The organism is Janthinobacterium sp. PSPC1-1, assembly GCF_049897625.1.
Taxonomy (GTDB): Bacteria; Pseudomonadota; Gammaproteobacteria; order Burkholderiales; family Burkholderiaceae_D; genus Janthinobacterium; species Janthinobacterium tructae.
The window spans coordinates 682,164-739,407 of the sequence record NZ_JAFCWP010000002.1 but is presented as its reverse complement, the minus strand read 5'-3'; the positions used below and the strand labels follow the sequence as shown (position 1 = coordinate 739,407).

The following is a 57,244-nucleotide window of genomic DNA, read 5'->3' as shown; positions in this document are numbered from 1 at the left end:
GAACGCGGCCCGCATTTCGTGGCCGCGCGAGGAAGTCGATGCGCGTTTGCTGCAGATCATGCAAGGCATCCATGCCGCGTGCAAGCAATACGGCACGCGCGCCGATGGCACCGTCAGCTATGTGGATGGCGCGAATATCGCCGGCTTCGTGAAAGTGGCCGATGCGATGCTGGCGCAGGGAGTGATTTAAACAGGCGGCCAGCGATTTGCGTAGGTCGGATTAGCGCGCAAGCGCGTAATCCGACGCCTCCGGACGCGTCAACAATGTTGTCGGATTACGCGTGGCGTTACCGCGCTAATCCGACCTACAACATTTCGGGTTTCATCAGGCTCTTGCGGCTGATGGTGCGGCCCGACACCATGAACTCGCCATTGCCCCGGTAGTGCAGGGTTTCGGGCAGCTTGGGCGAGGTGGCCACGTGGGCTTTCACGCACTCGAAAATGAAGAAGCCGCCCTTCGGATTGCCCGCCACCTGCGCCAGCTTGCATTCGAAGTTGGCGTAGCACTCGGCGATCAGCGGTGCGCCCACCAGCTCGGCGGGCTGCGGCGTCAGGCCGAAGGCCGTGAATTTATCCGTGTCTTCGCCGCTGCAATTGCCGATGGCGACCACCTGGTCGACCATGTCGGCCGTGGGCAAGTTGATCACGCATTCCATGCTGCGCTTGATCATTTCATAGCTGTGGTTCGCATCGGAAATGAAGCAGCCCAGCAACGATGGCGTAAATTCCATCAGCATGTGCCAGGCCATGGTCATGACGTCGCTCTCGCCCTTCCACGTTGAACTGACGAGCACCACCGGCCCCGGTTCGAGGAAGCGGCGGATATCGGCGACGGGATAATCTTCTTTGTGGTAATTTTTCATGCAGTCTCCAGGACGCGGTACGCCATAGCATAGCCCAACGGCGCCTTGCCGGGCGCGCGGCTGTCATCCGCGCCGCGATTTGTGCCATTCATCGCAAATTTCTCCCTCTCGGAGTACTTGCGCCCTAGAATACACTGATCAACTACTCAAGGAAACCGCCATGCGCCCTTTGTTCCTGTTGTCAGTCCTGTCCCTCGCTTGCCTCTCCACCCTCGCGCATGCCGACGAGCAAACCCGCACCGTCGGCGCCTTCAACGCCATCGACATCCGCGGCCCCATCAGCATCGAAGTGGAATCGGGCAAGGAGCAAAGCCTGCTGCTGCGCGGCGACCAGAAATTCCTCAGCGGCGTCATCACGGAAGTGGTCGATGGCGAGCTGAAAATTTCCATGAAGGATAAAGATATCAAGAAAACGGAGGGCGACCCGCGCATCATCATCACCATGCCCACCTTGCGCAAGCTGATCGCTGAAGGCGCGGGCGAGAAGATCTTGACCAAGCTCAATGGTCCAAGGATCGACATCAGCTACAAGGGCGCGGGCCGCCTGGCCGCCGATGGCCAGGTCGACTGGCTGCGCCTGAAGGCGCAGGGCGTGGGCGAAGTCGATACGAAAGCCTTGCTGGCGAAAAACGTCGACGTCAATTTCGAAGGCATCGGTTCCGTCAAGGTATATTCCTCGGGCGAACTGAACGCCGTGGTGCGCGGCATGGGCGAGCTGACGTATTACGGCAAGCCGAAGATCGTGCACAAGTCGGTCGCCGGCATCGGCAGCGTGAATGCCGCCAAATAAGATTTCCTGACAAATACAAGGCCATCAGGCCACTGGAGACCGCATGACCGCAACACCCGATACCCAAGATACCGATGCACCGCTGGTGCTGCGCGAAGAGCAGGATGGCCTGGTCACCCTGCGCCTGAACCGCCCCCTGCAATTCAATGCCCTGTCGGAAGCCATGCTGGCGGCGCTGCAAGAGGCGTTCGATGCCATCGCGCAGCAGTCGCACGTGCGCTGCGTGGTGCTGGCCGCCGAAGGCAAGGCCTTTTGCGCGGGCCACGATTTGCGCCAGATGCAGGCCACGCGCCAGCTTGATTATTATCAAACCCTGTTCGCGCAATGCTCGCGCGTGATGCAAGCCATTCAAACTTTGCCCGTGCCCGTAATTGCCCGCGTGCACGGCATCGCCACGGCAGCCGGCTGCCAATTAGTCGCCAGCTGCGACCTGGCTGTGGCGGGCGCGTCCGCCCGTTTTGCCGTCTCCGGCATCAACGTTGGCTTGTTCTGCGCCACGCCATCGGTGGCCCTGTCGCGCAATGTCTCGCCCAAGCGGGCCTTCGACATGCTGGTGACGGGCCGCTTCATCGACGCCGACACGGCTGCCGACTGGGGCCTGATCAACGAAACGGTGGCCGACGCGGCGCTCGACGACGCCGTGGCGCGCCTGGCGCAGCAGATCATGGCGAAAAGCCCGACAGCCATCCGCTACGGCAAGGCCATGTTCTACCGGCAGCGCCAGCTGCCGCTGGACGACGCGTATGCGTATGCGGGCGACGTAATGGCGCGCAACATGATGGAAGAGGATGCAAACGAAGGCGTGAGCGCCTTCCTTGAAAAACGGACGCCCAACTGGGCTGGGCCTTGAGTACCTGACCGAACCTACTGCGCGTCGGTATAGGCAGCCTGCGATGCTCACCGTACTTTAGTACGGTTGCGCTTCTCGGCTACCTCTCCCTTCCGCTCGCTACGGTTCTGTCAGGTACTCTGGACTTCCTAGTCTTAACGATTGTCCTTCATCTGCTGCTGGACGGAAAGACTCAAGGTACCGAGGTCTTCCTTGCCCAGCAGCGGCAAGTGCGCCAGCAGCTGCATCAGGGTCGAGCTGCCCGTCACGTCCAGCTCGGACGACTGCACCAGCACCGTGCCGGCGCCCGTGAAGTCGATCTGCTTTTCCTCGCCCGACAGGGTAAAACCCGTGAGTGCGCCGGCGGCCGTGGCCCAGCCCTGTACGTGGGCGTAATCGTAGTGATATGAAGGGCTGGGGCAATCGGCCCAGCCCAGCACGGCCTGCTCGTCCACGCGGCACGGCAATTCCAGGAAATGCACGGGGCCGTTCGACGAGGCGATGACTTTACCCGTGCCTATCATCGTCAGATAGCCGGGCAAGGTTGATTCCTGGCAAATCACATCCTTGGTAAAACCCAGCAGGTTTTTCGCGCGGATGGTCATGTTGGCGTTGTCCAGGTCGTAGCACGCCAGGTCGTTGCCGTTATCGCCCAGGATCAACTGGCCCTGGCCTTGCGCCACGACAAAGTGGTGCACGTACTTGGGCGCATTGAAGGCATTGCGCACGATCAGGTCGAGCACGCTGCTGCCCATGGCTTCGAAGCGCAGCTCGCCATAGAAGGCGATCATCTTGCCCTTGCGAATGAAGATCTGTTCCTTGACGTCGATGACATACGAAAAACGGTTCAGGTTATCGTTCTTCGGCAAGGTATCGGGGTTGTAAATCGTCATGGCTTACCTTTCGCTCGCTTGGATGTAGACCGTGCCCTGGCCCGTAAACTTCACCTGGTAGGATTCGCCGGACGCCTGGCCGACGAAGGTTTTCCAGTTCAGGTCCGTGACGATGGTCGAGCTCAGCTGGCCCGTGTGGCCGATATACGCTTGCGGGTCGACAAACACGGGCACTTCCGACGTGACGGGCAAGCCGATGGCATTGCCGTCCGACAAAATCGCCACTTCGCCCGTGCCTTGCAAGGTGGTGGTAAACAAACCCTGGCCCGAGGCCATGCCGCGCACCACGCCCTGCACGCCGCCCTGGTTGCCCAGGAACATGGTGCCGGCCGTCAGGCGCGCATCGAAGGCCAGCAGGGAATCGCTTTCCACGTAAAACGTTTCGCCGCGCACCGGCACGATGGTAACGAACAGGCCGCCCTGCGCGTAAAACACGCTGCCCGTGCCGCGCGCCGACATCAGCGCATAGCCCTCGTTTGTGACGGCGCGCATGGCCAGGCTTTGCACGCCCTGGCCCGCCAGGAAGGAGCGGCTGAACGCCACGTCGCCCTGGTACGACACCATGGCGCCCTTGCGCGCGAACACTTCTTCATTGCCGAGTTTGACCTCAAGCATCTTTTCATTGATCTGCTGATAGACAGGCATAACGGCTCCTAGCGTTCGGCGGGCTGGATGAACACCACGCCCTGGCCGGTGAATTTATGCTGGTACGATTCGCCCGAGCTCTGGCCGATCATGGTGCGCCAGTTGACATCAAAAACGAATTCCTGGCGGATATCGCCCTTGAAGCCGACAAAGGCGTCCGGGTCCACGCGCAGCGGGTGCGCCGGCGTCACTTCCAGCATGATCAGGTTGCCGCGCGATATGACGGCCAGGTTGCCATGGCCCTCGACGGTGGTGGAAAACAGGCCCTGGCCCGAGCTGGCGCCGCGCAAGCCGGCAAAGCTGGTACCCGTCTTCAGGCTGGTGTCGTAGGCCAGCAGGCTGCTGCTTTCGATGGTCAGCTTTTCGCCGGCCAGCGCCATGACGGTGATCTCGGCCGCATTCTGCGCGAAAAACACCGTGCCGCTGCCTGACGCCTGCATCACCTGCATGCCTTCGTTTGTCACCTTGCGCTTGAGTGCGCCGAAGATGCCCTCGCCGCCCAGCAGGGACTTTTCAAATTTGATGGCGCCCGTATAGGCGACCATGGCGCCGGCAATCGCCAGCACTTTTTCATCCTGCAGGCGCACTTCCAGCAGGCGGTCGGTATTGGTGCGGAAACTGGTCACGCGCGACTCCCCAAGAATGCCAGGGCACAAAGCCATGGCTATCCGACAAGATACCGGGGGCTTTGTCACCGCGCAAGCGCTATTCCTCCCGAACGGGGATGAGTGAATAAAAAAAAAGGCGTGCCCGGAGGCACGCCTTGCGCTCACGCAAAGAACGGTTTATTCAGCCAGCACCGGCCTGGCGCCGCGTGCGTTCTGCAACATCGGCACGGGGTCATTGGTATTGACCTCGACCACCGTGACGCCCTGCAGCACGCCAGCCACCTGGTAGCCGACGGCGCCCAGGTGACGCTTGCCTTCGGCCAGGTTGGACCAGCTCAGCGAGACAGTCGCCGTGCCGCCCGTGTAGGCCGTGCCCGGCATCAGCGCCTTGAAGCCGCCATTCGACAGGCCAGGCGCCAGCACCCACGACGACAGGGTGTAGTCGGCCTGGCCGCCTTGCGGCGCGTAGCCGATCACGCACACCTTGTACGTGCCAGCGGCGGGCAGGCGCAGTTCCACTTGCTCATTGGAACCTTCATTGCCGCTGCTGCCGACCAGCACATTGGCGGCGTTGTAGACCTCCATGTCCATGTCGGTATTTGCGCCGCCCGTCGTTTCCGCGTCGTAGGTGGCAAAGCGCGCCGCCAGGGTGCCGGCCGGGATCACCACGTTGTGCACGTTCACACCCGTGGTGCCGCCAGCCTTGCAGGCAGCCGATGCGGCAGCGCCGGTCGCTGCCTGGCCGATCGTGCGCGCCTGGCGCACGGCTTCGACGAGACCCGACTTGACGCCCACCAGCGCACCCGTGAAGCCCGTGCCCAGGGTCAGCACCTTGCTGCCCGTGGCCGCTTCGCTGCTGACCAGTGGAATGACGGCCAGCGAGGTGCCGCGCGCTGTCAGCGGGCTGCGTACCGTGTGCGTGCCGTCGGTCCAGCTCAAGGCGCCGTAGGTCCAGGTATTGGCTGGCGCCGTGGTGCGCGTCAGCTTGACCTGGTACTGCGCCCTGGCGCCCGGCGCCAGGTTCAGGCTGGTTGGCGTCACCGCCACCGTATAGCCGGGCAGGCTGGCCGAGACGTTGTAGACGGCGCTGCTGCTGCCCACGTTGGTCACCGTGCGCGTCAAGGTTTGCGTGCCCAGCACGTTGGCCGCAGTCAGCGACGCCAGATTCAGGTTGTAGGCAGCGATGCTGCCGATGGCCTGGCAGGTGGCGGCCGTGTAGACCTTCAGGTTCAAGCCGCACAGGAAGCGCGCATAGTCGATTTCCGACATGTCATACACGAGGCCCGGATCGGCCGCGCTGTTCGGCGCGATGTGGCCGGCGCCCTGGCCCCACGGCAGCTGGCCCGAGTTCTTCGCCGTGGCATCCCACGACACGGAACCGTTCAAGCCATCCGAATAGGTGCTGAAGGCCGTCGTCATCAGCGCCGACTTGATGGCCGCGGGCGACCAGTCCGGATGCTGCTGCTTGAGCAGCGCCGCCACGCCCGCCACGTGCGGGCTGGCCATCGAGGTGCCGGAATAGAAATCCCATTCGGCCGACGGCGCCACGCCACCTGCCGCCACGGCATCGCGCTGCGCCTGCGTCAGGTCGGCCGTCACGCCGGCCAGCACGTTGGTGCCGGGCGCCGAGAGATCCGGTTTCAGGATGTTCGCATTGGCCACGTTCGGCCCGCGCGAGGAACGGTCGCTGACGATCGGCGCCTGCACCGTGGTATCAGGGATGGTATGGATTTCGCCCAATGCCGCCGTGCCGTCGGGCGTCGCCGCCATGAAAGCCTTCAGCGCGTCGCCCTGCGTCTGCGCCAGGTGCACGGTCGACAGCGCATGCGCCTGATTGATGATGGTGTTGACGCCACCGGCCACGTTGGCGATGATCACGCCGGCCGCGCCCGCCGTTTTGGCATTCGCACTCTTGTTGACCAGCACGTTGCCGCCACGGTCGCACACCAGCACCTTGCCCGCCACTTTCGCCGGGTCCAGGTAGGCCGAGGTGACATCGGCCGCGCCGAAGCAGCGCAGCAGGTTGACATCCGTCGGCAACACGCCGGCCAGGCCCGCGTCGCGCGAGCGGATCAGCGGCAGCGCGGGCGTCTTCGCATTGCTCGATGCGCCTTCCAGCTTGCTGCCGTTGCTGAGGATGACGTTGCCCGCGTACAGGCGATTGTGGGTGGAATTGGCCACCGTCGCCAGCCACGGGCTGATGTGCGACACGGGCGCCGGCACGTCGGGTGCAGGCGTGGCCGGACCGGAATTGCCGCCCGACGTGGCAACGAACACACCGGCTGCCGCCGCACCGAGGAAGGCGACTTCCGTCGGCTCGTCGAAAGCGCCACCGCCCGCGTTCGGACCGATGGAGAAGTTGATGACGTTGACACCATCCTTGACCGCCTGGTCGATGGCGGCCACGCTGTCGGCCGTGGCGCAGCCGTTGCGCCCCGTCGAGGCAGCCGTCCAGCAGACTTTATAGGCGGCGATGCGGGCGCGCGGCGCCATGCCCGACGCCTTGCCCAGCGAGACGCCGTTCGAGGTGGCCAGGGCGCCATTGTTGCCGCCGGCCGTGGACGCCGTATGCGTGCCATGGCCGCCGTGCCCCGTCAATCCGGCGACGGAATCGCGCGGCGATAAAAACTCCGTCCAGTGCAGCGCCGACGTGGCGGCGCGGTAGTAGCGCGCGCCGATCAGCTTGTTGTTGCAATTCTCGGCGCCAAAGCCTTCGCCCGTCTGGCACGTGCCCTGCCAGCTGGCCGGTGGCGCGCCGTACACGACGTTGTTGCCATTGTGGCTGGGCACGCCGTTCTCGTCGAGGCGGTCGGCAAAGGCCGCGTTCTCGGGCCAGATGCCGCTGTCGACGATGCCGATGATGATGTCTTCACCCGCGTGCGCCTTGCCGCCCAGCTGCTCCCAGATGCCGCCCGGCTTGTCCAGACCCAGGAAGCTGGGCGTGTAGCTGGTGTCGAGCTGCAGGATGGAGTCGGCGCTGATGCTGGCCACGCCGCTGTTTTTCTTCAAGGCCCGCACTTCATCGTCCGTCAGCAGGGCGGAAAAGCCGTTGAAGACGACGCTGTACTGGTGCGTGATTTCAGCCGCGCTGACGGTGCCGGCCACGGCGGCCTGTTTGGTGTCGAGGTAGCTCAGGTAGGCCTGCACATCGGCGGCGCCCACATTGATGCGCGCGCCCGGGGCCGGCTTGGTGGCGGCCAGGCCGTTGACCTGGCCCGTGTAGGTGGCGGCCGGCTTGTCGACCAGTTGCACGATGTAGGAGCGGCGTTCCTGCGCCTGCGCAGCTTGCGCCAGGCTGGCGGCCAGCAGGAGGATGGCGAGTGAAACGGGACGTAATTTCATCTCACGCTCCTTGCACGGTGGAAGCTGCGAACTTGCCCGCGCGGCGGCGCGACAGCATGCCGATGGCGCCCAGGCCGGCCAGCATCAGCATGTAGGTCGACGGTTCCGGCACGGCGCTGACACTGAGGTTGTCGAGCGCGAACTGGCCCTGGTTGAATGCGGGCGAATCGAGGGAATTGCTGCACACGCCCGTCTCGTTGAAGATGCACGCATTGAAGGTCAGGCCCGTGAAGGCGTAGTTGCTGAAGCCGCTGAGCAAGGACGCGCTTTGGAAATAGTAATTGCCATCGCTGCCCTGGCCCGGAAACGCCCACGAAGTGCTGATCACCTGGCCGTTGCTCAGGGTACCGCTCAGTTGCAGCTGGCCCCACTGCATGTCCGGCAAGCCCGTGATGGGGGCGATGAAGGAATAGTCGAAACCGGCCAGGGTGAATGCCCGGTGGTCGGCGCGTGAGAAATTCACGCCGCCATCGTTGAGGATGGCCAGGTAGTTGCCAGTGGCGCCTTGCGGGCAGGCGGCGATATCGCACGACGAGCCCAAGCGGCCATCGAGGATGGCGCCCACACCGCTGACGCCGCCGCCGGCTGCCGTGGTCGGGTCGGCCAGGAACTGCAGCTTGTAGTTCGACGTATTGAGCGTCTGGCCGCTTTCATACACGTCGGGGCGCAAGTTATCGAAGCTCAGGACACCGGCCATGGCCGGCGCCGAGGCCAGCACGGACAAGGTGGCCAGCGCGGCAAAGACGGTAGAGCGACCGCGGGTAGCGGGCGGATTAACGATGGCGGGCGATACCCGCGCAGGTGATAAACGATTCATTCTATTCCCTTGATTGTTGTGGATAGATAGGTCGGCAGGTCTGGTGCCCGCTTTCAGCTTTTTCACAAAAGTGTCAATAAATATAGCAAATTGCATAAAATAAATATCATATATTTAATATCATTTATTTATTTTTTATCTAACTCTGCGAAACTTTGTTTTGTTTTACCTATGAAACCTTGAGGAATCTCAATGTTACATTTGAACAACAACTCATCACGCAGCTGACGTGCGCGCCAACGGGCCGGCCCAACTTCAGATAAGCTGGAAAACCGCGCTTGCAAAGCCATCACATCGGCGTCACATCGCGGTACACCTGTTCCATCCTGGAACACTGGTCTGTGCCCCTCCGTTCCCACAAGACGCACCTCTCGGACTATTGCACCGATGGCATGAAGCTTGCACACCAAGGGGATCGACCGTGCTCAGGGAGCAACATCATGGAACACTACCAACTGGCCGGCAGCGGCCACTCAGGCACGCGGCCGGCCTGGCGCAGCATCGTGTGCTGTGCGCTGGCGCTGGCTTTTTTCCTGCTGGCAGCCAGGCTCGACCTGGCCGAACGGCTGACGCATGCCCTCTGGCGCCAGGAGCACTGGCAACTCGATGAATTGGCCCTGAGCTTGCTGCTGCTGGTGCTGGTACTGGCCGGCTTTGCCGTCTGGCGCGGACGCCAGGTGGCCCTGCTGCTGGCGCAAAACCGCGCGCTCACGCAGCGCCTGCTGCGCGCGCAGGAAGAGGAACGCTGCGCGCTGGCGCGCGAGCTGCACGATGAAGTGGGTCAAGACTGCACGGCCATCCGCGCCGCCGCCAGCTATATCCTGCGCGCGCGCGATGGCGACCAGGCGAACGTGCAAGCCTGCGCCGCCAGCATCGCCCGCTCCGCGGAAGCGCTGCATGCGATGGTGCGCAGCATGCTGCGCCGGCTGCGCCCGCCCGTGCTCGACAGCCTGGGCCTGGAAGCGGCCCTGCAGGCGCTGTGCGACAGCTGGGCCCTGCAGCACGGCATCGCGTGCCGTTTCGCGCCGCAGGCCATCCCCGCCGACCTCGACGACAGCATCGCCACGGCCATCTACCGCCTGGTGCAGGAAGGCTTGACGAATGTGGCGCGCCACGCGGGCGCCGACCAGGCCACGGTGGAATTGCGCGCCGATGCGCACGGCTTGCTGCACCTGGCCATCGAAGACAATGGCCAGGGCTTGTGCCAGGACAGGCAGCAGGATCCCGGCTTCGGCATGTTGGGCATGCGCGAGCGCGTGGCCGGCTTGCGCGGCCATATCCGCTGGATCAGTGCGCTGGGCAACGGCTTGCGCATCGAAGTGGCCCTGGCGGCCCGGTGCGCGGCATGAACGCCATGCACAACGCCCTGCAGCCGATCCGCGTCATGCTGGTGGACGACCACCCGGTAGTGCGCACGGGCTACCGGCGCCTGCTGGAACAGGGCGGCGACATCGCCGTCGTGGCCGAGGCGGGCAATGGCGAGACGGCGTATGCCTTGCATCTGCAACACGCGCCCGACGTCTGCGTGACGGATTTGTCCATGCCCGGCATCGGCGGCCTGGAATTGCTGCGCAAGCTGCTCGCGCGCGATGCTGGCGCCCGCGTGCTGGTGTTTACCATGCACGACACGCCGCAGCTGATCGCGCGCGCGTTTGACGGCGGCGCCTGCGGCTTCGTCAGCAAGCAAGCCGACCCGGAACACCTGGTCGACGCCGTGCGCGCCGCCCACGCGGGCCGGCGCTACCTGGACCCGCACAGCGCGCCCGGCGTGCTGCAGGGCACGGCCAGCATGGAAGCGCAGCGTTTAAGCAGCCTGAGCCAGCGTGAATTCGAAATCTTTCGCCTGCTGGCCGAAGGCCGCAGCGCCGCCGACTGCGCCCGCCTGCTACACGTGAGCAGCAAGACGGTGGCCAACCACCAGACGTGCATCAAGGAAAAGCTCGACGTGCCCGGCCCCGCCGCCCTCGTCCATCTTGCGCTCCGTAATGGCGTCATCGAACAGATCCACCCTTAAAACACGTAGCGCAAGCCCGCATTCACGCTGCGCGGCGCGCCGGCCGCATAAAACGTCGCGTTGAGCATCGGATACGCGCCACTCACGGCGGGCAGCGGCCGGGCGGCAAAATTGCCGTTGGCATCGAAAGCCGTCGCCCCCAGCTGGGCCGCCGTCGCATATTTCCGGTCGAACAGGTTATTCACCTGGGCAAATATGCTCAGCTGCGGCGTCAGCTGATATTTGCCATTCAGTTCCACCACGGCATAGCCGCCGCTCTTGCCCGACCCCAGGTACGCTGGCCCGCCCGCCTGGTGCTGGTTGTTTTCATTGCCGCGCGCATAGGCGCTCGACACGGCCGTCATGGCCAGGCCCACCGTCCAGTCGCGTCCGCCCTGAACATCCACGTGGGCCTTCAGGATATGGCTCGGTGTCAGGGGAATCCGCTTGCCCGGCGTGATGACGATATTGCCTTCCAGGCCAGCTGCATCCGCGTCGCTGCTGCTGTTGGCGCTGCCGTTGACCACCTCCCGGCTTTGATACGTCGCCTGCAGCCAGGTGTAGTTGACGCCGAAGTCCAGCGCGCCCGTCTTGCCGTCCAGCGCCAGTTCCACGCCCTGGTGGCGCGTCTTGCCGAAGTTTTTAAAGTAACCAAATCCCGCCTGGTTGTCGGCCACGAACAGGATATCGTCGTGGTTTTCTGCGCGGAACACGCCCGCGCTCCAGCGGGCCATCTGGCCAAGCTTGCCGCGCACGCCCGCTTCCCACGTCTTCGTCACCACCTGTTTTAATGGCGGGTCGCCGGCCATGGCGTTGGGCAGGCGGCACGGGTTTTCCGGGTCGGCGCAACCGAGTTCGATGGCCGTCGGCGTGCGGCTGCCTTCGTTGTAACCGAGGTAGGCGCTCACGCCCTTCGCCGGCGCATAGGCCAGGCCGATGGCGGGATTGAAGCGGCTGAAACGGTGGTCGCCATCGAGCGAACCGCTGCCGCCGCCTGGCGTGATGGCGTCGCGGTTGCGCACCGTGCTGCGGTTGTAGCGGCCCGAGACAGTCAAGGTCAACGCTTGATTGAATGCAATACTGTCGCTCGCATACACGCTCCAGGTGCGCACGCGCCCGCTCAAGTCGACCCGGTTGTCGACGGGGGTGCCGTCGTCATCGATTTCCGTGCCGTCGGCAAAGAAGTCGACGGGCGTGATGCTGCGGTCCGGGTTCAGGTAGCCGAACTGGCTGGTCTGGCGGAAAGTGGCGTGGCTCGTGTCATAGGCGGCGCCGGCCGTGACGGCATGGCGCGCTCCCGCCAGGTCGGCCAGCACGGTGAACTGGCCGGAGAGCCCATAGTTTTCCTGCTGCGTATGGCTGCGGTTGAGCATGCCATTGCATTTTTCGGCCGGCTCATCGTTCAGCAGCACGTTGCCGATGCAGCGCCACTTCGGAAACGGCGTATTGCTTGCATTCGCCCCGCTGGCGGGAAAGCCCGTGTAGCCGGCCGCCGCCAGGGCAGCCCGCTCGGCCGCGCCGGGCTGGTAGACGGACTGGTCGAGCGACTCGTCGTTCAGGTCGCCATTAAACGTGTGCGTGTCGATCTTGCGGTAGTACACATTGCCGGACAAGAGCAAGGCCTCGCTGGCCTGGTGCTTGCCCGTCAGGTTCAGCAGGGTCGACTTGTTCTGCGTCAGATCGGGCTTGGTGTAGACGCTGCGGTAGTCGCGCGCCAGCAGGCGCTGTTCCTGCAAGCCGTTGCCCGTCAGCGCATTGTCCGCGTGGGCCACGGTCAAGGCGATATCGCTGCGCGCATCGCTCCAGCCCAGCTTGCCAAACACCTGGCGCACGTCGGACGGCGAATCGTCGCGCCAGCCATCTTCCTTGAAGCGGTTGCCCGTCACATACCAGTGCCAGCCCTGCACATTGCTGCCGCCATGCTCGAACTCGACGCCGCGCCGTCCATCGGAACCCAGGCGCGCCTCGATGGCGGTGCCGGGACTGCTCTTGCCATCCTTGGTCTGCAGGGCCAGCGCGCCGCCCAGCGTGTTCAAACCGAACAGGGGATTGGAGCCTGGCATCAGCGTCAGCGATTCGATGGCCATGCGCGGGATCAAGTCCCAGCTGACGACGTCGCCAAACGGCTGGTTCAGCCGCATGCCGTCGAGATACACAGAGAGTCCTTGCGGCGTGCCAAGCAGTGGCGAGGCCGTATAGCCGCGATAGCTGACGTCGGGCTGGAACGGGTTGTTCTGCACTTCGTTCACGACAACGCTGCCCAGGTTGCGGCGCAGGAAGGCGGAAATGTCGAGCGCGCCGCTGCGCGCGATCTGCTGCGCGCTGGCCGTCTGCACGGGCGCGGCCAGGGTATCGCGCGACTGCTCCATGGTGGGCAGCGGCATGCTGCCCGTGATGATGACGGTGGGCAAGTCGCCCGAGGTGGCCAGGCTGGCGTCAACGGCAAGGTCGGCGGCCTGCGCCTGGCACAGCGCCATGGCGGCGGCGGCAAATAAAGTCAGTTTCATGCGTATCCCCGTTTTTATAGTGGTTTTATTGCTGTCCAGTATCGGGCAGCCACCGGGGATGGGCTAGGGAAAAACTCCCGCCGTGCACGGAACTGAAAACACCTGATAAAACCGTAGCGAGCGGAAGGGGGGCGTGGCCGAGACGCGCAACTGTGCTTGAGCACAGTGAGCATCGCAAGCCATGCCCCACGACGCGCAGTAGGTTTGGTCATGTGTTTTAACGTTGCAGGGGCAAATAGCTCTGCTTCAACTGGCGCAACACAAAGCTCGACTTGCTGTGGCGGATGCCGGGAATTTTATATAAACGCTCGCGCAGCAGGCGTTCATAGTCGCGCGTGTCGCTGACCGCAATGCGCAGGTAGTAATCGTAGTCGCCGGAGACGAGAAACGCTTCCAGCACTTCCGGGATCATGGCCAGCGCGTGGCCGAATTCGAACAGGGCCTGGTCGGAATGGTCGTCCAGCGTCACTTGCACGATGACCGTGTCGGCCAAGCCCACCTTGGCCGCGTTGACGTTCACCGTGTAACCCTCGATGACGCCATCGTCTTCCATGCGCTTGATGCGCGCCCAGCATGGCGACGAGGTCAGGCCCACCTTGGCGCTCAGGTCATGCAGGCTGATGCGGGCGTCCTGCTGCAGGGCCGTCAGGATGGCGAGGTCGAATTTATCCAGCTTCATTCTGTTCTTTCACTATTTTGCAGCAAATTTTGCTTAAATTAGCATTCTATACGAGAAAACCAGCAGCCTTTTCTGCCATATCAGGCAGAAAATAAGGCCATGAAACCCGATCCCGCTCCCCTCCTCGCTCCCGCCCACGATCTTGCGCCGCGCAACGGCGCCAGCACCCTGATCGACACCCTGCTCGCCCTGGGCGTCGACACCGTCTTTGGCTATCCGGGCGGCGCCGTGCTGCCCCTGTACGACGCGCTGCACGCCCAGCCCCGCTTGCGCCATGTGCTGGTGCGCCACGAACAGGCTGCCGTGCACGCGGCCGAAGGCTATGCGCGCAGCACGGGCCGGCCCGGCGTGGTCTTCGTCACCTCCGGCCCCGGCATGAGCAATACCACCACGGGACTGCTCGACGCTCTGTGCGATTCGATTCCCGTCATCTGCATCAGCGGCCAGGTGGCCAGCACCAGCATCGGCACGAACGCCTTCCAGGAATGCGACGCGCTGGGCATTTCGCGCCCCGTCACCAAGTGGAACCGGCAAATCCGCACGGCCGACGAAACGGCAGCCGTGCTGCGCGAAGCGTACGCACAGGCCACGCAAGGGCGGCCCGGCCCCGTGCTGGTTGACTTTCCCAAGGACTTGCAGCTGGCGCAGGTCATCGAAACCGCGCCGCTGCCGCCCGCCGCTACCGTCGCCGCGCTCCTGCCCGACAATACTGACCTGGAACGGGCCGCCAGCCTGATCACTGGCGCGCGCCAGCCCGTGTTCTATGGCGGTGGAGGTCTCATTAATTCCGGCCCGGACGCCTGCGCCGCGTTTCAACAATTAGTGAAACTGGCGGCCGCGCCCTGCACTCTGACCCTGCTGGGCCTGGGCGCCTTTCCCGCTTCGCACCCGGCTTTCCTCGGCATGCTGGGCATGCACGGCACCCTGGAAGCGAACCTGGCCATGCACCATGCGGACGTGATCGTCTGCGTCGGCGCCCGCTTCGACGACCGGGTCACGGGCCGTCTCGACGCTTTTTGCCCCGGCGCGAAAATCATCCACATCGATATCGACCCTGCCTCCATCCATAAAGTGGTGCGCGCCGACGTGGCCCTGCGCGGCGACTGCGCCCCCGTGTTAAACGCCCTGCTGGCGCAGCTGCGCGGCCGCCTGCTGGCGGACCGCCAGCCGTGGTGGCTGCGCATCGATGGCTGGCGCGCGCAAGACTCGCTGGCGTTCGACGACACGCCCGAGGTGATCGCGCCGCAGGCGCTGATGCGCCGGCTGCAGGCGGCCTTGGACAGAATGGATAGCGGGGACGCCATCGTCTCCACCGATGTGGGCCAGCACCAGATGTGGGCGGCGCAGCACTTGCGCTTCGAGCAGCCGCGCCGCTGGCTCACCTCGGGCGGCGCGGGCACCATGGGCTATGGCTTGCCGGCCGCCATCGGCGCGCAGATCGCCCATCCCGAAAAATGCGTGGTGTGCGTCAGCGGCGACGCCTCGATTTTGATGAATATCCAGGAACTGGCCACCGCCGTGCAGCACCGCCTGCCCGTCAAAGTGGTGTTGTCGAACAATGGCGCCATGGGCATGGTGCGCCAGTGGCAAGAACTCATCCATGGCGGGCGCTACAGCCACAGCTACATGGAAGCGCTACCCGATTTCGTCGCCCTGGCGCGGGCGTTTGGCTGGCAGGCGCACACGGTGAGCCGGCGCGAGGAACTCGACGCTGCATTGGCTACCTGCCTGGCCTCCGAAGGCCCCTACTTCCTCGACGTGCGCGTGCATGGCGCAGAAAACTGCTTCCCCATGATGGCGCCCGGCGCGGGGCACCATGAAGTGACCCTATCCAAGGGAAAGGTGTACATGGAACGGTAGGTCGGATTAGCGGGGCAACGCCTCGCGTAATCCGACACCACCGGCCTCGCCAACGACGTTGTCGGATTACGGTCCTTCGGCCCTAATCCGACCTACGCCCATATTCGGTAAATCCAGTAACTTTCATCTTCCTTCATGGCGCGCGCCAGCTCGGTAGGACTCAGCCCCGTGATTTCGCGCGTCTCGCGGCAGAAATGCGCCTGGTCGGCGTAACCGCCGCTGGCGGCGATATCGGACCAGGACACCTTGCCTTGCAGGATGGCGCCGCGCTCGTCAAGGAATAGCTGCTCCGCGCGGCGCATGCGGCGCAAGGTGCGCATGGGCTGGCCGGCCCAGGCCTTGATGCGGCGCTCGATATGCCGCGCGCTGCGGGCCAGGCCCGTCGAGGCCGCCTGCACGCCCAGGCGGCGCACCCAGTCCTGCACGGCGCCGGCCGACACGTCGCTGCCCTTGCGCGCCGCCTGCCAGCGCGGCGCAAGAAAAGCCTCCACCAGACCGATGCGCGCCTCATCGTCGGGCGCCGCCAGCACGGCGTCGGACAGGGCCAGCCAGTCGGCATCGAACAGCGCATCGAGCGGGCGAAACTGGTCCAGCAAGGCATCCATCGATACTCCCGTCAAGGCATGCAGGGCGGCCGGATACAACATCACGACAAACGAATGCACGGGGCCGGGGTTGTAGCTGACCAGCGGATACGAGCGGGGGCCGCCAAACAGCGCGGGCGGCATGCGCACGTCCGGCAGCGACAGGCCCGGCGCGGCCGCCTCCACGTCGCCCGCGACGGTCCAGATGATGCTGCACATGGGCGCGGCGGGAAAACGGTTCAGGCGCTGGGCCGACGGCAAGGGCGCGCAGCGCGTGGTGTCACGCACGAGGATGGCACGCACGCAGGAAGCGAGCGCGGTGCGCGGCGCGATCAGGCGGGTCAGGGGCGTAGGGGCGGCAGGCATGGCGACGATTGTACCGGCAATTTCTGGCCGCGCACGATGTCGTATTCGTTCAATACAAACGGGCCGCAATCGCGTAGAGTATGGCCATTATTGCAAGCAATCCTCGTACTTTCACCGTATCGACAGGAGATGTCCATGCCGCCACTCGACCACGCCGCCGCGCCCGATATTGCGCGGCCGCTGCGCCAGATCCGCCGCTTGCCAGGGCCATTCGCCCTGCCCATCGTCGGCAACAGCCTGCAGATCAAGCTCACGCGCATCCACCGCGACGTGGAACAGTGGGTGCAGCGCTACGGCCCCTTCATGCGCGCCTGGTTCGGCCGCACGCTGGTGCTGGTGGTGGCCGACAGCGAGGCCGTCGGCGCCGTGCTGCGCGACCGGCCCGACGGTTTTCGCCGCCCCCTGAGCAGCTCCGTCGTGTCCGACGAAATGGGCGGCGTGCCCGGCCTGTTCCTGGCCGAGGGCACGGAGTGGCGCAACCAGCGCCGCATGGTCATGGCCGGCATGGCGCCCGGCGCCATCAAGGCCTACTTCCCGGCCCTGGTGACGGTGGCGCAGCGCCTGCAGCGGCGCTGGCATCTGGCCGCCACGCAAGGCCAGGCGATCGACCTCGATGGCGACCTGAAACGCTACACGGTCGACATCATCGCCGGCCTGGCCTTCGGCACGGAAGTCAACACGCTCGAATCGGGCGAAGACGTGATCCAGCGCCACATGGACGACATCCTGCCCGCCGTGGCGCGGCGCAGCCTGTCCATGTTTCCGTACTGGCGCTATGTCAAGCTGCCCGTCGACCGGCGGCTGGACCGCGACGTGGCGGCGCTCTCCGCCGCCGTGGCCGACCTGGTGCAGCAGGCGCGCACGCGCATGGCGCACGACCCGGCGCGCCGCGAGCGTCCGCCCAACCTGCTCGAAGCGATGATCGCCGCCGCCGACCTGGAAGGCAGCGGCGTGACCGACCGCAACGTGGCCGGCAATGTGCTGACCATGCTGCTGGCGGGCGAAGACACGACGGCCAACACGGTGTCATGGATGATCTATTTGTTGCAACGCCATCCGCACACCCTGGCGCGGGCGCGCGAGGAAGTGCGGCGCCTGGCGCCCGACGTGGCCCGCTTCACGATCGAGCAGATGGATAGCCTCGACTACGTGGGCGCCTGCGCCAGCGAAGCCATGCGCTTGAAACCCGTGGCGCCGTTCCTGCCCGTCGAGGCGCTGCGCGACACGGTCATCGGCGATATTGCCGTGCCGGCGGGCACCCTCGTGTGGTGCGTGATGCGCAACGACACGGTAGCCGATGCGCACTTTCCCGACGCGCAAGTCTTCCAGCCCGAACGCTGGCTGGCCGAAGGCGGCGAGGCGAACAACAAGCGCGCTTCGATGCCCTTCGGCGCCGGATTGCGCACGTGTCCGGGCCGCTATCTGGCCTTGCTGGAAATCAAGATCGCCATGGCCATGCTGCTGGGCAGCTTCGACATCGCCGGGGTCGATACCCCCGATGGCGGCGAGGCGCAGGAATTGATGGGTTTTGTGATGTCGCCCATCGGCCTGACGATGCGCCTGGCGCGGCCGCAGTGATACCATGGGGGGAATCTCAATCAACGTGCTTTCCCCCATGCAAATTCATCTGGAATCGCCGCAGCAAGCCGATGTGCAAACCCTGATCGCCGAGCTTGATGCCTATCAGCAGACCCTGTATCCGGCCGAGTGCGTGTATTCGCTGGACTTGGCATCGTTGCCGCCGGAGACCCTGCTGTTTGCCGTCGCCCGCGATGCGGCAGGCACGGCGCGCGCCTGCGGCGCCATTGTCGTCACGCCCGATTTCGGCGAGGTCAAGCGCATGTACGTGCATCCGGACAGCCGTGGCCTGGGCCTGGCCAGGCGCCTGCTGGCCTTGCTGGAAGAACAGGCGCTGGCGCGCGGCTGCCGCTTGCTGACCCTGGAAACGGGCATCCACCAGCCCGCCGCCATCGCCCTGTACGCGCGCCACGGCTACCAGCGGCGCGGGCCGTACGGCGACTATCCCGACGATCCATTCAGTGTCTTCATGGAAAAACCGCTGCAGGTGGCGGCATGAACGCGCCCGCCGACAGCTTGACGGACATTCGCGCGCGCCTGCGCGCCTTTGCCGCCGAGCGCGACTGGGACCAGTTCCACACGCCGAAGAACCTGGCCATGGCCCTGTCCGTGGAAGTGGCGGAACTGGCCGAGCACTACCAGTGGCTGCCCACGGGCGCGGATAGCGAACTGGACGAAGCGACGCGCACGGGCATCCGCCACGAACTGGCCGACGTGCTGATGTACCTGGTACGCCTGGCCGACAAGAGCGGCGTCGACCTGCATGCGGCCGTGCTGGAAAAGATGGAACTGAACGCGCAGAAATACCCTGCGCAGCAGGTGCGCGGCGACGCGCGCAAATCGACGCAATACTGACAACCATGCGTGCGTGGCTGCCGCGCAAAAAAGCGTAGCATCAAGCCATGCGTATTCCTCTCTCCCTGCTGCTCGCCGGCTTGCTCGCCGGCCCACTGTCCGGCACTGTTGCGCTGGCGCAAACCGCGCCCGTGCCGCAAGTCAAGGTGGACGCCACGCGCGACCCCGTGGATAAATCCTACCGCAAGATGCTGCAGGGCGTGGACCGTTTCGAGCGCGACCATGCGCTGGCACCGCAAGCGGTGCTGCGCTTCCGTTTGCTGCCGCGCCAGCCCGGCGTGGACATGACGGGCGTGCAGCTGCGCATCGCCGGCGACAGCGTCAGCATCCCGTTACCATTGGCCGAGGACAACAGCTTTGCCCCCGTGCGCAACGCGCAGGCCGCGCGCGAAGACGCCATCCTGATCGCCAACCGCAAGGCTTCCAGCATGAGCTGGCGCGCACAAGTCATCACGCCCGGCTTGCCTCCCGGCACGCGGCGCCTGGGCGACTTGCGCCTGGAATGCCGCGCCGGCATGGAGTCGGGCCTGATCTCGAACGACCCGCAAATCATCGCCTGGCTGTCCAGCATGCTCTACAGCACAGACAAGGTCTGCTCGGAGCCGGACGGCAATTATCTGTTCTTCACGGACCGCCCCCTGTTCGGCGTGACCCTCGTGCATGGCGAACGCAGGGTGTCGCTACCGTTCACCATGCTGTACGCGGGCGGCGAGCAAACGCCCGCCTCACTGCCCTATTGCGATTGCCAGGTCTTGCTTGACCGCACGTATTACGCCCCCCTGTGGGATACGAGCTGGCCCGACGATACCCTGCTGGAATTTACTTACATGGACGAGGTGGTGCCATGAAGCGGCTGATGATCGCCTTGCTGACGCTGCTGGCCGCCTGCTCCGGCACGCGCGCCTTGCAGGCAAGTAAAAATGTGCCGTACGCCACCCTGGAGCAGACGGTGCAGCCGGGCAGCAGCACGCGCGAGCAGGTGCGCGCGGCGCTGGGCGAGAGCACGTCCATCCGTTTCGACGGCGGCAATGAAGTGTGGATGTACACCTACCCGGCCGCCTCGGGCGCGCAGGGAGAATATGTGATTTTGTTTGGCGGGGATGGGGTGGTGAAGAAGGTGCGCAGCGGGGAAGTGTATCGGGTGAAGAAGTAAGAGTACCCCAAAAGCAAACTGGGGTCGTACCCTGAGGGTACGACCCCGGCAGTTCGCGGGTTTTACTAGCGTGCCTTTAACAGCGCCCTTGCCGCCACGCCCGCGCCCACGCTGCGGCCCACGCCGGCAGCCTTGCGCTTGGGCGACGCCTTCAATTTGAAGATGCCGATCGACTGGGCCACGCTGTCGGTGCGCTGCGCCAGACTGGTGGCGGCAGCGGCCGCCTGCTCCACCAGCGCCGCATTCTGCTGCGTGATGCCATCCATCTGGATGACGGCCTGGTTGACTTGGCCGATGCCCTGGTTCTGCTCGCGCGTGGTGGAGGAAATCTCGTCCATCACTTCCGTCACGCGGGCCACCGAGGCGATCACTTCCGCCATGGTGGCGCCCGCATTGCTGGTCAGCACGCTGCCCGCATTCACGGTGGCGATCGAATGGTCGATCAGGTGCTTGACTTCCTTGGCCGCCGTCGCCGAGCGCTGCGCCAGGCTGCGCACTTCACCGGCCACGACGGCAAAGCCGCGGCCATGCTCGCCCGCACGCGCCGCTTCCACGGCCGCGTTCAAGGCAAGAATGTTCGTCTGGAAGGCGATGCCGTCGATCAGGCCAATGATGTCGAGAATCTTGCGCGACGACGTGCTGATTTCATTCATCGTGGTGACCACTTCACTGACGATGGTGCCGCCCTTGGCCGCGACGGTCGATGCCTGCGCCGCCAGGTCGTTGGCCGTGGCCACGTGGTCGGCGCTGTTTTGCACCGTGGACGTCAGTTCTTCCATGCTGGCCGCCGTCTGCTCCAGGCTGGACGCCTGCGATTCCGTGCGGCTGGACAAGTCCATATTGCCCGTGGCGATTTCCGCCGTCGTGACGCGGATATCCTCGAAGTTGGCGCGCACGTCGCCGATGATGCTGTGCAAGTTGATATTGGTCTGGCGCAAGGCCGCCATCAATTGACCCATATCATCATCACGCACCTTGTCGATCACGCCCGTCAAGTCGCCACCGGCCATCTTGCGCGCCATCGTGATGGCGTCGCCCAGCGGCGCGACGAGCGAATTGTGCAGATGGGCCCAGAAATACAGCATCAGCGCGACGGCGGCGGCAGCGGCACCGCTGAGCCAGCTGCGCGTGGCCGTGCTCGTGTCGCCGTCGATACTCCACACGGCACAGCCGAGGATGGCCAGCACCACGCCGAAGACGATGCAATGCAGGGCCAGATCTTGCGACAAGCTCAGCTTGCGCCACTCGGCCAGCTTGGCGGCCCAGCCCTGGCGCACGACGCGGCCATTGCGGATCGCCAGGTTGGCGCTATTGCCGTCCTTGAAACTTTTATACAGGGCAGCCGCCTCGTTGATCTGCTCGCGCGTAGGCTTGGTACGCACGGACATATAGCCGATCGGGCGGCCGTTCTCGATGACGGGCGTGATATTGGCGAAGACCCAATAAAAATCGCCATTCTTGCAGCGGTTCTTGACCATGCCGGTCCATGGCATGCCCGTCTTGATGGTATCCCACAGGTCGGCAAAGGCTTCGGCCGGCATATCGGGATGACGCAGGATATTCTGTGGTGCACCCAGCAGTTCCGTTTCCAAGAAACCGCTGACCTCAATGAAATACTGATTGGCGTAATTGATGTTTCCCTGTAAATCCGTGGTGGAAACAATCGTCATGCCTTCATTTAATACGTATTCCTTTTGCGTGATAGGCGTATTGACCCGCATCGTCGCTCCTCTATTTTTTTTCAACTAGCATAACAAAATTATAAAAACAATATACCACATCAAGCACCGGCGAGATATCGCCACGAGGACAGTGACGCTGGTCAAACAATTTAATAAAAGTAAATTTATTTATGTTTTATGATTTACTTTGATTCAACTAAATTGATTTTATTGAAATGCAAAATTCAAATTGCGTGCAGATGCAATAATTAATAAAAAATTATGTATCGGTGCGGCAGGCAATAAATAGGGTGTTTGCGCCGATAAAAAGACGCGGAAGCATTGCGATAAAGGCCAGCACATGGCGACGCCTGCCGCCAACAATAATGCAGCAACAATATTCATTTCTTGAGGGAAAATAAAAACTGGCGCGAATGCGCCAGTGGGGGAACTGTCTCCAATCCGCGACACAGGCGCCGGGGAGGCACCTGTGAAGAGATTACTTACTTATAAGTTTTGCGCGGAGGAGATTTAGGACGCGCTGGCGCCGGTTTGCGCTCCGTCGTGCCGTCATCAAGGCTGATGCGCAATTTCTGGCCCGACACGACGACCGATTTCAGGTGGTCGAGGATTTCCGGCGGCATGCCTTCCGGCAGGTCCAGCACGCTATAGTTGTCAAAGATATCGATACGGCCGATATGCTTGGCTTCCAGGTTCGCTTCGTTGGCGATGGCACCCACGATGTTGCTTGGCGTCACGGCGTGCTCACGGCCCACTTCGATGCGGTAGGCCGTCACGCCCGGGCGTGGACGTTCCTTCTTCGGCGCGCGCGGCGCAGGTGCTGCCTCGCCCGCGTCCGCTGGTGCATCCTTGAACGCTGGCGCGGCCTTGGCGGCAAACGGCTTGCGCGACGCGGCTGGCGGCGCCAGGTCCGGTGCATCGCCGTCGCGGCTGATACGCAATTGCTGACCAGCAACCCAGACGGACTTCAGCTGATCCAGCAATTCCTTCGGCATGGTATCTGGCAAATCCAGGACGCTGTAATCGTCATAGATTTCAATGCGGCCGATGTTTTTCGAATCGATGCCCGCTTCGTTGGCGATGGCGCCCACGATATTGCCTGGTTTCACACCATGCTGATGACCTACCTCAATACGGAAAGTCTGCATGCCGGCGTCGGCAGGACGGGAGATGCGTTCCTTTTTCGGGAAGGCCGGGCGTTCGCCACGCTCGCTGCGCTCGTTACGCTCGAAGCGCTCGCTCCGTTCCGGACGGTCGTTGCGTTCGAAGCGGTCTTGGCGCACAGGACGGTCGTCTTGCCAGGTGGCTTGCTCGCGCGCCTTGTTCTTGTCCAGCAACAAAGGCACATTGCCACGCGCCATCTTCGCCAGGGCGGCGGCGATTTCGATGGCGGGAATGTTCTGTTCGCGTTCGAAGTCTTCGATCAGCGACTGGAACTGCTCCAGTTCGCCCAAGGCCAGGGTTTCGCTGATCTGTTCCTTGAACTTGGCGATACGCACGTCGTTGACGGCCTGGATCGTCGGCAGTTCCAGCATGCCGATCGGCTGGCGGGTCGAGCGTTCGATGGCTTTGAGCAAGCTCTTTTCACGCGGGGTGATGAACAGAATCGCTTCGCCGCTGCGGCCGGCACGGCCCGTGCGGCCAATGCGGTGGGTATAGCTTTCCGGATCGTGCGGCACGTCGTAGTTGATGACGTGGCTGATGCGCTCGACGTCCAGGCCGCGGGCGGCCACGTCGGTTGCCACGAGGATGTCAATCTTGCCGTCTTTCAACTGCTGGATCGTGCGCTCGCGCTGCGCTTGCTGGATGTCGCCATTGATGGCGGCAGCCGAGAAACCACGTGCTTGCAGCTTGCCAGCCAGCTCTTCCGTGCCCAGCTTGGTGCGGGCAAAGATGATCATGCCGTCAAACACTTCCGCTTCCAGGATGCGCGTCAATGCGTCGAGCTTGTGCATGCCCGACACCAGCCAGTAGCGCTGGCGAATGTTGTCGGCCGTGCCCGTCTTGGCGGCGACCGTTACTTCGGCCGGATTCACCAGGTACGTCGTGGCGATGCGCTTGATGACGGAAGGCATGGTGGCCGAGAACAGGGCCGTTTGATGGCCTTCCGGCGTTTCTTTCAAGATGCGTTCGACATCGTCGATAAAGCCCATGCGCAGCATTTCATCGGCTTCATCCAGCACCAGCGTTTTCAGCTTGGACAGGTCGAGCGAACCCTTGTCCAGGTGATCGATGACGCGGCCAGGGGTACCGACGATGACGTGCACACCGCGGCGCAGGGCCGACAGTTGCGGGCCGTAGCTTTGGCCGCCGTAGATCGGCAGCACGTGGAAGCCGGGAATGTGGGCGGCGTACACCTGGAACGCTTCGGCGACCTGGATGGCCAGTTCGCGTGTCGGTGCCAGGACCAGGGCTTGGGGTGAGCTTTGTTTCAGATCAATGCGCGACAGGATAGGCAAGGCAAAGGCGGCGGTCTTACCCGTGCCTGTTTGCGCCTGGCCCAGCACGTCGCGGTTAGCGAGCAATAATGGAATCGTGGCCGCCTGAATAGGCGACGGTGTTTCGTAACCGACATCCTTGAGCGCGCGAATCAGCGGCTCGCTCAGGTTAAGGTCGGAAAATAAGGAAATTGGTGTATCAGACATGAAATCACTCACAAGTTCGCTCGAATCGCCCAATGCGAAAGAGTGTATCTGCTAGTTTACTCTTTACTGGACCTTACCGGGTGGCTGCATGCCGAAGAACGCCGTTTTTTGCGGCATATCTACCGAAAAAAGGCAGAAAAATCGGCTATCCACACGCAATCGACGCGTGATTTTGCCAACATTAAATGATACACAACAATGTGCCGCCTGCGCCTGTTCTGCGCGGCAACAGCAACGGCGGGCGCCTCGCCAGCATGGCGCCCGCCCCGTTTCAGGTGCGCAAGAACTCCAGCAAGTCTTCGTTCAGGCGGTCCTTGTGCGTCGTCGCCAGGCCGTGCGGCGCGCCTGCATACACGAGCAGCTTGCTGCCGATGATGAGCTCAGCCGTGCGCCGCGCCGAGGCGGCAATCGGCACGATCTGGTCGTCGTCGCCATGGATCACCAGGGTCGGCACATCGAAGCTGGCCAGGTCGCTGGTGAAATCCGTTTCGGAAAATTGCTTGATGCACAAATAGGATGCCGGCATGCCCGCCTGCATGCCTTGTCGCCAGAAGCTGTCGCGCACGCCCTGCGACGGTGTCGCGCCGGGGCGGTTGTAGCCATAGAAGGCCTCGCTCAAGTCGCGGAAGAATTGGCTACGGTCGGCCTGCACGCCGGCGCGGATGGCGTCAAACGCGGACAGCGGCAAACCCAGCGGATTTTCAGTGGTTTGCAGCATCAGCGGCGGCACGGCGCCTACCAGCACGGCGCCCGCCAGGCGCTGCGTGCCATGGCGGCCGATGTAGCGCGCCACTTCGCCGCCGCCCGTCGAATGACCGACCAGGGTGGCGCCCGTCAAGTCCAGCGCCTCGATCAGGGCGGCCAGATCATCGGCATAGGTATCCATGTCGTTGCCAGCGAAAGGCTGGCTGGAGCGGCCATGGCCGCGCCGGTCGTGCGCGATGACGCGGTAGCCGTGTGAAGCCAGATAAAACATCTGGTCTTCCCAGGCGTCGGACGACAGCGGCCAGCCGTGGCTGAAGACGACGGGCGGGCCGCTGCCCCAATCCTTGTAATAAATCAGGGTGCCGTCGGCGGTACGCAGGGTATTGCTCGATTGCAAGTCGGTGGCAGTCATGGAACGCTCCTTGTCGGTGAACCAGCGGCCATTGTGGCCGCAATGGCGCGCGCACGCCGCGCGCTACGCCAGAGCATTGCGGTAGAGTAAGATTACCGCTGCTTTGCTTTCCCGTACTCACTTTTGGAGTTGTCATGCGTTTACCCTTCGTCCTCGCCGCCAGCCTGTTCAGCACGGCTGCCCTCGCCCAACCGCTCGTTGCCGAAGCGCCCCTGCGTGCCCATCTGTCGTTCCTGGCCGACGACTTGCTCGAAGGACGCGGCACGGGCCAGCGCGGCGGCGACCTGGCCGTGCGCTACCTGGAAACGCAGGCGGCCGTGGCCGGCTTGCAGCCATTGAAAGATGGCACCTACCGCCAGGCGCTGACCATCGTCGGCAGCAAGGCCCTGCCATCGAGCACAGTGACGTTCAGCGCGGGCGGCAAGACCTTGTCTCCCGCCTTCGGCCAGGACATCGTCTTTGGTGCGGCGAATGGCCAGCAGAAAGTGGCGTTCGACGCGCCCGTCGTGTTTGCCGGCTACGGCATCCGCGCCCCCGAAGAAAATTGGGACGATTTCAAGGGCGTCGATCTGAAGGGCAAGCTTGTCCTCATGATGGTCAACGATCCGCAACCGACCGTTGCCGAACCAAACCGTTTTGCCGGCAAGTCCCTCACGTATTACGGGCGCTGGGTCTACAAATACGAGGAAGCGCTGCGCCAGGGCGCCGCCGGGGTCTTGCTGATCCACACGACAGCATCGGCGTCGTATCCGTGGTCAGTGCCCGCCAACGGTTTCGGCCACGAGCGCTTCAACCTCGCTGGCGCGGGCAACGCCATGGAAGGCTGGCTGCAGGAAGACATGGCGCGCGCCCTGTTCCAGCAAGCGGGGCAAGACCTGGACGCCTTGCGCGCGCAGGCGGAAACGCGCGCGTTCCGCCCCGTGCCCCTGGATGCCACGGTCAGGGTTCAACTCGACAGTCAGGTCCGCAGCATCGAGCAATTCAACGTGGCCGGCATCGTGCCGGGCACGGACCCGAAATTGAAGGACGAAGCCGTCATTTACTCGGCGCACTGGGACCACTTGGGCAAGGATGACGAGGGCAACAGCCAAGGTGGTAAACAGGGCCAGAGTGACCACATCTACAACGGTGCCATCGACAATGCCTCGGGCGCGGCGGCCCTGCTGGCCATGGCGCAGGTGGCCGTGAAACAACCGGCGCGCCGCACGCAGATCTTCCTGTGGCCGGCTGGTGAGGAAACGGGCATGCTGGGCAGCACGGCCTACACGCGCAAGCCCTTATGGCCGCTGGCGAAAACGGCCGCCGACCTGAATCTGGACAGCATGAATTTTGTCGGCAAGACGCACGACATCGGCGTGGCCGGCGCCGAGCGAAGCAGCCTGTACGCGAGCGCCGCCAAGGTGGCCAAGCGCATGGGCCTGCGCCTGGCGCCGACGATCCCCGACCTGTCCGGTGCGTTTTACCGGGCCGACCATTTTGCGTTTGCCAAGGCCGGCGTGCCCGCCTTCAACGTGGGCTCGGCAGTATTCTCCGGCGACGGCTCGTTCGATTTTGTCAAGGAACCGAAAGCCTCGGGCGAGCGCCTGGTGGCCTTTAAAAAGGATTACCACCAGGTCACCGACGAGTACCACCCGTCGTGGGACTTGTCGGGCATGGTGCAGCAGGCGCAGTTCACGCTGAACCTCGGTTACGAAGTGGCGAACGACAAGAACTTGCCTACTTGGAACAAGGGCGAAGCGTTTGGAAAGGTGAAGCGGTAACGTCTGGTGGTGGTGTCGGATTACGCGGCGTAGCCGCTAATCCGACCTACACTGGTTGATTCAAATGGCCATGATGCGTTTCAGGTCGACGAACGCCGTTTCATACAAATGTTGAAACGCGCCCACCATGACCTCTTCCACGCCTTCGGCCGCGTCGAACTCGCTCGACCATTCCGCCACGCAGGAAGCGCCGCCCGGTTCGCCCGTGACGCGCAGGGTGGAGCGGTAGTTCTTGACGGGGATCGGGCCAGAGACGATGGTGTAGCTGTAGCTCTTGTCGGCTTCGCTGTAGCTTTGCAGGCGTTCGGCGATGATGGCGCCGTCCGTGGTTTTCAGGCGCCGCACGCGGCCGCCATGCTCGGACAGGCTGGTCTTGATGGAGCTCGACCATTCAGCCAGCGACTGGAAGCCGCCGATAAAATCCCACACTCTTTCGGCGCTTGCCGCCAATGTCACAGAAACAATTACTTGGGCCATCTTTGATTCGGTTCCTCATCCAGGTTTGCCGGGCGCTGCGCCCGGCCGGCCGGAGATGCCCGGCACAGGCGCTATTTTAGCGCCCATGCGGCTTTACTGCCGAGTCGACAGCGCTGGCGGCGCTCCCGCTTACAGATTTTCCGACAGGAAAATCAAGGAATTGCCATGTGCCTGGGCGGCGGCGCGCTGCTGGTAACTGTCGCGGTGGGTGCAATTGAAGCCGTGTTCGGCGCCCGGGTAGATATGGATTTCCACCTCTTGCCGGTTTTCGAAACGCTCGGCGATGGTTTGCACCGCTTGCGGCGAAATATGGCTATCCTGGCCGCCGAAATGCATGAGCAGCGGCACCTGAATCTTGTCGGCCAGGTCCAGCTTGTTCTGGATGCCGCCGCCGTAATAAGCGATGGCGGCGTCGACCAGGCCGGCTGCTGCCGTCTGGAATGACAGGCGGCCGCCGAAGCAGTAACCGATGGAAGCGAGCTTGCCTTCGACTTCAGGCCGCGCGCGCAGCGCGGCGACGGTGGCGGCGATATCGGCGTCGGCATGCGGATTGTCGGTGGCCTGCATCAGCTCCACGGCGCGCTTCCAGCCTGCTTCGTCATAGCCCAGCTCGATGTGCGCGCCCGCGCGCCAGAACAGGTCCGGCACCAGCACCACGTAGCCATCGGCCGCGTACTGGTCGGCCACGGCGCGGATGTGCTCGTTGACGCCGAAAATTTCCTGCAACAGGATGATGGCGGGGCCTTTGCCGATATGCGGCACGGCCAGGTAAGCCTGGAAGCTGCCGTCCGGGCCGGCGATATCGATCCACTGCGATGTTGTGCTCATAGAAACTCCAGTCTGAGGTTGGGGGGGAATGCCACAGCCAGGCATGTTACTGGTTTTTCACGCCGCCTGCGTCCGCCCCTCTTTGCCCAGGCTCAATACATCTCGCGCAAATAAATGAGGGGACCGGATCGCAGGACGCCAAACACGACACTGCCCACCGTACTGGGCAGGTAAGACAGGGCAGGCACGGAGACGTCGACGCTGCCCGGCACGCCAGGGGCCAGCAACATCAGGCGCCCGTTAGGCGGGGGCAAAAACCCGGCGACAAAGGTATATATACCATCCTGCACCTTCGCGGCGCCATTGCACGCGCCGTCCCCCGAGGTGAGCATCTTGCGGCAGTTGGCCAAAACGACGTCGGCCCGGGCAAATGTGGTGACGCTGTCGGATGCATTGCTCACCCAGCGCCCATTCCAGTACTGCACTTGCACGGGCAGCCGGATGGGCAAGCGCTCGGAACCATAGCTGTTCGGCACCATCATGCGGCCCGTCAGGATGGTCAGCTGCCCTTCCGTGCCCGAGGCGGACGGCGCCGACGTCACGACGGTCTCGCCCGGATACGTGGTGGTTGCGCGGAACAGCACGTCGGTGGGTAGCGCCAGCGCTGTCGCGCCGGCTGGTACCGCATAGGCGCCGGGAAAGCGATAGGCGATGACGGTATCGGCCACGCCTACTTTGAAATTGCTTGCGGCGATGCCGCTCACGACAGTCTGCGCGGCTGTGCCATCGGTGAGCTGGCTACCCGCAGGATCGGCCGGTGGCAAAGCCGTCTTGCCAGTGGCGGCATCGTAACCTTGCAAAGCCACGTTCGCCGGCAAGCTCTTGTCCTGACCATCGAAATTGCCCGTCGTCGCGTTCGACGCATTCTGCGCCGTGATGCGCAAGCCAAACGCTTGCCTGGAATACACAAATTTGCCCGCGGTCTGGCCCGCCTGCGCACCCACGCACGTCAATGGCGCCACGCATGGCATGGGCACCTTCCCGGTCACTGTCGTCGCGAAGTGGTGGGGAATGAATTGCACATTGGCGCTATTGCCTGTTGCCAACGGTGGCGTGATGCCATTGACAGCTGGCAACTCCCACCCCAGGTAGGCAGGCAAGCTGGCGGTAAACTGGATGGTGCCCACTTCCGGCCAGCCCATGTTCGCGGCCGTTCCTATGCCATTACCGTTATTGAAGGTCAAACTGCCTGCCACCTCGGGGTCGAGGCGGTCGGTAAACAAGGGCGCGACGATGGCGTGCCCCAACTGCACGGTTTGCGTCGTGGCTTCCTTGCCAAAATTGGGCGTCACAGCCCCGACATCATTCAGGGCCGAAACACTGATCGTGGTAGCTGGCGCCACCGGCGTCACGGCCAGGCCCGCACGCTGCGGCGTGGCGATCGCGCCAAACACAAAACGCTTCGGCACGACGATGACAGTGGCGCTGCCCGTCATGCTCAAGCCAGTGTCGCCGCTGGCGCTTGACCCCGTATAAGTGGCAGTCAAGTTCAGCTGCCCCGCGTCCGCGTAGGACATGACGGCCGTGGCGACGCCCTGGCCGTTGAACGCCAGGTTGACGCTCTTCCCCAGGGCACTGCAAGCACTGCTGTTATTCGCCGCCAGAGCGATGAAACCACCCGTGCCTTTGACAAAGACCGGCAAAGTGCCGCTGGCGGGATTGCTGTAGCCGCAAGCGAGCGTCAAGTCCTTGCTTTTATTCGCAAACAGGGGCACGCAGGCTTGCTGGTCTCCGCTGGCCTGCACGGCGCTGATGCCAAACGACGGCTGCGTGCCCGAGATATGGTTGGTGGGCGTGAGCATCAAGCCCGTCGCCGCGAACGCCATGTTGCAACTGTTGCTATTGTCCGAGCTGCGCTTGCACACCAGCGCGTCCGTGGCGCCGGGCACGCTGGTCAGGCTCAGGGTGGCCGTGCCGACCGTGTACTGGCGCACGCTGGCCGTGGCCACCCCGCTGTTGTCGATCGGCGTCAGCGTGCCGCCGGGGCTGACGGTGACGTCCACGCCGCCCGTGTATTTGGCGCTGCAGGCGGCGTCCGCGCACGCCGTCACCTTCACGGTTTGCGGCGCGCACGTTAGGGCCGTGCCTGGATGGTCGATCTGGAAATGGTGGGGACCGGTGGGGGTGCCGGGGCCGCATTTCGGGCCGTTGACGCTGCCGGCAGGCCAGCCGCTGTTGTTCGTCACGCAACTGCAGGGGTTGGCTGGAGTATAGGCCTTGCAGGTGATCGTCTGATCCACGTGCGTCCACGATCCCAGCGTGATGTGGTCGACCAGTGCATTACCCGTGATATACCCATTCGCCGCATCCAGGGTGACATTGCCGCCCTCGACATTGCCTTTGATGGCATTGCCAGAGGCGATGGTCAGCGACTTTAATGCCGTCACGTCGCCCGTGACAAGCAGGCCGGACGCTTTCAGATCGATGGTCGGCGCATTCAGGTTGCCCTTGATCTGGCTGCCGGAGCCGATGGTCAGCGTAGTCTTGGCTGTGATATCGCCCTCGATCTGGCTATTCGCGGGCAGGATATTGACGATATTGCCGCCAATTGCCCCCGTGATGGTCGAGCCCGATGCAATTTCCACCAGTCCCTTGGCACTGATGCTACCTGTCACCTTGACGGCACTCCCCCCCATTTTGATGGTCGTGGCGGCAATGTTGGCAATGATCGTCTGCGCCTGCGCTCCCATGCTGAACGTGCCGCCCTCCGCCGTCAGGCTGCCACCAGTCACCTTCAAGTTGGATGGATTGATGTCCTTGATATCGAGATTGCCCGTGGCCGTCAACGCGGCGCTGCCACTCATCCTCAATCCCTGGTTATAAGTCATGGCCAGAGAACTGTTGAATGTCACGCCATAGCCGCTGGCGATAACGATAACGTCGGTATCGGCCATGGACAAGTTGCCGCAGGTATATTGCGCGCCAGACCGGGCGCAATTACTGACGTCAACGCCGTTGAAATTGAAGGTGGCCGCCTGGGCCATGCCGGTCGATAGATAGAAGAACAAGCTGACGAGAGAAATGTATATGCGCAAGATATCGAAGAATCTGATGAGTGGGAAGCCAGGCGGTCCTTCGATTATTCCATGCTAATCTATGCCACCGCTGTTATTGCATTATGGCACTATTCCATTTATCTCATTCATTGCATGATCAAGCAAAGCCCCAAAGAATTTCCCCTGCGTACCGTCGACATCATCGTCTACCCCGGCTTCAAGGCGCTGGAAGCCATCGGCGCCATGAAGGTGTTTGACTACGCCAACACCCATTTGCGCCTGCGCCATCTGCCCGGTGGCTACGACGTGCGCATCGTGTCGACGGCCATTGGTCCCGTCGAGTCCGACACGCTGATGTCGCTGCACGCCAGCAAGGCGCTCGATGTGAACCGCCTGCCCGACCTGGCCGTCATCGTCGGCTGCCACCACGTCGAGCAAGTCTTGCAGGATATTCCCGCCCTCGCCGCCTGGGTGGCCGAGGCGGCGCCGCGCATCGATACCCTGGCGGCGCTGTGCACGGGCTGCTTCTTCCTGGCCGAGGCGGGTGTGCTCGACGGCAAGAGCGCCGCCACGCACTGGAGCGCCGTGGATAGCCTGCGCCAGCGCTATCCATTGATACAGGTCAATGCCGATGCGATTTTCGTGCGGGAAGGAAAATTCTGGACGTCGGCCGGCGTGACGGCCGGCATCGACCTGGCGCTGGCCCTGGTGGAAGACGATTTCAGCCGCGATATCGCGCTGGAAGTGGCGCGCGACCTGGTGGTGTACCTGAAGCGGCCCGGCGGCCAGTCGCAGTTTTCCGTGCACCTGTCGAGCCAGATGACCACGCATCCGACCATCCGCCAGTTGCAGGGCTGGATCATGGAACACCTGGGCGAAGAGATCACGGTGCCGCTGCTGGCGGCCAGGCTGGCCATGAGCGAGCGCAATTTTACGCGCGTGTTCCAGCGCGAAACGGGCAGCAGCCCCACGGAATTCATCGAGACGGCCCGCTTTGAAGTGGCGCGCCGCTTGCTGGAAGACAATGTATCTTCCTTAAAACAGGTCGCCGTGCAGGCGGGCTTGCGCAGCGAGGACAGGCTGCGCCGCCTGTTTCAAAAGAAACTCGCCATCACCCCGCGCGACTACCGCGAGCGCTTTTCCAGCACGGCGCGCTAGGACTCAGCGCGACTTGTTGCTGCGCACGTGGCGCGTGGCCAGCTGCTGGCGGTGCCAGGCTAGCGGCGTAAACATCAGCGCGCACAGCAGATAGGTGGCCAGCAGCGCCAGCCAGATGGCGGGCGTGGCGAGGATGGCGGCATTGCTCCACCACAAGGCCAGCAGGGAGGACAAGGCCGCGCCGAGAAAGACGGGCAGCATGCGGCGCAACGTGGCGAGGTAGGCAGTGGCAAACATGGGCGGCTCCCAAAGCAAGGCGGATACCTTCACACTAGCAGGCGCAGGCAGCGAAGTACAGCCTGCCGCCCTGCCCCGTCCGTCAAGTGTTGCGCAAGGAGTACATCCGATAAGATTAGTACAACACCACGGAACGGATCGATTCGCCGCTCTTCATCAGGTCGAAGCCCTGGTTGATATCTTCCAGTTTCAAACGGTGCGTGATCAGGTCGTCGATGTTGAGCTTGCCTTCCATATACCAGTCGACGATTTTCGGCACATCCGTGCGCCCGCGCGCGCCGCCGAAGGCCGAACCGCGCCATTCGCGCCCCGTCACCAGCTGGAATGGTCGCGTGGAAATTTCCTGGCCCGCTGCCGCAACGCCGATGATGAAGGACTTGCCCCAGCCCTTGTGCGTACACTCGAGCGCCTGGCGCATCAGGGTCGTGTTGCCGACGCATTCAAACGAATAATCGGCGCCGCCGTCCGTCAGTTGCACGATGGCATCGACGACGTTGTCCACTTCATTCGGGTTAATAAAATGCGTCATGCCGAACTTGCGCGCGATGGCCTGGCGCGCCGGATTGATGTCGATGCCGATGATCTTGTCGGCGCCGACCATTTTCGCCGCCTGGATCACGTTCAGGCCGATGCCGCCCAGGCCGAACACGGCGACGTTGGCGCCCGCCTCCACCTTGGCCGAGAACAATACGGCGCCCACGCCCGTCGTCACGCCGCAACCGATGTAGCAAACCTTGTCGAACGGCGCGTCGGAACGGATTTTGGCGAGAGCGATTTCCGGCACCACGATGTAGTTCGAGAAGGTGGAGGTGCCCATGTAGTGGAACAGCGGCTGGCCATTCAGGGAAAAGCGGCTGGTCGCGTCCGGCATCAGGCCGCGGCCCTGCGTGGAGCGGATGGCCTGGCACAAATTCGTCTTTTGCGACAGGCAGAACTTGCACTGGCGGCATTCCGGCGTGTACAGGGGGATGACGTGGTCATCCTTTTTCAGGGTCGTCACGCCCGGGCCCACGTCGACGACGACGCCGGCGCCTTCATGGCCGAGGATGGCCGGAAAGATGCCTTCCGGATCGGCGCCGGACAGGGTGTAGTAATCGGTATGGCAAATGCCCGTGGCTTTCAGCTCGACCAGCACTTCGCCGGCGCGCGGGCCGGCCAGGTCGACTTCTTCGATGGTCAACGGGGCGCCCGCCTTCCAGGCAATCGCGGCTTTGGTTTTCATGGGGATTCTTCCTGCTCGGTTTCAGATGCGCCATTATCGGGCGCGTGAGGGCGTGACGCTGCAGCTGGCCCCGCGCTTGTCTGAAAACGCCACGCATTTGTCCGATGCCGCCGCACGGTGCAGCAGCGCACGGAAGCGCGGCAGACGCGGGGCGTATGCTGGCGTCAGTGCGATGTCCGTTTGCGCCAGCTCAATCTTCCCGGCAGACAGACGCGCATTCTTGGCACAAGCGCCATTCATCGCGTAGCCGTTGCGTCGTTCCCGCAGGAGACTGACATGCGCCATCTGCTTTCCCACTTTTCCCGCCCCTGGCTGCCCCTGCTGCCGCCCCTGCTGCTGGCATGCTGCCTGGCCCTGCTGGCCGCCTGTGGTGGCGGCCATGACGACGACCCGCCCGGCGCCACCACGGGTGACCTGACAATCAGCATCGGTGGCTTGCCGGCCGGAGTCCCGGGCGCCGTCACGCTCAGCGGCCCTGCGTCCTACAGCAAGACGCTGACGGCGAGTACCACGCTCACTGGCCTGGTGCCCGGCGCCTACACGCTCAGCGCCGTCAGCGTGGCGCAAGGCACGGGAACGCTGGCACCCACGCCCGTCACGCAGCAGGTACAAGTCAATGCGGGCGCGACGGCCAGTGCCAGTGTCACCTATGCGGCCACGGCACCGCTGGCACTGGCCCTGCAAGAGGTGGCCAGTGGCTTGAGCGCACCCATCTTCCTCATGGCGCCGCCCGGCGACAGCCGCCTCTTCATTCTCGAGCGCCCCGGCCGCATCCGCGTGCTGCAGAACGGCAACCTGCTGGCCACGCCCTTCCTCGATATCAGCCCGCTCACCACCACCAGCGGCGAGCGGGGCTTGCTGTCGATGGCCTTCCATCCGCAATACGCCAGCAACGGCTATTTCTTTATCTATTACACCAATCTGGCCGGCGACATCGTCATCGAGCGGCAGCAAGTGTCGGCGGGCAACGCCAACGTGGCCGATCCCCTGTCCGCCCTGGCCATCCTCACGATACCCCACCCCACGTTCAGCAACCACTATGGCGGCTTGCTCAGCTTTGGCCCGGACGGCTACCTGTACGCGGGCACGGGCGACGGCGGCAGCGCGGGCGATCCGTCCGGCAATGCGCAAAACACGAATGTGCTACTAGGAAAACTGCTGCGCCTGGACGTCAACGCCAGCACGGTAGCCCAGCCGTACGTCATTCCACCGGGCAATCCATTTGCCGGCACACCGGGCACACGCGGGGAAATCTGGGCGTATGGCTTGCGCAACCCATGGCGCTACGCCTTCGACATACCGGCCCAGCTGCTGTATATCGCCGACGTGGGCCAGGCCAATTGGGAAGAGGTCGATGTGCGCCCGGTGGGGCAGGCGGGCAACAACTATGGCTGGAACATCATGGAAGGGTTGCACTGTTACAACAGCAGCAGTTGCAACCAGGCGGGGCTGGTCCTGCCCACCATCGAATACACCCACGATACGGCCGGCGGCTGCTCCATCACGGGCGGCTATGTGTACCGGGGCACGGCCCTGCCGGAACTGGCGGGGCAGTACCTGTATTCGGACTACTGCAGCGGCTGGCTGAAAAGTTTCAGCTACGGCAATGGCACGCCCTCCGCCGTGACGGACTGGGGCATCACCAACGTGGGTAATATCCTGTCGTTTGGCCAGGATGCGCAAAACGAGCTATACATGCTGAGCGGCACGGGCAAGGTGTACAGGATTGTACGAAAATAAGCGTACGTAAATAAGCATACGCAAATAAGCATACGCAGGCAGTCATGGCGGCGCACGCGGCAGAGGGCGTTTTTCGACGGGGCGGGGGGAACCGGCTAGAATGGGTTTTTCCCGTCGCGCCCCGCGCACCAGCCCAAGAGAACACCATGGCCCGTTTGAAACTTGAATTCCCCGAAGACCAGTACTGCTATTCCTCGCAACTGACGGTACGCACCACGGACATCAATGCCGGCAATCATCTCGGCAACGATTCCATGATTTCCATGATTTCCGAGGCGCGTGCCCGCTTCCTGTTTGAATTCGGCGTGCGCGATATTGAAGCGGACGGCACCGGCATCATCGTCACCGACCTGGCCACCACCTACCGTGCCGAAGCCCATGCGCGCGACCAGTTGCTGTTCGAAGTGGGCGTCATGGATTTCAATAAATATGGCGGCGACATCACTTTCCGCATCACGCGTCCCCGCGACAACACCCTGATCGCCATGGCCAAGTCCGGCTTTGTGTTTTTCAACTACAAGCGCAGCCAGGTCGTGCCCATGCCGGAAGAGTTCGGCAGCAAGTTCCCGCAGGTGAACTGGATCGATTAACGGCGGCGCCTTGCCGCCATGCTGTATGCTTGCCAGGAAGACATTGAAACTGGAGCGGCATGCAAGCAGCGATAACGGCAAGACTATGCCTGGCCCTGGCCTTGTCGGGCATGTGGCAGACCGCCCTGGCCGCGCCGCAAACCGTCATCCTGTATGGCGACGACGACTATGCGCCGTACAGCTATGTGGAAAACGGCGTCTTCAAGGGGATGTATGTCGATATGCTGCGCACAGCTGCCACAAGCATGCCGGAGTATCGGCTGGACCTGCAGCCGCGCCCCTGGAAACGGGGACTCGACGCGCTGGAAAAAGGCCTGGTATTCGGTCTGTTCCCACCCGGGCGCAAGACGGAGCGGCCGTACGTGCAACCGTATTCGGCCATGCTGTACCGCGAATCGGTGGTGCTGTTTTGCCATGACGCCGTCATGCGCAAACCGCGCACGCATTTTCCCGCAGACTTCGCCGGCCTGATCATCGGCGTCAACACGGGTTTTTTGCTGTCGGAAAAATTGATGGTGCCGGCCCGCCAGGGATTGCTGCATCTGGAAGCGGCCAAGGGCAACGATGCCAATCTGAAGAAACTGGCCCTGCGGCGCATCGATTGCTACGCCAGCGACCGCGGCGCGGCCCGCCACACGGCACGCCAGCTGCAAGGAGAACTAAGCAGCTACGGCTTTCAATTGCACGAAGTGCTGGAACTGTCGTCCGAAGCCACGTACATCGCCTACAGCGCACGCAATACGCCCGCCTACAAGGCCGATTTCATCGAGAAGATGAATGCGGCATTGCTTGCCATGCGGCAGAACGGCCAGCTTGCACGCATCGAAGAGGCTTACCTGCGCTGAATTACCGGCGCTGCACTTCGCGCGGCTGCAAGCTCATGACGGGACTGCTGCGGCCCTGGGGCGTGACGCCGAAGGTATTCTTGAACCAGTCGTCGATCATGCGCTTTTCATAGCGCAAGGCATCGTTGCTGGAATAACGATTGATATGCTGCAAATAGGACATGTCCGACAGATAAGCGTTGCCGCTGGCAATGACCTTGCCATGCTGCTCGAGCGTATAGCGCAAGCGCAGGCGGGGCCAGTCAGCACGGCCCGTCATCACCCGCACATCGAAGGCGCCGCGCCGTGACGGGTCTTCGCGTCCTGCCAGGTCGACATCGGTGATCTCGATCCTGAGGTCCTGGCCGGGGGGCAAGCTCTTGCCCAGCCAGGTGAAGTGATTCCCCAGGCCCGCCAGCACCTGTTCCCGGTCGCGCGAGCTGAACGGAACATCGGAATAGTCATCGGGTTTGTCGAATGTCACCTGCACGCCCGCCCAAGCGCTGCTGCCGGCGGCCAGCGCCAATGCGGCCAGCCATGTTTTCGCCATCTTGGAAATACGCATGTGCATTCCTTTCAGAAAAATCACGGGAAGGCAGATGCCGCCATGCCGCATCTGCCTGCCCCGTTTGACTATAGCCTGAAGTGAAAATTTCCGTAGCGCAATACGTTTCGCGCGGCGGCACGCGCAGCGGCAAGCCGCCTGACGGCTGCGTACCTTACTTGCGTTACTTGCGCGCCTGGCGCTTCACCTTGATGCCGAAAGTATCGGCATACCAGTCATCGATCATCAACTTTTCATAGCGCAACTTTTCATTGCTGAAATAGTGATTGATGCGGTTCAGGTACGACATGTCGGAGAGAGCGGCATCGCCACTGCGAATGACCTTGCCATCCTGCTCCAGCACATAGTGCAGGCGCATGCGTGGCCAGTCGACCCCGCCATTCAAGACGCGGATATCCTGCCCGGCACGCAGGGAAGGATTTTCACGTCCCGCCAGGTCCACATCCGTGACGTCGATTTTCAAGGTCTGCCCGGGCGGCAGCGATGCGCCCAGTTTTTCGAAATGCCGGCTCAGTTCCTTCAATACGTCTTCCCGTTCCTGCGGGTTGAACGGGACATCCGTGTATTGATCCGGTTTGCTGAAATGCACTTCCGTTCCTGCCCAGGCCGCACTACTGGCCAGCAAGGCCAGGCCGGCGACCAGGGCGCGCGTCGTTTGCTTTTGCATGATGTACCCTTTCAGGAAATGTGAGTGGCATTCTGCCACTTCTTATACCTATTCAATATAGCGCGCCGCACCCCATTCTGACGCGCAATTCATACCTTGTTACTTTTCTGATTTTCCGCCAGAAAGGCAAGACGCCGACTTTTTTGCAGATTCATTGGCAATATTAATTAAAACAAAGTATTGTCTTGAAAATATAGTTGCCTAAGCGATAAAGCAAAGATAGTGTCAGCAGCCTGGATTTAAAGTGTTTTTTTAGCATGGGTGTTGCATGTTTTTAGTCAATTTTTCTTGCATATTGTTAATATTTAGCTGTCAGTCTACAATCGACAAAATGCGCCCGAAAAATGCGCAACGCCGGTAATGGCGCACAGGAATTCCTGGCGCAGGCGTCTCAACATTGCGTCAGTTATGCCTTTTAGCGGAACTCGTCCTCATGTCATTTTTGTCTTCAGCATCGCCCAAGTTACCCCCCTGGAAAGTCCTGCTCGTCGATGATGAACCCGACATCCACGACATCACCAAACTGACGCTGAGCCGTTTCCGCCTGGAGGGCCGCGCCCTGAGCTTCGTACATGCGTATAGCGGTGCCGAAGCCAAGCAGGTGCTGGCGCGCGAAGACGGCATCGCGCTGGTCTTCCTGGACGTGGTGATGGAACGCGAAGACAGCGGCCTGGAAGTGGCACGCTGGATGCGCGAAGACCTGGGCAACCAGTTTACGCGCATCGTGCTGCGCACCGGGCAGCCGGGACAGGCGCCGGAGGAGCGGGTGATCGTCAACTACGACATCAACGACTACAAGGAAAAGACGGAACTGGACCGCACCAAGCTGTTCACCACCACCTTTGCCGCCCTGCGCGCCTACCGCGACATCATGAAGGTGGAAGAGGCGCGCCAGGCCCAGCTGCATTACCGCGAAGGCCTGGAAAGAGTCATCGCCGCCTCGGCGCATATCTTCAAGCAGCGCAACCTGCGCGACTTCGCCAGCGGCCTGCTGCAGCAAGTCGTCGCCCTGCTGCGCCTGGAAACGAGCATGCTGCTGCGCCTGCGCGGCGCCAGCGCCATCACGGGTGAGCAGGATTATGAAGTTCTCGCGCAGATCGGCGACCATGAAGCCGATGGCGGCATCCTCAGCCCTTCCCTGCTGTCGCAGCTGGACGACGCCAAGAGCAATAAAATCTCGCGCCTGCACGGCGACACCTATGTCGGCTATTTCCCCAACAGCAGCGGCAAGGCGTCCTTGCTGGTATTAAAAGGCGTGGAAGAAATTTCCGACCTCGATGCGCAATTGCTGGAAGTATTCTGCTCCGGCGTGGCGATCGCCTTCGACAACATCCTGCTGACGCAGGAAATCACCGATACCCAGGCCGAGCTGATCCTGCGCCTGGGCGACGTGGTCGAATCGCGCTCGCACGAAGGCGGCAACCACGTGCGCCGCATGGCCGAAGTATGCCAGCTGCTGGCGCAAGCCTCCGGCATGTCGGAAGAAGAAACCATGGTGCTGCGCCACGCGGCGCCCATGCATGACATCGGCAAGATTTCCACGCCCGACGCCGTGTTGCTGAAACCCGGCAAGCTCGACGCTGCCGAGTGGGAAATCATGAAGCAGCATCCGACGGTGGGCATGTCCATCCTCGACGGCTCGCAGCGCCCGTTGCTGAAGGCAGCCGCCGTGATCGCCCACCAGCACCATGAAAAATACGACGGCAGCGGCTACCCGCAAGGCCTGGTGGGCGAAAACATCCACAAATACGCGCGCATCGCCGCCGTAGCCGACGTCTTCGACGCCCTGATGCACAAGCGCTGCTACAAGGACGCCTGGCCGTTGGAACGTGTAGTGAGCTACCTGCGCGAAGTGAGCGGCAGCCACCTCGATCCGCAGTATGTGGAGTTGCTGATCGCCAATCTCGATGCAGCACTTGCGCTAAATCAACGTTTCCCGGATTAGCATGCGTACGTCGGATTACGCGGCTGCGCCGCTAATCCGACCTACGCGATACGCATACCGGCAAAACACGCTTCGGCCCAGGTCTGCAATACGGGCATTCCGGGCCAAGCGGACCTGAAAAATGTCGAGGGCAAGGCGCAGCGACGCAGACAGTACGCATGTACGGCAAGGAGCTGCAACGCCGCCATCGGCATTTTCTCAGGCCCGCGCCTCCGGCCCGCCGTTTTGAGATTTTCAAGGACACACGCCGGCGTCGGATTACGCGGTTTTCGGCTCCAGCGGGAAACGGATTTTATAGTGCAATCCCATGCCCGGCGCGCTGACCACCTTCACCGTGCCGCCCAGCGGCCCCGTCACCAGGTTGTACAGGATATGCGCGCCCAGGCCGCTGCCACCGGAACCCCGCTTGGTGGTGAAGAAGGGGTCGAACAGCTGGCCCAGGGTGGTGCTGTCCATGCCCATGCCATCGTCGCTGTAGTCGAGTTCCAGCATCTCGCCGGCCGTCCGCACGCTGATTTTGATCTTGCCCGGCTCGCCTTCGACAAAGCCATGCACCAGTGAATTGACCACCATGTTCGTGACGATCTGCGAGACGGCGCCCGGATAGCTGCGCAGTTGCACCTCGGGTGGACAATCGATCTCCACCTTGACCGGCTTGCCTTTCAGCTTGGGCTGCAAGGAAAGCAAAATTTCATCGAGGTATTTGCGCAAGTGAAAGCTGCGCAATTCGTCCGACGACTGGTCCACGGCCACCTGCTTGAAGCTGCGCACCAGCGCCGCGGCGCGCTGCGTATTCGTCGTCATGATGCGCAGGGTCTGGTCGATGATGTCGAGGAATTGCCGCAAGCCGTCTTCATCGAGCTGGCCGCCGTCCAGGTCTTCGCGCGTGAGTTTCAATTCCTGCACCAGGTGGCTGGTGGCCGTGACGCAAATGCCCAGCGGCGTATTGATTTCATGCGCCACGCCAGCGACCAGGCGGCCCAGCGATGCCAGTTTTTCCTGGCGCACCAGTTCCGACTGCGCTTCCTGCAAGGCGCTCAGGGCGCTGTTCAGGGCCGCGTTCTGCTCTTCCAGCGCTTCCTTGGCCTGGCGCATGGCGCTGTCGGCCTGGATGCGGGCCATCGCCACGGCCACGTGGCTGGCCATGAAGGCCAGCACGTCCAGTTCCGCCTGGCCATACACGACGGATTCGTCGTAGCTTTGCACGATGATCACGCCATATTTGCGCTCGCCCAGCAGCATGGGCGCACCCATCCAGCTGGCGATGCCCACGTTGCCCAGCGGCTCGTCCATCTCGCCGCTGGCCACCAGCGCCGCATAGCTGCTGGCATCGAGCAAACACGCTTGCCGGCGCGCCAGCACGTACGAACTCATGCCAATGCCGTAATGGAAACGTTTCACGGGCGCCTGCGCATCCTTTTCATCGACGAAATATGGGATCGTGATGTCCTTGTTGTCGGGATGGTACAGGGCGATGAGGAAATTCTTTGCCGTCACCAGTTCGCTGATGATGGCGTGCAGGCGCGCATACAGGGTGGTGGCGTCGGCCGCCTGCGCCGACAGGTTGGCGATTTCATACAGCGCATGCTGCAGGTTTTCCGCGCGCCGGCGCTCGGCCACCTCGTGCGCCAGCAGGGCCGTGCGCTCCTGCACCGCCTTTTCCAGCCGGTCCATGCTTTGCATGCCCTGCAGGGCGCTCGACACGTGCGTGGCGATCAGCGCGAACAGGGCCTGGTCTTCCAGGCTGAAGCGGTGCTGCGCATCATAGCTCTGGATGACGATGGCGCCCAGCACCTGATGCTGCTGGTCCAGCAGCGGGCAGCCGATCCAGTGCTCGGCCGCCGTGCCGCCGCCCCAGGCGCCGCCGCCGATGGCGCGCATGGCGTCGTCGTCGGCCGTCATCACCAGCTGCTTGCGGTTGACGATGACCCACGCCGTGGGCGACTGCGCGGCGCTGGCCAGGCGCACGCCCACATCCGGGTCGGGCGCGGCGTCGAATTCGTCGACAAAATAGGGAAAGCGCACCAGGCCGTCATCGCGGTCGCTGAGCGCCACATAAAAGTTCGCCGCATACATGATGCGCCCCAGCGCCGCATGCACCGCCTGCAGGAATTCGCTGATATCGCTGCAGGTGCTCGAACGCTGGCCGATTTCCAGCAACACGGTTTGAACGGCTTCCAGACGGCTGAGACGGCTTTCCATGGGTAACTGTGTGCCTTGTGTCGATATGTTCTGAAAATCAATATTATCAGTTCAGCCCAGCCTTGGCACGGCATAAAACGCACAATCTTGCCTTGAGGCAGCGCAACACACGCCACGCCGGTATTTGCCACCTTGGCGATACAGTGGCAGACTAGGCCCCTTCCTACAGACCAGACCGTCCTCATGACCGCCACGCTACGCGCCTCGCTTCGCCCCTATACCCTCGCCGGCCTGCTGGTCTTTGCCGCGCTGGGCATGCCGCCGCTGTGCGCCGCGCCTGCCAAGGTGCCGGCGGCGGAGACGGCCGATGGCGGACGCTATTTCGGTCCCCTCGCCGCAGGCAAGATGCATGGCCAGGGCCGGCTCGAGTACGCGAGCGGCGCGTTTTATGAAGGGGGCTTCGCGCGCGGCGTGTTTTCCGGCCAGGGCACGCTGCGCCAGGCGTCCGGCGTCGAGTACACGGGCGCCTTCCGCCAGGGCGCCTTCGACGGCATCGGCCGCTACACCTCGCCCAAGGGCGAGATCTATGCGGGCAGCTTCGTCAAGGGCAGCTTCGAGGGGCAAGGCCGCTTCCAGGGCGCCGACGGCGCCACCTTCGAAGGCCACTTCAAACACTGGCGCCCACACGGCGCCGGCAAGCTGACCGACACGGACGGTACCGTCTTCGAAGGCGACTTCGTCCAGGGCCAGCTGCAGGGCAAGGCCAAAGTCAGCACCAGCGACGGCATCCACTACGAAGGCGAGCTGAAAGACTGGAAATTCGAGGGTACAGGCGTGCTACGCACGGCCGACGGCGACGAATACCGGGGCGGCTTCAAGAATGGCCAGTTCGACGGCAAGGGCGTGCTGCGCTACGCCGTGGCGCAGGCCGACGGCCGGCGCGAAGACAGCGGCAACTGGACGGAAGGCCAGCTGGACGACCCGGCGGCCGACAAGCTCACGCGCGACAATATCGAGCTGGCCCTGTACAACCAGCGCAGCCTGCTCGACGGCGCCCTGGCGCGCATCGCGCCGCGCGATGCGGCGAAAAAGATCAATCTGTACCTGCTGGGCGTGGCCGGCGATGGCGCGCAGGAAGTGTTTCACCGCGAAACGGCCTTCGTGCAGCGCCAGTTCGACCGCGATTACGGCACCGTGGGCCGCTCCCTGATGCTCGTCAACAGCCGCAACACGGTGGCGCAGCAGCCGATGGCCACGCGCACCAGCATCGCCGCCAGCCTCGACAGCCTGGGTGCGAAGATGGACAAGCAGAACGACATCCTGTTTTTATTCCTCACCAGCCATGGTTCGCCCGAGCACGAACTGGCGCTGGCGCAAAATGGCATGGACCTGCACAGCCTGCCCGCGCAAGAGCTGGCGTCCATGCTCAAGCACAGCGGCATCCGCTGGAAAGTCATCGTGATCTCGGCCTGCTATGCAGGCGGTTTCATTGCGCCATTAAAAGATGACAACACTCTCATCATCACGGCCGCGCGCAGCGACCGCACCTCGTTCGGCTGCGACGACCAGAACGATTTTACGTATTTCAGCGAAGCATATTTCAAGGAAGCGCTACCCAAGAGCGCCGGCTTTGCCGAAGCCTTTGACAAGGCCAAGGTGCTGGTGCAGGCGCGCGAGGCGGCCGACTTCCGCGAGGGCGGCATGGAAGCGGAAGAGCATTCCGAGCCACAGCTATTCCAGGGCAAGGCCATCGCCGCGCAGTTGAAGGCGTGGCGCGCCCAGCCACGTTAAGCACGGCACGGCCACCCGCCTTTCTGTACAATAGCCGTCACCATGCGTAAATTCTTCCTCATTTTGCTGCTGTTCGTGCTTCCGCTCCAGATGTCCTGGGCCGCGGCGAGCGCGTATTGCCTGCACGAGGAAGGCAAGGCGGCGCAGCACCTGGGCCACCACAGCCACCAGCACAAGGCCGATGCGGACAAGAAACCCGTGGCCGATAAAAAGGTAGCTGACAAGCAATCCAAAGGCCAGCCGCACAGCGACTGCAACGTCTGCCATGGCATCGGCCATGCGTGGCTGCCGGCCGGCTCCAGCCTGCCCATCGGCGACATGGCCTCCGTCAACGCAGACACCTCCCCCTTCTTTTACGCTTCCCACATCCCGGACGCTCCCAAGCGCCCTGACTGGTCGTCGGCCATCTAGGCCGACGGGACGTTTCAATCGCTTATCGCCATATGCGCGCCTGACTAACTCAGGCGCAAGCCTGCGCGTCCCGTCGAATTCTTTTTCCGTACCTTGGAGAATTCGATGCACCGATCCATCTATCTGTTATGTCTCTCCGCTGGCCTGCTGGCCGGCAACTTTGCCCACGCGCAATCTAGCGTGGAACCCGCCGCGCCCCTGACCTTGCCCGCCGCGCTGCGACTGGCCGAAGGCGGCAACGCCACTCTGTCGGCCGCCCGCCATGAACTGGCGGCGCAAGGGGGCGCCCTGCAACAGGCGCGCGCCCTGCCCAACCCGGAACTGCAAACCGTGCTGGAAGACACGCGGCGCGCCACGCGCAGCACCACCGTGCAGCTCAATCAGCTGATCGAACTGGGCGGCAAGCGGGGGGCGCGCACAGCCGTCGCCCAGCGCGGCGAAGACCTGGCGCAAGCCGGCCTGTCCCTGCAGCAAGCCGACACGCGCGCGCTAGTGACCACCGCCTTTGTCGACGTGCTGGCGGCGCAGGAAGGCTTGCGCCTGGCCGACAGCGCGCAGGCGCTAGCCGCGCGCGCCAGCGACATCACGGCACGCCGGGTGACGGCCGGCAAGGCCTCGCCCGTCGAGGAAACCCGCGCCAAGGTCGCAGAAGCGAGCGTGCGGCTGGAATTGAACCTGGCCCGCAGCACCCTGGCCAGCGCGCGCAAGCGCCTGGCCGCCCTGTGGGGCAATGCCACGCCACGCTTCAGCCTGGCGGAAGGTCGCCTGGAAACCTTGCCCGAGCTGCCGCCGGCCAGCGAACTGGCGGCGCGCCTGGCCCAGGCACCCACCGTGCGCCAGGCGCACAGCGCACTGGCGCAGCGGCAAGCCATGCTGGACGTGGAACAGCGGCGCGCCACGCCCGACGTCACGCTCAGCATCGGCATGAAGCGCTCGGAAGAGCTGGGCCGCAACCAGGCCATCATCGGCCTGGCCTTGCCGCTGCCTTTGTTCGACCGCAACGCGGGCAACAAGCTCGACGCCTTGCGCCGCAGCGACAAGGCCAGCGACGAGCTGGCCGCCGCACGCATCGCCGTGCAGACGGCCGTGGCTGCCGCCACCGAACGCCTGGCCACGGCCCGGCTCGACGTGGAAAGCTTGCGCCAGGACATCTTGCCCGGCGCCCAAAGCGCCTACGACGCGGCCAGCAAGGGCTTTGAGTTCGGCAAGTTCGCCTTTCTCGACGTACTCGATGCCCAGCGCACCTTGCTGCAAGCCAAAAACCAATACCTGCGCGCGCTGACCGAAGCGCAGCACGCCGCCGTCGAAATCGAGCGCCTGCTTGGCGCCCCCGCCTCCCTGTAAGGAAACGCCATCCATGAACATCACACTCAACAAAAAACAGACGATCGCCATAGTCTCCATCGCGGCCGCCGGCATCGTGCTGGCCATCCTCATCCTCGGCACGGGCAAGTCCAGCGCCCCGCCAGCGCCTGCCGTCAAGGCGGAAGCACATGCTGAAAAGAAAGACGAACACGGCCACGAAGAAGTGGAAGGCCGGCTGGAATTGACGGCGGCGCAAAGCCGCGCGGCCGGCGTCGTCATCGCCACGGCCGCGCCCGGCCGCATCAAGACGACCGTCGCCCTGCCCGGCGAAATCCGTTTTAACGAAGACCGCACGGCCCACGTCGTGCCGCGCCTGGCCGGCGTGGTGGAAGCCGTGCACGCGGACCTGGGCCAGCTGGTGAAAAAGGGGCAAGTACTGGCCGTCATCGCCAGCACGGAGCTGTCGGAACAGCGCAGCGAATTGCTGTCGGCGCAGCGGCGTTTGTCGCTGGCCCGTTCCACATATGAGCGCGAAGAAAAACTGTGGCGCGAAAAAATTTCTGCCGAGCAGGATTATCTGCAGGCGCAGCAGGCGTGGCGCGAAGCGGAAATCGCCGTGCAAAATGCGCAGCAAAAGCTCAACGCGCTGGGCGCCAGTGGCGCTGCCAAGGGTCCGCTGAACCGCTACGAGATCCGCGCGCCGTTCGACGGCATGGTGCTGGAAAAACATATCACCCTGGGCGAAGCCGTCAAGGAAGACGCGAACATCTTCGTCATTTCCGACCTGTCGACCGTGTGGGCGGAAATCGCCGTGCCGGCGAAAGACCTGGCCACCGTGCGCATGGGAGGCAAGGCGGAAGTCAAAGCCAGCGCTTTCGATGCCAGCGCGCAAGGCACGATCACCTATGTGGGCGCGCTGCTGGGCGAGCAGACGCGCACGGCCAAGGCACGCATCAGCTTGCAGAATCCCGACATGGCCTGGCGTCCGGGCCTGTTCGTCACGGTGGAAGTGGTGTCCGGCGAAGCGGACGCGCCCGTCACCGTGCAGAGCACGGCCATCCAGACGGTGGAAGACAAGCCCGTCGTCTTCGTGCAAGTCAAGGAGGGTTACCAGGCCACGCCCGTGGTGCTGGGGCGCAGCGATGGCACCTTGACGCACATCAAGCAGGGCCTGGCCGCCGGCACGCCGTACGCGGCGCAAGGCAGTTTTGTCCTGAAATCCGAGCTGGGCAAAGATTCCGCCGGCCACGAACATTGATCACGTCAAAGCTAAGGAAACCATCATGTTTGAACGCTTGATCCGCTTCGCCATCGAGCAGCGCTGGCTGGTGATGCTGGCCGTGGCCGCCATGGCTGGCCTGGGCATCTACAGCTATCAGAAGCTGCCCATCGACGCCGTGCCCGACATCACCAATGTACAGGTGCAAATCAATACCCAGTCCGCCGGCTATTCGCCGCTGGAAACCGAGCAGCGCGTCACATTCCCCATCGAGACGGCCATGGCCGGCTTGCCGAATCTGGAACAGACGCGCTCGCTGTCGCGCTATGGCCTGTCGCAAGTGACAGTGATCTTCAAGGATGGCACGGACATCTATTTTGCGCGCCAGATGATCAACGAACGCTTGCAGGAAGCCAAGGAAAGCTTGCCGGCCGGCATCACGCCGAAGATGGGTCCCGTCTCCACGGGCCTCGGTGAAATCTACCTGTGGACGGTGGAAACGCAAGACGGTGCGAAGAAGCCCGATGGCACGCCGTACACGCCGACGGACTTGCGCGAAATCCAGGACTGGATCATCAAGCCGCAGTTGCGCAATGTCACGGGCGTGACGGAAATCAATGCCATCGGCGGTTACGCCAAGCAATACCAGGTGGCGCCCTACCCGGAAAAACTGGCCGCCTACGGCATCAGCCTACAAGACGTGGTGACGGCGCTGGAACGCAACAACAGCAACGTGGGCGCCGGCTATATCGAACGGCAAGGCGAGCAACTGCTGATACGCGCGCCGGGCCAGGTGGCATCAAAAAACGACATCGCCAACATCGTCGTCGCCAATGTGCAGGGCGTGGCGATCCGCATCCGCGACGTGGCCGACGTGGTGCTGGGGCGCGAACTGCGCACGGGCGCGGCCACGGAAAACGGCCGCGAAGTGGTGCTCGGCACGGTCTTCATGCTGATCGGACAGAACAGCCGCGCCGTCTCGCAAGCCGTCGACAAAAAGATGATCGAGATCAACCGCAGCCTGCCGAAAGGCGTGCACGCCGTCACCGTGTATGACCGCACGGTGCTGGTCGACAAGGCCATCAATACGGTGAAGAAAAACCTGCTCGAAGGCGCCGTGCTGGTGATCGCCATCCTGTTCCTGTTCCTCGGCAATATCCGCGCGGCAATCATCACGGCCATGGTGATTCCGCTGGCCATGCTGTTCACGTTTACGGGCATGGTGCAATACCATGTGAGCGCCAACCTGATGAGCCTTGGCGCGCTGGATTTCGGCATCATCATCGATGGCGCCGTGGTGATCGTGGAAAACTGCGTGCGCCGCCTGGCCCATGCGCAGCAAAAACTGGGGCGGCCGTTGACCTTGCAGGAACGTTTTCATGAAGTGTTTGCGGCATCGCAAGAGGCGCGCCGCCCCTTGCTGTACGGCCAGCTGATCATCATGGTCGTGTACCTGCCCATCTTCGCGCTGACGGGCGTGGAAGGCCGCATGTTTACGCCGATGGCCCTGACGGTGGTCATCGCATTGCTGGGCGCCATGCTGCTGTCGATTACTTTCATTCCCGCCGCCGTGGCGCTGTTTATCGGCGACAAGGTAGCGGAGAAGGAAAACGCCATCATGCGCGCCGCCAAGCGCTGGTATGCGCCGCTGCTGGGCAAGGTGATGCGCAACACGCCCGTCGTGTTGACGGGCGCGGCAGTAGCCGTCGTGCTGTCCGGCTTGCTGGCCACGCGCATAGGCAGCGAATTCGTGCCCAGCCTGAACGAGGGCGACATCGCCATCCAGGCCCTGCGCATCCCCGGCACCAGCCTGAGCCAATCGCTGGCCATGCAGCAGCAGCTGGAAAGCAAGCTGATGAGTAACCACAAGGAAATCGCCCGCGTCTTCGCCCGCACGGGAACGGCCGAGATCGCGTCGGACCCCATGCCGCCGAATATTTCCGACGGCTACATCATGCTCAAGCCCCGCGACCAGTGGCCGCAACCAAAGAAATCGCGCGAGCAATTGCTGGCGGAAATCGAAGCGACGGCCACCAGCTTGCCGGGCAACAACTATGAGTTTTCGCAACCGATCCAGCTGCGCTTCAATGAACTGATTTCCGGCGTGCGCAGCGACGTGGCCGTGAAACTGTTCGGCGACGACATGCTTGTCCTCGACAGTACGGCGGCGAAGATCGCTAGTGTGCTGGGCAAGATACCGGGCGCAACAGAGGTGAAAGTCGAGCAGACGACGGGGCTGCCGATGCTGACGGTGCAGATCGACCGCGAGCAGACGGCCCGCTACGGTTTGAATATTGCCGACGTGCAAGCGGCGATTGCCACGGCCATCGGCGGGCAAGAGGCAGGCACCCTGTTCCAGGGCGACCGCCGCTTCGACATCGTCGTGCGCCTGCCCGACAGCCTGCGCAGCGACCTGGAGCAGCTGAAACGCCTGCCCATCGCCCTGCCCCTGGGCGCAGCGGCGGAAGGCCGCGCGCGCTTCATCCCGCTCGGTGAAGTGGCCAGCCTGCAAGTGGCGCCGGGGCCGAACCAGATCAGCCGCGAAGACGGCAAGCGCCGCATCGTCGTCAGCGCCAACGTGCGCGGACGCGATATCGGCTCGTTTGTCGCCGACGCCACGCAGCAGTTACAGGCGCAAGTCAGCATTCCTGCCGGCTACTGGACCAGCTGGGGCGGCCAGTTCGAGCAATTGCAATCGGCCACGAAACGCCTGGAACTGGTGGTGCCCGTGGCGCTGGCGCTCGTGTTTGTGTTGCTGTTCGCCATGTTCGGCAACGTGAAGGATGGCTTGCTGGTGTTCAGCGGCATCCCGTTCGCCTTGACGGGCGGCATTGTTGCGCTGTGGCTGCGCGACATTCCCATGTCGATCTCGGCCGCTGTCGGCTTCATCGCCCTGTCCGGCGTGGCCGTGCTCAATGGCTTGGTGATGATCGCCTACATCCGCCAGCTGCGCGAACAGGGCATGCCCTTGCAGGATGCCATCCGTGAGGGGGCAATCACGCGCCTGCGGCCCGTGCTGATGACGGCGCTGGTGGCCTCGCTGGGCTTCGTGCCGATGGCGATTGCCACGGGCACGGGCGCGGAGGTACAGCGTCCGCTGGCCACCGTGGTGATCGGCGGCATCCTGTCGTCGACGGCCTTGACCCTGCTGGTGCTGCCATTGCTGTACCGGCTGGCGTACCGCCGGCAAGAGGTAGGTCGGACGTAGGTCGGATTAGGTCCGAAGGGCCGTAATCCGACATCACCACTGGCGCCGGTGGTGGCGTCGGATTATGGCCGGCGGTAGCCGCCCTCGATCCAGTTCGCCGCTGCGGTAGCATTGAACTTGAAGGCGGCCGAAGTGCGCACCTTGGCGATCTGTTCGCCGTCCGCGTCATAGGCGCTCAGTTCCGCGTACGGGTGCTCTTCGTCGGGCACGATGTCGAACATCACCTTGATTTGTCCCTCGTCGGTGGCGACGAACAGGTTCTTGTGCAATTGCGCATGCAGCTGCTGCTCGTGGCGGCGCAGCACTTCCGAGGCCGTCTTGACCAGCGTATTAAACGCGTTGACGTCGAGCGGCTTCGGGTTTTTCTTGTCGCGGCCCATGGTCCACGGCCCCACCAGCGCCGGCTCCGGCTCGCCATCCTTGATCATGGCCACGGCCCAGCCTTCATCTTCCTCATTCTTGATCACACGCGCCGTCCAGCCATTGCCTACCCACAGGCGCGGCTCCTGGATCGGGGCATCATTATCCTGCTCGGCTGCTTCGTCGGAAAAGTCGGGGAAATCGGTACTCATGGCGGTGCTCGTGATGGAAGGTCGGGGCTAGCATGATAGTCGAAAATGCCCGCCCGTGCCGCCTTGCCGTAAGGTAAGGCGCGGCCCGCCATAGTCGATCTCGGCAATAAGACAAGCTATCAATCTAGTAGTTTTATTCTAGCGATCGACCTTTGATATTGCTCAACTAAGACTATTATTATTTTGCAATCTGAATTATGTTTTTTATATTTCAAATATTGCATTTAGTAATGCTTGGCCTCAAGAAATTCTTTCATCATGCGACGTCCCTCATCCCCGCACGCCGCCTTGCATCGCCACGCCAAGCACTTCTGCCTGTCCTGATCAAAACAGCTGCGTACACCTATAAATCTTTGAGGGAATAAACATGAAAATCTTGTCCACACTGGCATGCGCGACGCTCGCTGCCGCCGCCGGCAGCGCCAGCGCCGTCCCCACATTTACGGCTGGCGGCACAGCCCTGGCCGGCGAAGGGCTGGTGACATCCGTTGCAGGTGCTACCACGATCAATTTCAACAGCGGCATCCTGCCCGCCAACTACGTCGACGGCGCGCTGTTCACCGGCACGAACAGCAACCATGCCGCGCCTCCTGGCGATATGAGCAAGTATTTGTCGGCAGGCACTTCTTCCGACCAGTTCTCGCCCGTAACCGCCAACTTCAGTAGCGGCTTGAGCTATTTTGGCTTCTACATGGGTTCGCCGGACACGTACAACAGCGTGACCTACACCTTTGCCGACCACAGCTCGACCACACTGACGGGCACGCAACTGGCAGCGCTGGCCGGCGATCCCGCCAACGGCAATCAGTCCGTGGGCCTGTACGTGAATGCCTTCGCCGGCGTTGGCAGCAAGATCACCTCGGTTGCCTTCCACTCCACGCAGAATGCCTTCGAGACGGATAACCACGCCTTCATCACCGCCGTGCCGGAGCCGGAAACCTATGCCATGCTGCTGGCCGGCCTGGGCTTGCTGGGTTTCATGCTGCGCCGCAAATCTTCCTGACGCAGGCAGGTACTGGCAAAAGCCCGCGATGCGGGCTTTTTCACGACCAGGCCAGGCGGCTGCCGTCCGCCGGTGCCGTCAGCACATGGACATGGCAGGCCGGTTGGGCCAGGTCAGCGGCGGACCGGGCGGCACCCAGCGCGGGTCGATGGCTGGCAGTGGCGCATGGTAATTAAAGGGATTGATGATGATCGGCGGTATCGCCGATGGCGCGCCGACGGGCTCGGCGCAGGACTGCGGGGCGCTACGCTGGCGCGTGGTTCGATGGTGGGAAAGGGATAGCGATTGATCCCCGGTATCTGCAAACAAAAGCATGTTGCCCTCCTTGCGAGACTGAGGTATTCAGTATAGGACGGCTTGCGCATATTACAAGAAAAGAAATCTTGTTACAGATCAGTGTTTTCTGCCCGTACAGACCTCCCATACCGTGAAAATGACGGCCTGTCGCACGCCGCTGGCGGCCAGCCCGGCGTGTCCCTACAGTGTGATCATGCAACACCCCCTCCCCCACACACTGAGGCTCACCATGAAAAAATTACTCACCTTCGTCCTCATCGTCATGCTGGCCTGCCTGTTCCTCGACAAGGTCGGTGGCAGCGACATGCACATGCAGTTCAACGGCGACGAGATCGACGGACCGCTGGAGTGGCTGTTCGGCCTGGTGTTTGCCGGTGGCGGCTTGCTCGTCGCCGCCATTGCGCTGGTGTGCGCCGCCGTCGTCACGGGCGTGGTCCTGGCAGGAGTGGGCGTGGTGCTGATCGCCGTGCTGGCACTCTGCGTGGTACTGGTGCTGGCGCTGAGCACGCCCGTGCTGCTGCCCCTGTTGATTCCCGTCGCCATCGTCTGGCTGATCGTCAGCCGCAAGCACAAGCAGGCACAAGCGCATCAGCACAGCCTGTAATCACTGCGCCATGAACTTGCTGAGCACGCCGTCGCTGCCGCCGTCATTCTGTTCGACGCGGTTGCGCCCGCCCCGCTTGGCCCTGTATAACGCCTCGTCGGCGCGTGCCAGCACGGCGTCGCAATCGGCATCCGTGCCGGCCATGGCAGCCATGCCGATGCTCACCGTGATGGTGATCAGGATGCCACCATCGGTAGTCAGGGAACTTTCCGCCACGCGCCGGCGCAAGCGTTCGGCAAACACGGCCGCCGCCGCCAGGTCGGTGCCCGGCAGCAAGATGGCGAACTCTTCGCCGCCCACGCGGCCCGGCACATCGACCTTGCGCAGCGCCTGGCACATCAGCGCGCCCAGGTGGCGCAGCACGGTATCACCCACGGCGTGGCCATACTCGTCGTTGACGCGCTTGAAGTGATCGATGTCGAGCATCAACACGCTGGCGCAACTGGCCAGTTCGCGCTGCAGCCGTGCATGCTCATTTTCCAGTGCCGCCATGAAGTGGCGCCGGTTCGGCAAGCCCGTCAAAAAATCGGTGGTGGCCAGTTGCAGCAGTTCCGCATTCATGCGCTTGCGCTCGGTGATATCGAGCGAGGACACCATGACAAAGTCCAGGCTGTCGGCATGGCCGGGCATCACCAGCAAGCTCAACTCATTTTGCCGCGCCGCGCCATCGAGACGCAAGAAGCTGCTCTCGCACTCGTACAGGTGGGCGCCGCCAGCCAGCGCCAGCAGCGCATCGCCGAAACGGGGCAAGGCGCTGGCATCGAAATTCTGCGCCAGGCCCAGCGCGCCGCGGCGCTGGTCGCCCTCGTTGGCGCGTACCTGCGCCAGCGCGGCGCCGTTCGCATCGATGATGCGCACCAGCCCCGCCAGCCGCTGCAGCGCGTCCGGATTGGCCTGGAAGTGGGCGCCCAGGTCGCGCACGCCCGCTTGTTCAAGTGCATCGAGCGCGGCGCGCACGGCCGACCAGTCCTGTTCCCACAGGGCCACGGGCGCATGGTCGTACAGGCTGCGGAAACGCGCTTCGCCGGCGCGCAGGGCCAGCGCCACCTGCGCCTGTTCGATGGCCATGCCGGCCAGGTGCGCCGCCTCGCTCAGCCGCGCCAGATGCGCAGCACCCGGCAAGGTGGGCTGGCGGTGATACGCCATCAGCACGCCCAGCAGCTTGCCCGAGCCGCCACGCACGGGCTCGGCCCAGCACGATTGCAGCTGGGCCCGCCACGCCAGTTCCATCGTCTCTTGCACATTGGCAGCGGCATGCAAGTCGCCCACGATCACGCGCTGGCCATCGCGCAGCGCTTGCGCGGCGATGCCATGCACGCCCTGCAGGGTGTCGAGGTCATGGCCATGACTGGACAGGTTGAAAAACGCGGGCAAGCTGGGCGCCGCGCCCAGCACCAGGCGGTGGCGGTTTTCATCGAGCAACAAGATGCTGCACAGCATGGCGGGATGGTCGGCTTGCACGCTCAGCACCACGCTTTCCAGCACCCGTTCCAGCGGTGCGCCCGTGGCCAGCATTTCCAGCACTTGCCGCCGCGTGTGCTCGCGCCGTTCCATCTGGCTGCGCTCGCTGATGTCGCGGAAAGTCCACAAGCGCGCCTGTTCATTGCCCAGCTGCATGCTGCGCACGTATTGCTCGACCACCCGTCCATCGCGCAGGTGCAGCACGTCGCGCCGCTCGCGGTGGCCGTGCGGCGCGTGGGCGCGTGCTCCCAGGAAAGGCGCCGCCTGCTCCAGCTGGCTTTCCACATGACGCACCAGTGCCGCGCCGTCCGCTTGCCAGTCGAGCGCATCGGGCACTTGCCACAGGTCGCGGAAGCGCCGGTTCGAGGTGAAGATGCGGCCTGCGATGTTGTCGACCAAAATGCCGTCGATGGTCGAATCGAGGATGCTGCGCAGCATGGCCTGACTGCGCTGCGCCGCCTCGGCCATCGCCAGCACGCTGGCCTGGCCCTGCTCCAGCTGCTCCGTCAGCTGGCTCGAACGCGCCAGCGCCGCCTGGGCGCGGGTGCGGCCCGCCGCCAGCAGCCAGGCCGCCAGCGCCAGCACGCTGCTGGCCAGCAAGCCGGTCCAGGCCACCAGGCGGGGCCGCGCCAGCAGCTCGCCATCGAAGCCCGGCATGGCGCGCACGCGCAAGGTCCAGGCATGGCCGGCGATGCTGATCGCCTGCTGCGACACCAGGCTGTCCGACGTGGCCGCCGCCAGCATGTCCGGCAAGCTGTCATACATCAGGGCCGCCTCAGCCTGTTGCGCCCCATCATAGATTTCCAGGTCCAGCTGGCGCGCCCCCTCGCCGCCCACGCCCGCCATCAGGTCGACCATGCGGAACGGCGCAAACACCCAGGCGCGCAAGGCGGCGCGCCGCTGCGCCACGCTGGCACGCGGCAAGCCATTGTCATACACAGGCAGCACGACCAGGAAGCCATGCGTCTGGGCACTGCCGCCATCTTGCACCAGCTGGATCTTGCCCGTCATGGCCGCTTGCCCCGTGTCGCGCGCCTGTTCGAGCGCGGCGCGGCGCACGGGTTCCGACCAGATGTCATAGCCGAACGCCAGCAAGTTGCTTTCGCTTAAAGGTTCCAGATAAGTGATGGGCGCATGCCAGGCGCGCTGGCCCGGTGGACGCACGGCATAGCCAGGATAGCCCTCCGCGTGCACACTCGCTTCGTGCCGCGCCAGCCCGGCACCGGGTAACAGGGGCAGGTAGCCGATGCCATGGATGCCAGGAAAGTGCCGGTCCACCTGCTGCACCGCCAGATAGGCATGGAATTCGCTGCGCGTGACGTCCTGCGAACTGGCATACAGTCCCTGCACGCCGTGCAGCACCTGGATGTAGGTCTGCATGCGCACGACGATGTTGCCCACCAGTTCGCGCACGCGGAAGTCAAAATCGGCCTGCACCTGCTGTTCGCTGGCATCGTGGGCATTGCGCCAGGCACCATACGTCAGTCCCAGGCACAGCGCCAGCACCAGCGCAGCCAGCACGCGCGGCCCCACCCAGTGCGACACTGATCGAGCAAACCACGACGTAGACGCGCGTGTAGGCATGACAGGCGGACAAGCAGAACGGACATCAAACCGCTACACGGCCAGCAGCATGGCTGGCAGCGGGCTGCACGACTACCGTCGGTAGTCGATGAGAATGATAGTACGTTACAGCGGGCGCCCTTGCAATGCTGAATATTGTATTAAAAAAATCACAAATTTCGCAAATGCAATAATGTGTACTTCGGGAAAATTCGATGCCGTGACAACCATCCTCCGTCCGCCGGCATGAACGCCCCGCAATCCATCACACAGGAGCATCGCTTGCACGACGACCGCTGGCAGGGAAGCTTATGGCTGGCGCCGGACTTTGCCATCTTGCATGGCGCAGTAGGCGCCACGGACAGCCACGCTCATTACGCGCATCAGTTGATGCTAAGCACGGGTGCGCCCTTCACGGCAGAGCTCGACGGCATCGTCCACACGGCGCGGCACTTGCTGGTCGAGAGCCTGCACCCGCACGCCATCCTGAGCGCGCCAGCCTCCATGCTGACCATCTATGCGGAACCGCAGCGCCTGGGCGGCCCGGCCCTGCTGGCAGCAGCCGCCAGCTCTGGCGCGCCCAGCCTGGACAGCCTGGCCGCCGCGCTGCAGGCACAGCCGCGCGAGCAGCTGGCCGACGCGCGCGTGCAGCGCGCGCTGGACCAGGTTGACGCGCTGCTGTCCGGCAAAGTCAGCGCGGCCGCCCTGGCCGAAGCGGCGCATTTGTCGCTGAGCCAGCTGGAGCGCCTGTTCAGCGCCCAGCTGGGTCTGCCCGTGCGGCGCCTGGTGCTGTGGCGCCGCTTGCGCCTGGCCATCCGTTTTATCTTGCTCGGCGGTACATTGACGGATGCGG

At 63.4% G+C, this 57,244-nt stretch carries 48 protein-coding genes (2 of these 48 only partly in view); 25 read left to right on the top strand and 23 right to left on the bottom strand.

Going from position 1 to position 57,244, the window contains the following annotated elements; translation table 11 throughout:
- Window positions 1–190, top strand: the 3' portion of a protein-coding gene (gdhA, locus tag ACP7EG_RS10840) for an NADP-specific glutamate dehydrogenase (protein WP_426087594.1). The gene continues 1,154 nt to the left of window position 1, outside the view; 190 of the gene's 1,344 nt are visible here — the last part of the coding sequence; its start codon lies beyond the left edge, outside the window; its stop codon occupies window positions 188–190.
- 115 nt (window positions 191–305) lie between these two features.
- Here gdhA and ACP7EG_RS10835 read toward each other — a convergent pair whose 3' ends face one another.
- Window positions 306–863 carry a flavin reductase family protein gene (locus tag ACP7EG_RS10835; protein ID WP_096233711.1) on the bottom strand — a complete coding sequence of 186 codons (558 nt, stop codon included), beginning with the start codon at window positions 861–863 and terminating at the stop codon, window positions 306–308.
- Window positions 864–1,023: 160 nt separating this feature from the next.
- Between ACP7EG_RS10835 and ACP7EG_RS10830 the strand changes: the two genes are divergently transcribed.
- Together ACP7EG_RS10830 and ACP7EG_RS10825 are read left to right on the top strand one after the other, a co-directional pair.
- Entirely contained in the window at window positions 1,024–1,653 is a 630-nt protein-coding gene (locus ACP7EG_RS10830; protein WP_071079614.1) for a head GIN domain-containing protein, read from the top strand.
- 43 nt (window positions 1,654–1,696) lie between these two features.
- The gene (locus ACP7EG_RS10825) at window positions 1,697–2,503 is read left to right on the top strand and encodes an enoyl-CoA hydratase (protein ID WP_426087593.1); all 807 of its coding nucleotides are present in this window, start codon (window positions 1,697–1,699) and stop codon (window positions 2,501–2,503) included.
- A gap of 134 nt (window positions 2,504–2,637) precedes the next feature.
- On the opposite strand, the gene ACP7EG_RS10820 is transcribed toward ACP7EG_RS10825, so the two are convergent.
- From ACP7EG_RS10820 to ACP7EG_RS10800, 5 genes are all read right to left on the bottom strand, one after another.
- Window positions 2,638–3,375: an AIM24 family protein gene (locus ACP7EG_RS10820; RefSeq protein ID WP_426087592.1), complete on the bottom strand. Its 738-nt coding sequence runs from the start codon at window positions 3,373–3,375 to the stop codon at window positions 2,638–2,640.
- Window positions 3,376–3,378: 3 nt separating this feature from the next.
- Window positions 3,379–4,020, bottom strand: coding sequence for an AIM24 family protein (locus ACP7EG_RS10815; RefSeq protein WP_426087591.1), 642 nt, complete (start codon window positions 4,018–4,020; stop codon window positions 3,379–3,381).
- Window positions 4,021–4,028: 8 nt separating this feature from the next.
- On the bottom strand, window positions 4,029–4,682 hold the full coding sequence (locus ACP7EG_RS10810) for an AIM24 family protein (protein ID WP_426087590.1): 654 nt from the start codon (window positions 4,680–4,682) through the stop codon (window positions 4,029–4,031).
- A 123-nt stretch (window positions 4,683–4,805) separates the two neighbouring features.
- Window positions 4,806–7,970, bottom strand: coding sequence for a S8 family serine peptidase (locus ACP7EG_RS10805; RefSeq protein ID WP_426087589.1), 3,165 nt, complete (start codon window positions 7,968–7,970; stop codon window positions 4,806–4,808).
- Between the two features lies 1 nt (window position 7,971).
- Window positions 7,972–8,787, bottom strand: a complete 816-nt coding sequence (locus ACP7EG_RS10800) for an NF038120 family PEP-CTERM protein (RefSeq protein WP_426087588.1) — start codon at window positions 8,785–8,787, stop codon at window positions 7,972–7,974.
- A gap of 440 nt (window positions 8,788–9,227) precedes the next feature.
- On the opposite strand from ACP7EG_RS10800, the gene ACP7EG_RS10795 reads away from it, so the two are divergent.
- Both ACP7EG_RS10795 and ACP7EG_RS10790 read left to right on the top strand, forming a co-directional pair.
- Entirely contained in the window at window positions 9,228–10,136 is a 909-nt protein-coding gene (locus tag ACP7EG_RS10795; protein ID WP_426087587.1) for a histidine kinase, read from the top strand.
- The gene (locus ACP7EG_RS10790; RefSeq protein WP_426087586.1) at window positions 10,133–10,801 is read left to right on the top strand and encodes a response regulator; all 669 of its coding nucleotides are present in this window, start codon (window positions 10,133–10,135) and stop codon (window positions 10,799–10,801) included. Before ACP7EG_RS10795 ends, ACP7EG_RS10790 begins: the two co-directional genes overlap by 4 nt.
- Here ACP7EG_RS10790 and ACP7EG_RS10785 read toward each other — a convergent pair.
- A complete protein-coding gene (locus ACP7EG_RS10785) occupies window positions 10,798–13,287 on the bottom strand; it encodes a TonB-dependent receptor (RefSeq protein ID WP_426087585.1) in 2,490 nt (829 codons plus the stop codon). The two genes, ACP7EG_RS10790 and ACP7EG_RS10785, sit on opposite strands and share 4 nt — an antisense overlap.
- Window positions 13,288–13,504: 217 nt before the next feature.
- Window positions 13,505–13,966, bottom strand: coding sequence for an Lrp/AsnC family transcriptional regulator (locus tag ACP7EG_RS10780; protein WP_070217690.1), 462 nt, complete (start codon window positions 13,964–13,966; stop codon window positions 13,505–13,507).
- Window positions 13,967–14,065: 99 nt separating this feature from the next.
- Here ACP7EG_RS10780 and ilvB point away from each other — a divergent pair, with 99 nt between their 5' ends.
- Window positions 14,066–15,826, top strand: a complete 1,761-nt coding sequence (ilvB, locus tag ACP7EG_RS10775) for a biosynthetic-type acetolactate synthase large subunit (protein ID WP_426087584.1) — start codon at window positions 14,066–14,068, stop codon at window positions 15,824–15,826.
- 92 nt (window positions 15,827–15,918) lie between these two features.
- Here the strand turns inward: ilvB and ACP7EG_RS10770 are convergent, their stop codons facing one another.
- Window positions 15,919–16,776 carry a helix-turn-helix domain-containing protein gene (locus tag ACP7EG_RS10770; RefSeq protein ID WP_426087583.1) on the bottom strand — a complete coding sequence of 286 codons (858 nt, stop codon included), beginning with the start codon at window positions 16,774–16,776 and terminating at the stop codon, window positions 15,919–15,921.
- Between the two features lie 135 nt (window positions 16,777–16,911).
- Between ACP7EG_RS10770 and ACP7EG_RS10765 the strand changes: the two genes are divergently transcribed.
- The 5 genes from ACP7EG_RS10765 to bamE are packed head-to-tail and all read left to right on the top strand — an operon-like array spanning window position 16,912 to window position 20,362.
- On the top strand, window positions 16,912–18,354 hold the full coding sequence (locus tag ACP7EG_RS10765) for a cytochrome P450 (RefSeq protein ID WP_426087582.1): 1,443 nt from the start codon (window positions 16,912–16,914) through the stop codon (window positions 18,352–18,354).
- 37 nt (window positions 18,355–18,391) lie between these two features.
- Window positions 18,392–18,853, top strand: coding sequence for a GNAT family N-acetyltransferase (locus ACP7EG_RS10760; protein ID WP_426087581.1), 462 nt, complete (start codon window positions 18,392–18,394; stop codon window positions 18,851–18,853).
- Window positions 18,850–19,209, top strand: a complete 360-nt coding sequence (locus ACP7EG_RS10755) for a nucleotide pyrophosphohydrolase (RefSeq protein ID WP_426087580.1) — start codon at window positions 18,850–18,852, stop codon at window positions 19,207–19,209. The genes ACP7EG_RS10760 and ACP7EG_RS10755 overlap by 4 nt, the downstream gene beginning before the upstream one ends.
- Window positions 19,210–19,256: 47 nt before the next feature.
- Window positions 19,257–20,057, top strand: coding sequence for a hypothetical protein (locus ACP7EG_RS10750; protein ID WP_426087579.1), 801 nt, complete (start codon window positions 19,257–19,259; stop codon window positions 20,055–20,057).
- Window positions 20,054–20,362, top strand: a complete 309-nt coding sequence (gene bamE / locus ACP7EG_RS10745) for an outer membrane protein assembly factor BamE domain-containing protein (RefSeq protein ID WP_426087578.1) — start codon at window positions 20,054–20,056, stop codon at window positions 20,360–20,362. Before ACP7EG_RS10750 ends, bamE begins: the two co-directional genes overlap by 4 nt.
- Before the next feature lie 65 nt (window positions 20,363–20,427).
- Here the strand turns inward: bamE and ACP7EG_RS10740 are convergent, their stop codons facing one another.
- The 3 genes from ACP7EG_RS10740 to ACP7EG_RS10730 form a co-directional block, all read right to left on the bottom strand.
- A complete protein-coding gene (locus ACP7EG_RS10740) occupies window positions 20,428–22,083 on the bottom strand; it encodes a methyl-accepting chemotaxis protein (protein WP_426087577.1) in 1,656 nt (551 codons plus the stop codon).
- A gap of 443 nt (window positions 22,084–22,526) precedes the next feature.
- On the bottom strand, window positions 22,527–24,689 hold the full coding sequence (locus tag ACP7EG_RS10735) for a DEAD/DEAH box helicase (protein WP_426087576.1): 2,163 nt from the start codon (window positions 24,687–24,689) through the stop codon (window positions 22,527–22,529).
- 271 nt (window positions 24,690–24,960) lie between these two features.
- Window positions 24,961–25,806, bottom strand: a complete 846-nt coding sequence (locus ACP7EG_RS10730) for an alpha/beta fold hydrolase (RefSeq protein WP_426087575.1) — start codon at window positions 25,804–25,806, stop codon at window positions 24,961–24,963.
- Between the two features lie 134 nt (window positions 25,807–25,940).
- Here ACP7EG_RS10730 and ACP7EG_RS10725 point away from each other — a divergent pair, with 134 nt between their 5' ends.
- Window positions 25,941–27,566, top strand: a complete 1,626-nt coding sequence (locus tag ACP7EG_RS10725) for a M28 family peptidase (RefSeq protein ID WP_426087574.1) — start codon at window positions 25,941–25,943, stop codon at window positions 27,564–27,566.
- Between the two features lie 60 nt (window positions 27,567–27,626).
- Here ACP7EG_RS10725 and ACP7EG_RS10720 read toward each other — a convergent pair whose 3' ends face one another.
- The 3 genes from ACP7EG_RS10720 to ACP7EG_RS10710 all read right to left on the bottom strand — a co-directional run bounded on the left by ACP7EG_RS10720 (window position 27,627) and on the right by ACP7EG_RS10710 (window position 31,906).
- A complete protein-coding gene (locus ACP7EG_RS10720) occupies window positions 27,627–28,043 on the bottom strand; it encodes an SRPBCC family protein (protein ID WP_326458387.1) in 417 nt (138 codons plus the stop codon).
- Window positions 28,044–28,172: 129 nt separating this feature from the next.
- Window positions 28,173–28,871: a dienelactone hydrolase family protein gene (locus ACP7EG_RS10715; RefSeq protein WP_426087573.1), complete on the bottom strand. Its 699-nt coding sequence runs from the start codon at window positions 28,869–28,871 to the stop codon at window positions 28,173–28,175.
- A 92-nt stretch (window positions 28,872–28,963) separates the two neighbouring features.
- Window positions 28,964–31,906 carry a DUF6701 domain-containing protein gene (locus tag ACP7EG_RS10710; protein WP_426087572.1) on the bottom strand — a complete coding sequence of 981 codons (2,943 nt, stop codon included), beginning with the start codon at window positions 31,904–31,906 and terminating at the stop codon, window positions 28,964–28,966.
- A gap of 114 nt (window positions 31,907–32,020) precedes the next feature.
- On the opposite strand from ACP7EG_RS10710, the gene ACP7EG_RS10705 reads away from it, so the two are divergent.
- Complete coding sequence (locus ACP7EG_RS10705; RefSeq protein ID WP_426087571.1) at window positions 32,021–33,025, top strand: GlxA family transcriptional regulator; 1,005 nt, start codon at window positions 32,021–32,023, stop codon at window positions 33,023–33,025.
- 3 nt (window positions 33,026–33,028) lie between these two features.
- Here ACP7EG_RS10705 and ACP7EG_RS10700 read toward each other — a convergent pair whose 3' ends face one another.
- Entirely contained in the window at window positions 33,029–33,262 is a 234-nt protein-coding gene (locus ACP7EG_RS10700; protein WP_096233684.1) for a hypothetical protein, read from the bottom strand.
- Window positions 33,263–33,377: 115 nt separating this feature from the next.
- Window positions 33,378–34,484 carry an S-(hydroxymethyl)glutathione dehydrogenase/class III alcohol dehydrogenase gene (locus ACP7EG_RS10695; RefSeq protein WP_426087570.1) on the bottom strand — a complete coding sequence of 369 codons (1,107 nt, stop codon included), beginning with the start codon at window positions 34,482–34,484 and terminating at the stop codon, window positions 33,378–33,380.
- A gap of 276 nt (window positions 34,485–34,760) precedes the next feature.
- On the opposite strand from ACP7EG_RS10695, the gene ACP7EG_RS10690 reads away from it, so the two are divergent.
- From ACP7EG_RS10690 to ACP7EG_RS10680, 3 genes are all read left to right on the top strand, one after another.
- Window positions 34,761–36,224, top strand: coding sequence for a PQQ-dependent sugar dehydrogenase (locus ACP7EG_RS10690; RefSeq protein ID WP_426087569.1), 1,464 nt, complete (start codon window positions 34,761–34,763; stop codon window positions 36,222–36,224).
- Window positions 36,225–36,370: 146 nt separating this feature from the next.
- Window positions 36,371–36,814: a thioesterase family protein gene (locus ACP7EG_RS10685; protein WP_071079638.1), complete on the top strand. Its 444-nt coding sequence runs from the start codon at window positions 36,371–36,373 to the stop codon at window positions 36,812–36,814.
- Window positions 36,815–36,873: 59 nt separating this feature from the next.
- On the top strand, window positions 36,874–37,659 hold the full coding sequence (locus tag ACP7EG_RS10680; RefSeq protein WP_426087568.1) for a substrate-binding periplasmic protein: 786 nt from the start codon (window positions 36,874–36,876) through the stop codon (window positions 37,657–37,659).
- 1 nt (window position 37,660) lies between these two features.
- On the opposite strand, the gene ACP7EG_RS10675 is transcribed toward ACP7EG_RS10680, so the two are convergent.
- Both ACP7EG_RS10675 and ACP7EG_RS10670 read right to left on the bottom strand, forming a co-directional pair.
- Window positions 37,661–38,203: a DUF3016 domain-containing protein gene (locus ACP7EG_RS10675; RefSeq protein ID WP_426087567.1), complete on the bottom strand. Its 543-nt coding sequence runs from the start codon at window positions 38,201–38,203 to the stop codon at window positions 37,661–37,663.
- A 163-nt stretch (window positions 38,204–38,366) separates the two neighbouring features.
- On the bottom strand, window positions 38,367–38,870 hold the full coding sequence (locus tag ACP7EG_RS10670; RefSeq protein ID WP_426087566.1) for a DUF3016 domain-containing protein: 504 nt from the start codon (window positions 38,868–38,870) through the stop codon (window positions 38,367–38,369).
- Between the two features lie 433 nt (window positions 38,871–39,303).
- Here ACP7EG_RS10670 and ACP7EG_RS10665 point away from each other — a divergent pair, with 433 nt between their 5' ends.
- Window positions 39,304–40,815 (top strand): response regulator, encoded by a 1,512-nt coding sequence (locus tag ACP7EG_RS10665; protein WP_219136210.1) that lies wholly within the window; start codon window positions 39,304–39,306, stop codon window positions 40,813–40,815.
- Between the two features lie 258 nt (window positions 40,816–41,073).
- On the opposite strand, the gene ACP7EG_RS10660 is transcribed toward ACP7EG_RS10665, so the two are convergent.
- Window positions 41,074–43,017 (bottom strand): GAF domain-containing protein, encoded by a 1,944-nt coding sequence (locus tag ACP7EG_RS10660; RefSeq protein WP_426087565.1) that lies wholly within the window; start codon window positions 43,015–43,017, stop codon window positions 41,074–41,076.
- Window positions 43,018–43,200: 183 nt separating this feature from the next.
- Here ACP7EG_RS10660 and ACP7EG_RS10655 point away from each other — a divergent pair, with 183 nt between their 5' ends.
- From ACP7EG_RS10655 to ACP7EG_RS10635, 5 genes are all read left to right on the top strand, one after another.
- The gene (locus tag ACP7EG_RS10655; protein WP_426087564.1) at window positions 43,201–44,748 is read left to right on the top strand and encodes a C13 family peptidase; all 1,548 of its coding nucleotides are present in this window, start codon (window positions 43,201–43,203) and stop codon (window positions 44,746–44,748) included.
- Window positions 44,749–44,790: 42 nt separating this feature from the next.
- Entirely contained in the window at window positions 44,791–45,159 is a 369-nt protein-coding gene (gene czcI / locus ACP7EG_RS10650; RefSeq protein ID WP_426087563.1) for a cation efflux protein, CzcI family, read from the top strand.
- Between the two features lie 105 nt (window positions 45,160–45,264).
- Window positions 45,265–46,503 (top strand): TolC family protein, encoded by a 1,239-nt coding sequence (locus ACP7EG_RS10645; protein ID WP_426087562.1) that lies wholly within the window; start codon window positions 45,265–45,267, stop codon window positions 46,501–46,503.
- A 13-nt stretch (window positions 46,504–46,516) separates the two neighbouring features.
- Window positions 46,517–47,722, top strand: a complete 1,206-nt coding sequence (locus tag ACP7EG_RS10640; protein ID WP_426087561.1) for an efflux RND transporter periplasmic adaptor subunit — start codon at window positions 46,517–46,519, stop codon at window positions 47,720–47,722.
- 25 nt (window positions 47,723–47,747) lie between these two features.
- A complete protein-coding gene (locus ACP7EG_RS10635) occupies window positions 47,748–50,891 on the top strand; it encodes an efflux RND transporter permease subunit (RefSeq protein ID WP_426087560.1) in 3,144 nt (1,047 codons plus the stop codon).
- A 62-nt stretch (window positions 50,892–50,953) separates the two neighbouring features.
- On the opposite strand, the gene ACP7EG_RS10630 is transcribed toward ACP7EG_RS10635, so the two are convergent.
- Window positions 50,954–51,463, bottom strand: coding sequence for a hypothetical protein (locus ACP7EG_RS10630; RefSeq protein ID WP_099760825.1), 510 nt, complete (start codon window positions 51,461–51,463; stop codon window positions 50,954–50,956).
- 367 nt (window positions 51,464–51,830) lie between these two features.
- On the opposite strand from ACP7EG_RS10630, the gene ACP7EG_RS10625 reads away from it, so the two are divergent.
- Window positions 51,831–52,466 (top strand): PEP-CTERM sorting domain-containing protein, encoded by a 636-nt coding sequence (locus ACP7EG_RS10625; RefSeq protein ID WP_426087559.1) that lies wholly within the window; start codon window positions 51,831–51,833, stop codon window positions 52,464–52,466.
- Between the two features lie 78 nt (window positions 52,467–52,544).
- Here ACP7EG_RS10625 and ACP7EG_RS10620 read toward each other — a convergent pair whose 3' ends face one another.
- Window positions 52,545–52,781 (bottom strand): hypothetical protein, encoded by a 237-nt coding sequence (locus ACP7EG_RS10620; protein ID WP_157750893.1) that lies wholly within the window; start codon window positions 52,779–52,781, stop codon window positions 52,545–52,547.
- Window positions 52,782–52,992: 211 nt separating this feature from the next.
- Between ACP7EG_RS10620 and ACP7EG_RS10615 the strand changes: the two genes are divergently transcribed.
- Window positions 52,993–53,367: a hypothetical protein gene (locus ACP7EG_RS10615; protein ID WP_081344931.1), complete on the top strand. Its 375-nt coding sequence runs from the start codon at window positions 52,993–52,995 to the stop codon at window positions 53,365–53,367.
- On the opposite strand, the gene ACP7EG_RS10610 is transcribed toward ACP7EG_RS10615, so the two are convergent.
- The gene (locus ACP7EG_RS10610; protein ID WP_426087558.1) at window positions 53,368–56,373 is read right to left on the bottom strand and encodes a sensor domain-containing diguanylate cyclase; all 3,006 of its coding nucleotides are present in this window, start codon (window positions 56,371–56,373) and stop codon (window positions 53,368–53,370) included. It lies immediately after the preceding gene.
- A 300-nt stretch (window positions 56,374–56,673) separates the two neighbouring features.
- Here ACP7EG_RS10610 and ACP7EG_RS10605 point away from each other — a divergent pair, with 300 nt between their 5' ends.
- On the top strand, window positions 56,674–57,244 hold the 5' portion of the coding sequence (locus ACP7EG_RS10605) for a helix-turn-helix domain-containing protein (RefSeq protein ID WP_426087557.1). Its footprint extends 113 nt past the window's final position; 571 of the gene's 684 nt are visible here — the first part of the coding sequence; it begins with the start codon at window positions 56,674–56,676; its stop codon lies off the right edge, out of view.

Bases quoted from the DNA above. Each gene is read 5' to 3' on its own strand.
- ACP7EG_RS10815 (WP_426087591.1), bottom strand. From the start codon at position 4,020: ATGCCTGTCTATCAGCAGATCAATGAAAAGATGCTTGAGGTCAAACTC.
- ACP7EG_RS10740 (WP_426087577.1), bottom strand. From the start codon at position 22,083: ATGCGGGTCAATACGCCTATCACGCAAAAGGAATACGTATTAAATGAA.
- ACP7EG_RS10715 (WP_426087573.1), bottom strand. From the start codon at position 28,871: ATGAGCACAACATCGCAGTGGATCGATATCGCCGGCCCGGACGGCAGC.
- ACP7EG_RS10655 (WP_426087564.1), top strand. From the start codon at position 43,201: ATGACCGCCACGCTACGCGCCTCGCTTCGCCCCTATACCCTCGCCGGC.
- ACP7EG_RS10770 (WP_426087583.1), bottom strand. From the start codon at position 16,776: ATGCCTGCCGCCCCTACGCCCCTGACCCGCCTGATCGCGCCGCGCACC.
- ACP7EG_RS10825 (WP_426087593.1), top strand. From the start codon at position 1,697: ATGACCGCAACACCCGATACCCAAGATACCGATGCACCGCTGGTGCTG.
- ilvB (WP_426087584.1), top strand. From the start codon at position 14,066: ATGAAACCCGATCCCGCTCCCCTCCTCGCTCCCGCCCACGATCTTGCG.
- ACP7EG_RS10675 (WP_426087567.1), bottom strand. From the start codon at position 38,203: ATGCGTATTTCCAAGATGGCGAAAACATGGCTGGCCGCATTGGCGCTG.
- ACP7EG_RS10720 (WP_326458387.1), bottom strand. From the start codon at position 28,043: ATGGCCCAAGTAATTGTTTCTGTGACATTGGCGGCAAGCGCCGAAAGA.
- ACP7EG_RS10810 (WP_426087590.1), bottom strand. From the start codon at position 4,682: ATGGCTTTGTGCCCTGGCATTCTTGGGGAGTCGCGCGTGACCAGTTTC.
- ACP7EG_RS10835 (WP_096233711.1), bottom strand. From the start codon at position 863: ATGAAAAATTACCACAAAGAAGATTATCCCGTCGCCGATATCCGCCGC.
- ACP7EG_RS10750 (WP_426087579.1), top strand. From the start codon at position 19,257: ATGCGTATTCCTCTCTCCCTGCTGCTCGCCGGCTTGCTCGCCGGCCCA.
- ACP7EG_RS10730 (WP_426087575.1), bottom strand. From the start codon at position 25,806: ATGACTGCCACCGACTTGCAATCGAGCAATACCCTGCGTACCGCCGAC.
- ACP7EG_RS10630 (WP_099760825.1), bottom strand. From the start codon at position 51,463: ATGAGTACCGATTTCCCCGACTTTTCCGACGAAGCAGCCGAGCAGGAT.
- ACP7EG_RS10625 (WP_426087559.1), top strand. From the start codon at position 51,831: ATGAAAATCTTGTCCACACTGGCATGCGCGACGCTCGCTGCCGCCGCC.
- ACP7EG_RS10765 (WP_426087582.1), top strand. From the start codon at position 16,912: ATGCCGCCACTCGACCACGCCGCCGCGCCCGATATTGCGCGGCCGCTG.
- ACP7EG_RS10670 (WP_426087566.1), bottom strand. From the start codon at position 38,870: ATGCAAAAGCAAACGACGCGCGCCCTGGTCGCCGGCCTGGCCTTGCTG.
- ACP7EG_RS10820 (WP_426087592.1), bottom strand. From the start codon at position 3,375: ATGACGATTTACAACCCCGATACCTTGCCGAAGAACGATAACCTGAAC.
- ACP7EG_RS10755 (WP_426087580.1), top strand. From the start codon at position 18,850: ATGAACGCGCCCGCCGACAGCTTGACGGACATTCGCGCGCGCCTGCGC.
- ACP7EG_RS10690 (WP_426087569.1), top strand. From the start codon at position 34,761: ATGCGCCATCTGCTTTCCCACTTTTCCCGCCCCTGGCTGCCCCTGCTG.
- ACP7EG_RS10780 (WP_070217690.1), bottom strand. From the start codon at position 13,966: ATGAAGCTGGATAAATTCGACCTCGCCATCCTGACGGCCCTGCAGCAG.
- ACP7EG_RS10735 (WP_426087576.1), bottom strand. From the start codon at position 24,689: ATGTCTGATACACCAATTTCCTTATTTTCCGACCTTAACCTGAGCGAG.
- ACP7EG_RS10635 (WP_426087560.1), top strand. From the start codon at position 47,748: ATGTTTGAACGCTTGATCCGCTTCGCCATCGAGCAGCGCTGGCTGGTG.
- ACP7EG_RS10805 (WP_426087589.1), bottom strand. From the start codon at position 7,970: ATGAAATTACGTCCCGTTTCACTCGCCATCCTCCTGCTGGCCGCCAGC.
- ACP7EG_RS10620 (WP_157750893.1), bottom strand. From the start codon at position 52,781: ATGCTTTTGTTTGCAGATACCGGGGATCAATCGCTATCCCTTTCCCAC.
- ACP7EG_RS10785 (WP_426087585.1), bottom strand. From the start codon at position 13,287: ATGAAACTGACTTTATTTGCCGCCGCCGCCATGGCGCTGTGCCAGGCG.
- ACP7EG_RS10790 (WP_426087586.1), top strand. From the start codon at position 10,133: ATGAACGCCATGCACAACGCCCTGCAGCCGATCCGCGTCATGCTGGTG.
- ACP7EG_RS10700 (WP_096233684.1), bottom strand. From the start codon at position 33,262: ATGTTTGCCACTGCCTACCTCGCCACGTTGCGCCGCATGCTGCCCGTC.
- bamE (WP_426087578.1), top strand. From the start codon at position 20,054: ATGAAGCGGCTGATGATCGCCTTGCTGACGCTGCTGGCCGCCTGCTCC.
- czcI (WP_426087563.1), top strand. From the start codon at position 44,791: ATGCGTAAATTCTTCCTCATTTTGCTGCTGTTCGTGCTTCCGCTCCAG.
- ACP7EG_RS10640 (WP_426087561.1), top strand. From the start codon at position 46,517: ATGAACATCACACTCAACAAAAAACAGACGATCGCCATAGTCTCCATC.
- ACP7EG_RS10665 (WP_219136210.1), top strand. From the start codon at position 39,304: ATGTCATTTTTGTCTTCAGCATCGCCCAAGTTACCCCCCTGGAAAGTC.
- ACP7EG_RS10645 (WP_426087562.1), top strand. From the start codon at position 45,265: ATGCACCGATCCATCTATCTGTTATGTCTCTCCGCTGGCCTGCTGGCC.
- ACP7EG_RS10695 (WP_426087570.1), bottom strand. From the start codon at position 34,484: ATGAAAACCAAAGCCGCGATTGCCTGGAAGGCGGGCGCCCCGTTGACC.
- ACP7EG_RS10705 (WP_426087571.1), top strand. From the start codon at position 32,021: ATGATCAAGCAAAGCCCCAAAGAATTTCCCCTGCGTACCGTCGACATC.
- ACP7EG_RS10795 (WP_426087587.1), top strand. From the start codon at position 9,228: ATGGAACACTACCAACTGGCCGGCAGCGGCCACTCAGGCACGCGGCCG.
- ACP7EG_RS10615 (WP_081344931.1), top strand. From the start codon at position 52,993: ATGAAAAAATTACTCACCTTCGTCCTCATCGTCATGCTGGCCTGCCTG.
- ACP7EG_RS10725 (WP_426087574.1), top strand. From the start codon at position 25,941: ATGCGTTTACCCTTCGTCCTCGCCGCCAGCCTGTTCAGCACGGCTGCC.
- ACP7EG_RS10830 (WP_071079614.1), top strand. From the start codon at position 1,024: ATGCGCCCTTTGTTCCTGTTGTCAGTCCTGTCCCTCGCTTGCCTCTCC.
- ACP7EG_RS10800 (WP_426087588.1), bottom strand. From the start codon at position 8,787: ATGAATCGTTTATCACCTGCGCGGGTATCGCCCGCCATCGTTAATCCG.
- ACP7EG_RS10660 (WP_426087565.1), bottom strand. From the start codon at position 43,017: ATGGAAAGCCGTCTCAGCCGTCTGGAAGCCGTTCAAACCGTGTTGCTG.
- ACP7EG_RS10685 (WP_071079638.1), top strand. From the start codon at position 36,371: ATGGCCCGTTTGAAACTTGAATTCCCCGAAGACCAGTACTGCTATTCC.
- ACP7EG_RS10760 (WP_426087581.1), top strand. From the start codon at position 18,392: ATGCAAATTCATCTGGAATCGCCGCAGCAAGCCGATGTGCAAACCCTG.
- ACP7EG_RS10680 (WP_426087568.1), top strand. From the start codon at position 36,874: ATGCAAGCAGCGATAACGGCAAGACTATGCCTGGCCCTGGCCTTGTCG.